We start from the raw sequence: 55,646 nt of genomic DNA, 5'->3' as shown, positions 1-55,646 counted from the left end.
GCTCGCCGCCGTCACCGCGCCGGCGCTCGTGCTGCTGGCGCCGGCCCAGCAGGCCGAGGCGCTGCCCAACGGGCTGGCGACCACGCCCCCGATGGGCTGGAACGACTGGAACTCCTTCGGCTGCAACGTCACTGAGCAGAAGGTCAAGTCCGTCGCGGACTACATCGTCTCCTCGGGCCTGGCCGCGGCCGGCTACGCGTATGTCGACATCGACGACTGCTGGATGGCCGGCAGCCGCGACTCCGGCGGCCACCTCGTCCCGGACCCGGCCAAATTCCCCGACGGCATCAGCGGCACCGCCGCGTACGTGCACGGCAAGGGCCTGAAGCTGGGCATCTACGAGAGCGCCGGCACCAAGACCTGTGCCGGCTACCCCGGCAGCCTCGGCCATGAGCAGACCGACGCCGACAGCTTCGCCTCCTGGGGCGTCGACCTGCTCAAGTACGACAACTGCAACGGCGACGGCTCCTCCCCGCAGTCCCGCGACACCACCATGCGCGACGCCCTGGCCAGGACCGGCCGCTCCATCCTGTTCAGCCTGTGCGAGTGGGGCCAGGACAGCGTGTGGACCTGGGGCGCCGGCGTCGGGAACATGTGGCGCACCACCGGCGACATCAACGACAGCTTCGGCTCGCTGCTGTCCAACTTCCACACCAACGTCCAGCTCGCGAAATACGCCGGCCCCGGCGGCTGGAACGACCCCGACATGCTCGAAGTCGGCAACGGCGGGATGTCCTTCACCGAGGACCGCAGCGAGTTCGGCCTGTGGGCCGAGATGGCCGCTCCGCTGATCGCCGGCAACGACCTGCCCAACTCCTCCCCGGCGACGCTGTCCCTGCTCGGCAACCGGGACGTGATCGCCGTCGACCAGGACCCGCTCGGCAAGCAGGGGACGCAGGTCTCCGCCTCCGGCGGACTGGACGTCCTCACCAAGCCGCTGACCGGCGGCGCCGCGGCCGTCGTGCTGTTCAACGAGAACTCCGGCCCCGCCACCATCTCCACCACCGCCGCCGCGGCCGGGCTCCCCGCGGCCTCCTCCTACACCCTCGACAACCTGTGGTCGCACGTGAAGACCACGACCGGCGGGGCCATCTCGGCGACCGTCCCCGGCCACGGCAGCGTGATGTACCGCGTGTCAGCCGGCTCCACCACCAGCACCGGCACCACCCACCCCCTCGTCGGAGCCTCCTCCAACCGCTGCCTGGACGCGTACGACAACCAGACCGCGCCCGGCACCGCGATCGAGATCTGGGACTGCAACGGCGGCGCCAACCAGCAGGTCACGCTCACCGCGGCGGGCGAACTGCGGCTGTACGGCGGCACACAGTGCCTGGACGCCACCGGCGGCGCCACCAGCGCCGGCACCCCGGTCGAGCTGTGGACCTGCAACGGCGGTGCCAACCAGCAGTGGCGCGCCAACCCCGACGGCACCATCACCGGTGCGCAGTCCGGCCTGTGCCTGGACGTCACCGGCGGCAACACCGCCGCGGGCAACGTCAACGGCACCAAGCTGGAGCTGTGGTCGTGCAACGGCGGCGCCAACCAGCAGTGGCGCCTGGGCTGACGCTCCGTCACCCGAACCGCCGGTCGCCCGCCCGTGAGGCCGCCCCCTCCGCGGTCCCACGGGCGGGCGCCCGGCGCCCACCGTCCCCCGCGCTCTACGCCGAGGTGAGGAACCGCCCGATCTCCCGGGCCACCGCCTGCGGCTCGTCCAGCATCGACAGCACATACGCGCCCGGCACCTCGGCGTACCGCCCGGCCGGCAGCAGCCGGGCCAGCCGGCGGCCGTGCTCGGGCGGCATCACCCGGTTGTCCGGCGACCACAGCACCAGCGCCTCCCCGGGGAACCAGCTCAACGCCTCGGTGTCGCGGACCAGTCCGGCCTTGTCCAGCGGTCCCGTGCAGTACGCCCGCAGGTCGCGGCGCACCAGCCGGTCGGCCAGCAGCGGCTCGGTCCAGCGGCGCACCAGCGCGTCCGGCACCGGGCGGCGGGCCATCCGCCCGAAGAGCACCGGCAGCCGGCGCAGCGGCCCGACCCGCAGCTGCCGGGCGGCGAGCGCCAGGCCGCCGGGCATCCGGGCGGCCAGCGTGAGCATCCGGCCGGGCAGCCCGGGCGGGAAGTTGTCGAACGCCTCGCACGGCAGGATCACCTGCCGGGCCACCCGCCGGTCCCGGCCGCGCGCGGTCAGGAACAGCCCGCCGCCCCAGTCGGAGTGCACCAGCGTCACGTCCTCCAGGCCGAGCGCGTCCAGGACGTCGGCGACGACGCCGGTCAGCCCGTGCAGCGTGAGGTCGGCGTCCGCCCGCATCGGCCGCCGGTGCGCGCCGAGCGGCAGCACCGGCCGTACGTACGTGAACCCGTCCGGCAGCAGCGGCAGGACCTCGTCCCACACCGTGTGGTCCATCAGCACCCCGTGCAGCAGGACCACCGGCGGCCCCGAACCGGTCATGTCGTACTCGACGACCCCGGCCGGTACCTCGATCTGGCCCATGGCTGCCCCCTCGTTGAGACGAGCACGACTAGAAAGGTCTCTCTAGAAAGACCTTTCTAGCATCAGAACTAGCATGGGCGCATGAGGACCGACGAGCGCATCGCGCTGGCGATGGCCGAACTGCTGCGCCGGCAGGGCTATGCCGCGACGGGCATCAACCAGCTCGCGCGCGCCGCCGGCGCCCCCACCGGCTCGATCTACCACCACTTCAAGGGCGGAAAGCGCGAGGTCGCCGCGGCGGCGCTGCGGCAGACCGGGGCCGCGTACATCCAGCTGCTGCCGCTGCTGCTCGACCCGCACCCCGACCTCGCGACCGGCGTCGAGGCGGCGTTCGCCGCGGCGGCCCGGGACATGGAGAGCACCGGCTGGGCGAACATGTGCCCCGTCGGCGTCGTGACCGCCGAGATCGCCGACGTCGAGCCGGAGCTGCGGGAGATCGCCGCGGAGGTGATGCAGGTGTGGGTCGAGGAGGGCAGCCGCTACCTCGCCGGCCGCGGGCTGTCCGAGCAGGAGGCGCACACCGTCATCCACGCCCTGCTCGCCGCGCTCGAAGGGGCCTTCGTCCTCGCCCGCGGGATGCGCTCGGCCGAGCCGTTCCTGGCCGCCGGGCGCACGCTCGCCGTGTACGTCGGCGCGCTGGAGGCGGCGGAGGCGGCGGCGGGGCCGGCGGCGACGGCAGGGGCTGCGGGGCCGGCCGGGCCCGGGCCGGCTACAGGTACAGGCCGTCCGCCGACTGCGGGGCGGGCGTGAGCGCGGTGTTGGTGCCGCGGCGCAGGGCGTAGAGCTCGGCGAGGGTCGCGCCGTCGCGGCCGACGCCCTCGGGAGTGCCGAGCCAGGCCACGGCCTCGTCGCGGTTGAGCGCGCCGACCTCGATCCTGGCCAGGCAGCGGCCGGGGCGGACCACCGCGGGGTGCAGGCGCTCCAGGTCCTCGTTGGTGGTGATGCCGACCAGCACGTTGCGGCCCTGGCCGAGCAGGCCGTCGGTGAGGTTGAGCAGCCGGGACAGCGCCTGGCCGGTCTGGTGCTTGGCCTGACCGCGGATCAGCTCGTCGCAGTCCTCCAGGAGCAGCAGCCGCCAACGGCCGCCCGCCGCCCCGTCGTCCTCGCCGATCGCGATGTCCATCAGGTAGCCGACATCGTTGAACAGCCGCTCGGGGTCCAGGACGCAGTCGACCTGGCACCAGTCGCGCCACGAGCGTGCCAGCGTGCGCAGCGCGGAGGTCTTGCCGGTGCCGGGCGGGCCGTGGAGCAGCAGCAGGCGGCCGGTGATGTCGTCGACGCCCAGCTTCATCAGGCCGTCCATCGCCTCGGCGACCTTGGCGGTGTAGTTGCCGCGCAGGTCCTCCCACGACGCGGCGGAGATCTGCCGGGTGGTGCGGTGCGGCCCGCGGCGCGGCGAGACGTACCAGAAGCCCATGGTGACGCTCTCCGGTTCTGGCTCCGGCGTGTCCTCGGCGTCGGCCACCGCGGAGGCGAGGACCTGTTCGGCCAGGTCGTCGCGCACGGCGGTGACGGTGACGTCGGCGCCGCGGCTCCAGCGCGAGACCAGGATCGTCCAGCCGTCGCCCTCGGCGAGCGTGGCGCTGCGGTCCTTGGCGCGGGCCTGCCGCAGCACGGTGGCATCCGGCGGCAGCAGCGTCAGCCCCTGCTTGACGGTGTCCAGCGCGGCGCCGCGCGCGTACGGCTGCTCACCGGAGGTGAAACGGCCGAGGAAGAGGGCGTCGACGACATCGGACGGCGAGTCGCTGTCGTCGAGGTGGACCTGGAGGGGCAGGGCGCGCTGCGGCGGCGTCGGTCCGGCGTCCCGCCGTGCTCGCGCCGCGCGGGTGCCTGCTCCGGTCACGGGCGGCGTAGGACTGCCGGGCTCACGGGGTGTCACGGACATGGGGCCCATGATCCGTCACTTCCACTCGTTTGGCCCAGCGCTTTTCGGTATGTACGTGTCGCGTCGGATGCGTTCCGTACCCCGCCGCGGCACCCCGCCCAGGTCACGGGTACCGTGATCAGCCACCGTGTGAGGCAATCGTTCGACGTGTCAACACCCTTGAAATGAAGGTGAATCGGGCATCCTGGCCGGACAGGGGATGCACGGGTGACGCGCCGGGGCGATAGGGTTTAGCCTGCCCGGGCCGGGTGCCCTCGTCAGGGTGGGGAGAGTCATGGAACAGATAGCGATGCACGGCAGGCCGAGAGTGCCTGCCATCAGTGCGGGAACGGGTGCGTCCAGTGCGCGGCTCGACCGGCATCTGGCGATACTGGCCGGCCCCGCCGTACCGCAGCGCGAGACCGAGGAGGCGACCGTGCTGATGCGCGAGCTCACCTCACGCCCGGTCGGCCACACCACGGCCAACCGCGGAGCGCGGGTCTCGCTGTTCGCCCCGCTGCGCCGGCTGCGCAGGTCGCTGTTCGGCAACCGCCACTGAGCGCTCGTCACCGGGCGCTTCCCGCCTGACGGCCGCTCTGCTCCGTTCCGGTACGCCGCCGGTCCGCGCCGCGGCGCTGCCGTACGTCCCCACCCGCCGCTTCCGCGCGCCCGCCTCTCCCGGCCGGCGGCCCGCGCGGACCCGGCTCCCTCGGCCCCGCCCGCGTCACCCCGCCCCGCCTTGCTGAGCAGAGGGAGCCGTCACACCAGCGCGAACTGCCCGTCAGGCCCCTCTTCCCGGTGGTCCAGTACGGACGCGGGGGCGCGTCGCGCCGCCGGCACCGGCAGCACTCCCGCCGCCCGCAGCGCCGCCACGGTGAGCGTACGGTCCGGCCGCCGCGCCAACCGCCCGGCCAGCTCCTGCCGTTCGGCGTCCAGGTCGGCCAGCAGCGTCAGCACGCTGATCAGCTCCAGCAGTTCGGAGGTGCTGGCCCGGCTCCACGGCGGCGGGCGCAGCGCCTCCAGCGAGCCGGCCGCGCCCGGTGCCGTGCGCCGCTCCCACCAGGCCGCCAGCACCCGCACCCCGCCGGTCGTACGGTCCCACGCCGCGGGGGCGACCGGTGCGACCCGGCCGGCGCCGATCCGCAGCTCGCGGGCCTCCCGGTCGTACTCCAGCTCGTCCGGCCCGGGCGAGGCGGGCAGCGGCGCCCGCACGTAGGGGCGGCTGCCGCCGGGCAGCCGCGGCCCGCCCGGGTCGCGGCCCGCGGCCGGGTCGGCGCACCGGGCGCCGCGGGTGTGCAGCCACAGCAGCCGCTCGCCCAGCGCCACCCCGGCCCGCCAGTCCGCCGCGTCGGTGGGCAGGGGCACCCGGCAGCCCTCGGGCCCGCCCCGCGCCGCCGCCGCGATCCACGCCGCCACCTCCAGGGCGGCCACCTCGGTGCCCAGCGCCGCCGACAGCGCCTCCCGCAGCCCCGGCGCGAGGTTCGGGTCCCGGCCGCCGGGCTGCCGGAACAGCGGCCGGATCCGTCCGGGCCGGCCCGCGGGGGAGCGGCCGTCGGGCAGCAGCGCGGAGAACGCCACCGGCGGCTCGCCGCCCTCGCCCGGATCCGCCTGCTCCAGCACGAAGACCTGCTCGCCGTCCAGCACCCGCCACAGCTCGGGGCGGGCCGCGTCGATCAGCCGGTGGTCCGGTATCAGCCACAGCCGGTCGTAGGCCCCATGGGCGATCAGCACCGGCTCCGGGCACGGGCCGTGCTCCCGCGCCAGCGCCGTCGTCGCCGTGCGGTGCCCCGGCAGCTGCCCGACCCGGCTGTGCAGGTCCCGCGCCCGGGTGGGGTGCAGCAGCGCGGCCCGCTCGCGCTCCTCACCCGCCGCCGTCACCAGCGCCCAGCGCTCGCGCAGCGTGCCGGCGTCCGGCGCCATGGGCCAGCCGCGGCCGATCCGCAGCGGGCGCACGGACCACGGCATCACATCGTCCAGCAAGGGCGCGTCGTCGCTCACTGCACGCATGGTAGCGAGGGCCGTCAGGGTGCCTCCATCGTCACGGTGAAGGAGAAGCGGTCGCCCCGGTAGTGGATCCGCACCACGTCCACCACCTCTCCCGAAGCGTCGTACGTGACCCCGGTGTAGTGCAGGATCGGGCTGAGCAGCGGCACCCGCAGCAGCCGGGCGGTCTCCGGGTCGGCCAGCCGCGCCTCCACGGTGTCGGTGATCCGGCTGATCCGCACGCCCAGCACATCGCGCAGCACCTTGGTCATCGGCCAGCGCTCCAGGTCGGCCAGGTCGATCGCGGCGGCCGTTTCCGGGCGCAGGAAGTTCTCCGCCCAGTTGGTCGGCTCGCCCTGCTCGTCGCACCGCAGCCGGCGGAAGACCGTCGCCTGCGCCAGGTCCGGGTAGTGCTCCCGTATCTCCGGCGGCAGCGGCGTCGGGCCGTGCTGGAAGACCGCGGTGCGCCCGCCGGACTGCTGGGCAACGATCGCGTCGACCGAGCCGAGCAGCCGCACCGGCGCGCCGCGCAGCGCCGCCGGCTCGATGAACGTGCCCCGCTTGCGGTGCCGCGATATCAGCCCCTCGTCCTCCAGTTCCTTGAGCGCCTGGCGCATGGTCAGCACGCTCACGCCGTAATGCCCGGCCAGCGCCTCCTCGGTCGGCAGCCGCAGCGGGTCGTCGGGGCGGCGGCCCAGTATCGACGCGCGCAGCGACTGCGAGACCTGATACCACAGCGGCAGCTTGCGGTTGAGGACCAGGGAGTCGGGGGCGAAGGAGCTCACAGCCCGAAGTTTCTCTCAAGCCCCTCCCACACGGCGTCGTAGTCCTGCTGGCGGTGCCCGGCCGACAGCGCCAACGGCGTCGGCACGACCGGCCAGCGCGTCTCGAACATGAACGCCAACCCGTCGTCGACCCGTTGCGGCACCAGCTCCGCGGTGCTGGCCCGGTCGAAGGTCGCCCGGTCGGGGCCGTGCGCCGACATCATGTTGTGCAGCGAGGCACCGCCGGGCACGAAACCCTCCGCCTTGGCGTCGTAGGCGCCCTCGACCAGGCCCATGAACTCCGACATCACATTGCGGTGGAAGTACGGCGGCCGGAAGGTGTCCTCGCCGACCAGCCAGCGCGGCGCGAACACCACGAAGTCGGCGCCGGCCAGGCCCGGGGTGTCGGACGGCGAGGTGAGCACCGTGAAGATCGACGGGTCCGGGTGGTCGTAGCTGATCGACCCCAGCACGTTGAAGCGGCGCAGGTCGTACAGATACGGCACATGGCTGCCGTGCCAGGCCACCACGTCCAGCGGCGAGTGGCCGTAGCGCGCCGCCCACAGATTCCCGCCGAACTTGTTGACGACCTCGGTCTCCTCGTCCGCCTCCTCGTACGCGGCGACCGGGGCGAGGAAGTCCCGTGCGTTCGCCAGCCCGTTGGCGCCGATCGGGCCCAGCTCCGGCAGCTGGAAGGGGCGGCCGTAGTTCTCGCACACATAGCCGCGGGCGGTGCCGTCCGGCAGGTCCACCGCGAAGCGCACCCCGCGCGGGATCAGCGCGACATGCCCGGGCTCCGCGCGCAGCCGCCCGAACTCCGTCCGCAGCAGCAGCGAGCCCTGCTGCGGCACGATCAGGAACTCGCCGTCCGCGCTGGAGAACACCCGGCCCGCCATCGGCCGGTTGGCCGCGTACCAGTGGATGCCGATGCCCTCGCGGCGCAGCACATCGCCATTACCCCCCACCGTCACCAGGCCCTGCACGAAGTCGGTCGGCTCCTGCGGCAGCGGCAGCGGGCCCCAGCGCAGCCGGTTGGGATCGGGCTCCACGTCCAGGAACGGGGCGCTGCGCAGCGAGCCGTTCGGCACCCGGCGGAAGGGCGGATGCGCCGCGGACGGGCGGATGCGGTACAGCCAGCTGCGCCGGTTGTGCGCCCGCGGCTCGGTGAACGCGGTGCCGCTCAACTGCTCGGCGTACAGCCCGAAGGGGGCGCGCTGCGGTGCGTTCCGCCCCAGGGGCAGCGCTCCGGGCACCGCCTCGCTGCTGTGCTCGTTGCCAAAGCCCGGTGAGTAGTCGAGATCCTTGCCGTCCTGGCTGACGTCCATGATGCGCTCCCCGCTCGCGTTCCCGTCGTGATTCCTATGCTGGACCATAGGAATCACGACGGCAACCCCCGCCCTGCGCCTGTGGATAACTCGTTGACCAGGCCGGATGACCAGGCAAAACGGCCAGGCGGGGCGACCCGGCCGGGCGGCGCCGGGCCGGATGACAGGGCCGGGTGACCGGGGGGCCGGCTGAGCTGGGCCGGACGGAATGCGGGCCCGGCTCAGCCGCGGTCCGCGGCCACCGCCGCCCCCAGCGTCCGCACCGTCTCGGCCGCGATCACCGCATGCCCGCGCGCGGAGGCGTGGACGAGGTCGGCGCTGTAGAGGTCGCGCTCACCGCCCGCCGGGTGGTCGTACATCTCGACCACCAGCGCCCCGTGCCGCCGCGCGGTCTCCCGCACGATCCCGTTCAGCAGCGCCACGCCCTTCTCCAGCGGCCCGCCGCGCAGTTCCGGCACCGCGGCGGCGACGTTCGACAGCGCGAAGGTGACCACGGTGGTGCCCGGGGCGGCGAGGGCGGCGAAGAGCAGGTCCATCTCCCTGCCGACCACCTCGGGGGAGAAGCCCGGCAGCAGCAGGTCGTTGCCGCCGCACACCACCGCGACCAGGTCGGGGGCGAAGGCGGCGGCCCGCTCGACCTGCCCGGCCCGCACCTGGGCGGTCGTCAGGCCGCGCAGGCCCAGGTTGAGGAAGGACAAGGAGGGAGCCGCCGAGCGCAGCGCCTCGGCGGTGCGGTCCGCCCAGGAGGCGGTGCGGTAGCCGGGCAGCGGATCCCCCAGGCCCTCGGCCAGGCTGTCGCCCAGCACCGCGAACCGCCGCCAGGGCGCCCCGCGCAGCAGCGCCTCGCTCTCGCCGGGCGCCAGGCAGTAGGGGTCGGTGGCCTCCGCGGGACCGGCGGCGAGCGGGTCGGCGAAACCGGGGGCGAGCGGGCCGGTGCCTGCTGCGTGCGTCATCGTCAGGACTCCTTCGACAGGGTGCGGGCCATGGCCAGGCCCACGACGGCGGCGACGGCGGCCAGCGCGCCGCAGGTCAGGTAGAGGTCGCGGTACGCCTGCGGGCCGCCGACCCCGCGCGCGGCGATCACCGACGCGGTCGCGGCGACGCCGAGCGCGCCGCCCAACTGCCGGGCGGTGGTGGTCATGCCCACCCCGGAGGCGAACTGCTGCGGGGGCAGCGACCGGGCCGCCGCGGTGGACAGCGCGGTGAGCGTGCCGCCGAAGGCGGCGCCGCCGACCAGGCCGACGGGCAGCCACAGGGCCAGGAAGCGGTGGTCGGTGCCCAGCGCGAGATACGCCCACACGCTCGCCGCGGCGAACGCGGCCATGCTCACCGCGACCACCGCGGGGAGTTGGTGCGGCTTGGCCCGATTGCCGACGGCAATCGCCGCGACCGCCGAGGTGAGCGCGCCGGGCGTGACGGCGAAACCGGCCTTCAGCACCGAGTAGTGCCACACGGTGGTCAGGAACAGCGGACTGCTCAGCAGCCACGCGAACAGCGCGGCGCCGGTGAAGGCCGCCGCCGTGGAGGAGACGGCGAAGGTGGCGTTGTGGAAGAGCGCGGTCTCCACGGCGGGCGCCCCGTGGCGCGCCGACCGGACGAGGGCCAGCGCGATCAGCGCCGCTCCGCCGACGACGCTCGCCGTCGTGGACGCCTCGCCCCAGCCCCAGTCGCTGCCCTTGGTGAGCCCGAGCACCAGCAGGGCGATGCCCGCGGTCACCGCGAGCGTGCCGAGCGGGTCGGGGAGTCGTCGGTGCGCGCCGGTGCGCTCCGGCAGGGCGCGCAGCCCCGCGAGGACCAGGACGACGCCCACGGGCACGTTGATCAGGAAGACCGCCCGCCAGCCGAAGGCGTCCACCAGCACGCCGCCGAGCGCGGGCCCCGCCGCGGTGGCCATGGAGCCGGCCGCCCCCCACGCGCCGATCGCCGCCGGCAGCCGCCGCGGCGGGGTGGTGGCCAGCAGCAGGCCGAGCGCGGCCGGGATCATGCCGGCCGCCGTCGCGCCCTGCAGGGCCCGCGCGGTGATCAGCAGCGGCAGGTTCTGCGCCGCCGCGCACAGGGCGGAGGCGAGGGTGAAGCCGGCGAGCGAGGACAGGAAGAGCTTCTTGCGGCCGAGCGCGTCGGCGATCCGCCCGGCGGGGGTGAGCAGCGCCGCGAAGAGCACCGCGTAACTGCTCACCACCCAGGACAGGTCCGGGACCCGGTCGGTGGGGAAGCTCGCGGCGAGGTCGGGAAAGGCGACGTTGACGACGGTGGTGTCGAGGAAGGCGATGAAGGTTGCCCCGGCGCTGAGCAGCAGGACCACTCCGGGCCTGGTGTCGCCGCCGGCGCCGTCGCGGGGCGGGGAGGACGTGGGTGAGGAGGACGTGGGTGAGGACAGTGAGGACATGGCCGTCCTTAGCCTTCGGCGAAGTAACATACTGAGGGTACGGAACATACATACCGTAGGTATGTAGCTGTCAAGCCATGCCCGGCCGTAAGGTGGGGGAGCGGATCCCGCGCCAAGCCATGGCAAATGGCCGAGCCATGGACCGACGCGGCACCACAGGCAGGACAGGAGGCGGCGGTGACCACAGCACGGACGGCGACACAGGGCGGCACGCGGCACGCCCGGGTCCGCCCCACCCAGCAGGAACGCTCCGACGCCACCGTCGAGGACCTGCTCAGCGCCGCGCGGGCGCTCTTCGCGACCACCGGATACGCCGCCACCTCCCTGGACGCCGTGTGCGAGCGCGCCGGCGTCACCAAAGGTGCCCTCTACCACCACTTCGCCGGCAAGAAGCAGCTCTTCGGCGCCGTCTACCAGCGCGAGCAGCAGCACCTCAACGAGCGCATCACCGCCGCCTACGCGACCGTCACCGACCCCTGGGAAGCGGTCTTCGAAGGCTGCCGCGCCTACCTGGAGGCCTCGCTCGACCCAGCCGTCCAGCGCATCACCCTGCTCGACGCGCCCGGCGCGCTCGGCTGGGAGGCGATGCGGGACGTCGGCGTCAACTGCCGCGAGCTGACCCGTAAAGGGGTCGCCCGGGCCATCCGCAAGGGCGCCATCCCCGCGCGCCCCGCCGACCCGCTCACCTCGATGCTCTACGGCGGCCTGAGCGAGAACGCGATGGCCATCGTCCGGGCCGACGACCCGCAGGCGGCGCTGGACGAGGCACTGACCGACCTGCGCCGGCTCTTCGACGCCCTCGCCGCCGGGAACTGACCGCCGATGGCGGGCGCCGGCAGCGAGTTCGCCCCCGACAGCGGACTGCTGCGCCGCGCGCCCGTCCAGCAGCGCAGCACCGAACGGCTGGAGCGCATCCTGGACGCCTGCGCCCAACTGCTCGACGAGGCCGGCTACGAACGGCTCAGCACCCGTGCCGTCGCCGCCCGCGCCGGCGTGCCCATCGGCTCGGTCTACCGCTTCTTCGCCGACAAGCGCGCCATGGCCGACGCCCTCGCCCACCGCAACCTCGACGACTTCCTCGGCCGGACCGCCGCCCGGCTCGCCGCACCGGAGGCCGGAACCGGCTGGCGGGCCGCCGTGGAGATCCTGGTCGACGAGTACACCGCCATGAAACGCACCGCGCCCGGCTTCGCGCTGCTCGACTTCGGCGTGCCGGGCGAGTCCAACCACGACCTCGCCGAACGGCTGCCCGCCCTGCTCGGCGACCGGCTCCCCGCCGACCCCCAGCAGCCGCGGGTCCGGCTGGCCCTGACCGTCGCCGTCGAGGCCGCGGACGCCGCCCTGCAACTGGCCTTCCGCACCGACCCGGCGGGCGACCCGCAACTCGTCGCCGAGACCAAGCAGCTGCTGCTCGCCTACCTCGCGACGGTGCTGGACTGAGCCCCGCCCCCCCCCGCATCGGCCGCGGGCCCACCCGCAGGGGCGGTGCCGTTGTCAGTACCGGTGGGTAGTGTCGAGGACGAACGCGCGCCAGTGCCGTCGCCGTCGAGGGAGCCCGACGATGAACCGAACCGCCCTGCGTATCTGCCCGCTGTGCGAGGCCACCTGCGGCCTCGTGCTGACGGTCGACGGGCAGCGGGTCACGCACGCCCGCGGCGACCGGGACGACGTCTTCAGCGCCGGTTTCCTCTGCCCCAAGGGCGCCTCCTTCGGCGCGCTCGATGCCGACCCCGACCGGCTCACCGGCCCGCTCCTCCGCAAGGACGGCGAACTGTCCCCCGCCACCTGGGCCGAGGCCTTCCAGGCCGCCGCCACCGGCCTCGGCGCGGTCACCGGCCCGTACGGCGGGCAGGCCGTCGGCGTCGTCCTGGGCAATCCCAACGTCCACACGATGGCCGGTGCCCTCTACCCGGCGCAGCTGGTGGGCGCGCTGGGCACCCGCAGCGTGTTCACCGCCAGCACCCTCGACCAGATGCCCAAGCACGTCAGCTCCGGCTACCTGTTCGGCGACCCCAACGCCATCCCCGTGCCCGACCTGGACCGCACCGACCACCTGCTGCTCATCGGCGCCAACCCACTGGTCTCCAACGGCAGCCTGGCCACCGCCGCCGACTTCCCCGGCAAGCTCAAGGCGCTGCGGGCGCGCGGCGGCCGGCTCACCGTGATCGACCCCAACCGCACCAGGACCGCCCGCGCCGCCGACCGCCACCTCGCACCCCGCCCCGGCACCGACGCCGCACTGCTCTTCGCCATGGTCCACGTGCTCTTCGCCGAAGACCTCGCCGACCCCGGCGACCTGACGCCCCATCTGTCCGGCCTGGACGAACTGCGCACGCTCGCCGCCGATTTCCCCCCGGAAGCCGTCGCCGCCCACTGCGACGTGCCCGCCGAGGACATCCGCGGCCTCGCACGCGAGCTGGCCGCCGCCGAACGGGCCGCCGTCTACGGGCGGCTCGGCAGCACGGCCGTGGAATTCGGCACCCTGGCCAGCTGGCTGGTGGACGTCCTCAATGTGCTGACGGGCAATCTGGACCGCCCCGGCGGCGCCATGTTCCCGCTCTCGGCCACCGCACGCGCACCCCGGCCGCCCCGCCCCGGAAAGGGCTTCACCACCGGCCGCTGGCGCAGCCGTGTCTCCGGCCACCCCGAGGTCAAGGGCGAACTGCCCGCCGCCGCGCTGGCGGAGGAGATCGACACGCCGGGGGAGGGGCGGCTGCGCGCCCTGATCGTCGTGGCCGCCAACCCGGTGCTCTCCGCACCCGACGGCCACCGCCTCGACCGCGCCCTGGCCGGGCTGGACTTCATGGTCAGCGTCGACCCGTATCTCAACGAGACCTCCCGGCACGCCGACGTCGTCCTGCCGCCGCCCCCGCCCGCCCGGAGCGCCCACTACGACTTCGCCTTCAGCACCCTCGCCGTCCGCAACACCGTCCGCTACAGCCCGCCCGCCGTGCCGCTCGCCCCAGGGGCCCTGGACGAACCGGAGATCCACGCCAGGCTCGTCCTCGCCGTCCTCGGGCAGGGCGGCCCCGCCGCCGACCCCGCCGCCGTCGACGCCCAGGCGATCCAGCGCCGCCTCGGCTCCGAGACCGCCGACCCGCACTCCCCGGTCCACGGCAAGGACCCGGCACAACTGGCCGCGCTGCTCGGCGGACGCACCGGCTACGAGCGGCGGCTCGACATGATGCTGCGGCTCGGCCCCTACGGCGACGGCTTCGGCGCCGACCCCGAAGGGCTCACCCTCGCCAAGGTCCTGGAGCACCCGCACGGCATCGACCTCGGCCCGCTGCGCCCGCGCCTGCCGCAGGCGCTGCGCACCGCCTCCGGCCGCGTCGACCTCGTGGCGCTGCCCATTGCCGCGGACGTCCCCCGGCTGCGGGCCGCGGTGGACCGCGGCGCCGGCGGGCCGGCACTGGTGCTGATCGGGCGCCGCCATCTGCGCTCCAACAACAGCTGGATGCACAATGTGCCGGCGCTCACCGGCGGCACCAACCGCTGCACCGCGCAACTGCACCCCGACGACGCCGCCCGCCTCGGCCTCGCCGACGGCGCCCTGGCCCGGATCAAGGGCGACGGCGGCGAGATCACCGCGCCCGTCGAGATCACCGACACCCTGCGCCCCGGTGTGGTGAGCCTGCCGCACGGCTGGGGCCACGACCGCCCCGGCACCCGGCTGACCGCCGCCGCCCGCGAACCCGGCGCGAACGTCAACCAGTTGCTGGACGGTACGCTGCTCGACCCGCTCTCCGGCACCGCCGTGCTCAACGGCTTCCCCATACAGGTGGAGGCGGCCGGCTGACCGGTGAGCACGCCCCCGGGGTGACCGAGCGCACCCGGCGGGCCCTGGCAACGAAAAACTATCGGCGCTAGTTTGGGCGCCGGACCCAGCGCGGCGGAAGAGCGGCGCGGAGAGCGGCGGGTGGACGGCATGGCTGACGCGGCGGACGACAGGGCCGGCGACGTGACGGCGGGCAGCGGGAACGCGGCCGGTGCGGCGGTGTCCACCGGGACGCGCCCGGGGGTGCACCGCGGGCGTGACGCGGTGTTCGTCGGCGGGCGGTGGCGGCCCGCCCTGGCACAGGGCGCGATCGAGGTCGTCGACCCCGCCACCGAGCAGGTCCTCGGACGGGTGCCGGCCGGCGGCCCCGAGGACGTGGACGCCGCGGTACGCGCCGCCCGCGCCGCGCTGCCGGGCTGGGCGGCGACCGCGCCCGCCGAGCGGGCCGCCGTGCTCGCCGCCGCCCGCGATTTGCTCGCCGCCCGCAGGGAGGAGGTCGCCGCGACCGTGTCGGCCGAGCTGGGCGCCCCGCCCGCCTTCGCCGCCGCCGTGCACGCCGACCTGCCCACCGCGGTGCTGGCCGGGTACGCGGAGCTGGCCGGCACGTACGCCTTCGAGGAGCGCGTGGGCAACTCCCGGGTGCTGCACGAACCGGTCGGCGTGGTCGGCGCGATCACGCCCTGGAACTACCCGCTGCACCAGATCGTCGCCAAGGTCGCCCCCGCGCTCACCGCGGGCTGCACCGTGGTGCTCAAGCCCGCCGAGGACACCCCGCTGGTGGCGCAGCTCTTCGCCGAGATCCTGGACGCCGCCGGGCTGCCGGCCGGGGTCTTCAACCTGGTCACCGGGCTCGGCCCGGTCGCCGGCCAGGCGCTCGCCGGCCACCCGGACGTGGACCTGGTCTCCTTCACCGGCTCCACCGCCGTGGGGCGGCAGATCGGCGCCGCGGCAGGAGGCGCCGTCAAGCGCGTCGCCCTCGAACTGGGCGGCAAGTCCGCCAACGTCATCCTGCCGGGCGCCGACCTCGCCAAGGCCGTCAACGTCGGCCTCGCCAACGTCTTCGCCAACTCCGGCCAGACGTGCAGCGCGTGGACCCGCATGCTCGTCGACGCCGAGCGCTACGACGAGGCCGTGCGGATCGCCGCCGCCGCGACCGCCAAGTACGTCCCCGGCGACCGTATCGGCCCGGTCGTCAACGCCAAGCAGCGCGAGCGCGTCCGCGGCTACATCCGGGCCGGCGTCGAGGCGGGCGCCAGGATCGTCGCCGGCGGCCCCGAGGCGCCCGACGGCATGGAGCGCGGCTACTACGTGCGGCCCACCGTGTTCGCCGACGTCGCACCGGACATGGCGATCGCCCAGGAGGAGATCTTCGGCCCCGTCGTCGTCCTCATCCGCTACCAGGACGAGGACGACGCGCTGCGTATCGCCAACGGCACGGTCTACGGCCTCGCCGGCGCCGTCTGGGGCCCCGACGAGGAGACCGCCGTGGCCTTCGCGCGCCGCATGGACACCGGCCAGGTCGACATCAACGGCGGGCGGTTCAACCCGCGGGCGCCCTTCGGCGGCTACAAGCAGTCCGGTGTCGGCCGCGAACTGGGCGCCCACGGCCTGGCGGAATACCTCCAGACCAAGTCCCTCCAGTTCTAAAGCGCCGCGCCCGCCGCACCCACCGCCCCGTCAAGCCGCCGCCCCCGCAAAGCCGCACGCCCCGCCCGCCGACACCGCCGAGAAGCCGACACAGGAGCCTGCCGTGGTCCGCGCCGCCGTCCTGCCCGCCGTCAACGCACCCCTGGTCGTCACCGACATCGACCTGCCCGACCCCGGCCCCGGCCAGGTGCGGGTACGGCTCGCCGCCGCGGGCGTGTGCCACTCCGACCTGTCGCTGTCCAACGGCACCCTGCGCCAGCCCGCCCCCGCGGTGCTCGGCCACGAGGGCGCCGGCACGGTCGTCGCGGTCGGCGAGGGCGTCGACCATGTGGCCGCCGGCGACCCGGTCGTCCTCAACTGGGCGCCTGCCTGCGGCACCTGCCACTTCTGCGGCCTCGGCGAACCCTGGCTGTGCTCCGACGCCAACACCGCCGCCTCCGCGCCCTACGCCACGCTCACCGCCGACGGCAGCCCGCTCTACCCGGGCCTGGGCACGGCCGTCTTCGCCGAGGAGACCGTGGTGGCCGCCCGCGCCGTCCTCCCGCTGCCCGCGGGCGTGCCGCTCACCGACGCCGCCCTGCTCGGCTGCGCCGTCCTCACCGGCTACGGCGCCGTCCACCACGCCGCGGCCGTCCGGGAGGGCGAGTCCGTGGCCGTGTACGGCGTCGGCGGCGTGGGCCTGGCGGTGCTGCAGGCGGCGCGTATCGCCGGGGCCGGGCCGATCGTCGCGGTGGACGTGGCGCCGGGCAAGGAGGAGCTGGCACGGGCCGCGGGCGCCACCGACTTCGTCGTCGCCGGCGACGACACCGCCAAGCGCGTCCGCGCCCTCACCGGCGGGCACGGCGCCGACGTCGCCATCGAGTGCGTGGGCCGCGCCGACACCATCCGCACCGCCTGGTCCGGCACCCGCCGCGGCGGCCGTACGACGGTCGTCGGCATCGGCGGCCAGGACCAGAAGGTCACCTTCAGCGCGCTGGAGCTGTTCTACTTCGGCCGCACCCTGTCGGGATGCGTGTACGGCAACTGCGACCCGGCCCAGGACCTGCCCGTGCTGGCCGCACACGTACGGGAGGGCCGTTTCGACCTGTCCGGCATGGTCACCGACCGGATCGGCCTGGACGGCATCCCCGCCGCGTTCGAGGCGATGACCGCGGGGCGCGGCGGCCGGGCGCTGGTCGTCTTCTGACCGGACCGGACCGGACCGGACGGGACCGGACTGGACTGGACCGGACCCGACCGGCCCGCGCCCGCCGTACGGCCCCCGGGAAGGCCCGGGCGGACTACGCCGGGTCCACCATCGCCAGCCACTTGCGGTGCGCCCCGCCGAAGGGCCCGGTGCCGCGCGCCACCGCGTCCATCAGCCACCGCGCCGAGGCTTCCGCCGCCTCCGCGACCTCGTCCGGGTAGCCGTAGCGCACCCGGTGCTCGGCGAACTCGTCCTCGTCGACCAGGATCGGCCCCGGGGCGCCGCGCTTGCGCAGCACGTCCAGGTCGAGGTCGACCATCGTCACCTCCTCCCGGGACGGCCACTGCGGGGGCGTGGTGATGTCGCAGTAGATCTCGGTGCTACGTGGCGCCGCGTTGAAGAGCGCGGTCCACCACGCGTCGGGCGGGAAGAGCAGCACATGCGCCTCGGCTATGGGCACCTCGCGGTCGTGCCCCTTGCGCATCACGCTGTTCGGCGGCAGGCCCAGCCATATGCCGTGCTCGTCCTCGCCGAGCCGGTGCATCCGCAGGTTCCAGTGCAAAGAGCCGTCGTATTTGTGGTAGTTGACCTGGACGAGCCCGTCGCTGCCCGCCGCCGCTGAATCCGATGTCGACATGGCGTCATCCTGTCAGCCGCCGCCCGCCGGCCGTCCACCGCTTTCCGAAGCTGCGGATATTGCCGCGCCGGTGCCCGCTGCGGCGGCTCCCGCCTCCGGCCCCGCGGCATATTGCAGAGCCAATCCGTCGATCAGCGCCCGCAGCCCGGTCTCGAAGGCGCTCTCGTCGACCCGCTCCCGGTTCCTGGCCAGCAGGTGCGCCTGGCCCAGGTGCGGATAGTCGGCTGGGTCGTACGCCTCCGCGTCGCCGACGAAACCGGCGGCGAAGGAGCCGAGGGCGGAGCCGGTGACGAAGTAGCGCATGGCCGCGCCGATCCGGGTGGCCTGTGCGGGCGGCCAGCCCGCCCGCACCATGCCGCCGAAGACGGCGTCCGCCATCCGCAGGCCGGCCGGCCGCAGCCCGGGCCCGGTGGCGAGGAAGGGCACGATGTGCGGGTGCTCGCTGAGCGCCGCGCGGTACGAGCGGCCCCACGCCAGCAGCGCCGCCCGCCAGTCGCAGCCGGGCGCCTCACGGCCCTCGCCGGCCCCGTCGCCGGCCCCGCCGTCACCCCCGGCACCGTCACCGGCCCCGTCCTCGTACCCGGCCTCGAACATCGACACGTCGACCTGCCCGACCACCGTGTCGGCGACCGCGTCGAGTATCGCCTCCTTCGTGGCGAAGTGGTTGTAGAGCGAGGGCCCGCTCACCCCCAGCTCCGCCGCCAGCCGCCGGGTGGACAGCGCGGCCAGCCCCTCGGCGTCGACGAGCGCGAGCGCGGTCGTGACGATGCGGTCGCGGCTCAGCAGGGGCTTGCGGGGGCGGGCCATGCGGCACATAGTAGGGGCTGCCCATCGAAAACTAGCGGCGGTAGTTTAATGTCGCCGCCGACCGCGATCACCGGCCGCGACCACCGGACGTACACGAGGAGGCGGATATGGCGCTGACCTTCGGGCTGTCCGCCGAGCAGGCCGACGCCCGCGCGCTGGCGCGGGACTTCGCCGAGCGCGAGATCGTCCCGTACGCGGCGGCCTGGGACCGCGCCGAGGCCGTGGACCGCGCGATCGTCAAGAAGCTCGGCGCGGTCGGCTTCCTCGGCCTGACCGTCGACGAGGAGTACGGCGGCTCCGGCGGCGACCACCTCGCCTATTGCCTCGTCACCGAGGAACTGGGCCGCGCGGACTCCTCCGTACGCGGCATCGTGTCGGTCTCGCTCGGCCTTGTCGCCAAGTCGATCGCCCACTGGGGCAGCGAGGAGCAGAAGCGGCACTGGCTGCCCCGGCTCACCTCGGGCGAGGCGCTCGGCTGCTTCGGCCTCACCGAGCCCGGCACCGGCTCCGACGCCGCGAACCTCACCACCCGCGCGGTCCGCGACGGCGACACGTACGTCATCAGCGGCGGCAAGACGTCCATCACCAACGGCACCTGGGCCGACGTCGTCCTGCTCTTCGCCCGCACCGGCACGCCGGCCGACGGCCACCGCGGCGTCAGCGCCTTCCTCGTCCCCGCCGACACGCCCGGCCTGACCCGGCGCCCCATCCACGGCAAGCTCGGCCTGCGCGGCCAGGCGACCGCCGAACTCGTCCTCGACGGCGTGCGCGTCCCGGCCGGCGCGCTGCTCGGGCCGGCCGGCAAGGGCTTCGCGGTCGCGATGTCGGCGCTGGCCAAGGGCCGGATGTCGGTCGCGGCCGGCTGCGTCGGCATCGCGCAGGCGTGCCTGGACGCGGCGGTCGGCTACGCCGGGCAGCGCGAGCAGTTCGGCGCCCCGATCGCCGGGCGGCAGCTCGTCCAGGAACTGCTCGCCGACATCGCCGTGGACGTCGCCGCGGCCCGCCTGCTCACCTGGCAGGTCGCCGACCTCGTCGACCGCGGGCAGCCCTTCGCGACCGAGTCGTCCGTGGCCAAGCTGCACGCCAGCGAGGCGGCGGTGCGCTGCGCCAACAACGCGCTCCAGGTCTTCGGCGGTTATGGATATATCGATGAATACCCCGTCGGCAAGCTGCTGCGCGACGCCCGGGTGATGACCCTCTACGAGGGCACGAGCCAGATCCAGAAGCTGCTCATCGGCCGCTCCCTCACCGGGGTGTCCGCCTTCTGAGCCGTCGCGTGGCCCCGTCCGGTACGTTCGGCGCGCCCGTACATCCGCTACGTCCGGCGCCGGCCGCGGCCCCGTACCCCGTCCGCCCGGGTCGCTAAGCGCTTGCTCACCCGCCCAGGTAGGGTGTGACCCTGTCAACCGGTCGATCCGGCCGGCTCACGGGCCCGAGGAGCGTGCGAGCGATGAGTGCGGAGGCGGCGACGACCGGCGAGGCGTGGGAGGACGTCACCCCCGACGCCGCCAGGCGGCTGGTGATCGCCGCGGTGCAGGCGTTCGCCGAGCGCGGCTACCACGCCACCACCACCCGGGACATCGCCGGGCGGGCCGGGATGAGCCCGGCGGCGCTGTACATCCACTACAAGACCAAGGAAGAGCTGCTCTACCAGATCAGCCGGGTGGGCCATCAGCGCTCGCTGGCGATGCTCGGCGAGGCGCGGGACACCGCGGGCAGCGCCGCCGACCGGCTCGCGGCGGCGGTACGGGCGTTCGTGCGCTGGCACGCCGAGCACCACACCACCGGCCGGGTCGTGCAGTACGAGCTGGGCGCGCTCGCCCCGGACCACTACACCGAGATCGTGGGACTGCGGCGGCAGACCGAGGACGCGATCCGTACGATCATCGCCGACGGTGTCGCCGCCGGGGAGTTCGACGTGCCCGAGGTGAACGGCACCACGCTGGCCGTGCTGTCGCTGTGCATCGACGTGGCCCGCTGGTTCAACCCGGCCGGCCGCCGTACGCCCGACGAGGTCGGCGCGCTCTACGCCGACCTCGTGCTGCGCATGGTGGGCGCCCCGCGCGAGCCGTGAGCGGGGCCGCTCAGAGGTAGAAGCGGGCGACCGTCTCGGCCACGCACACCGGCTTGTCGCCGCCCTCGCGCTCGATCGTCACCCGGGTGACGACCTGGAAGCCGCCGCCCGCCTCCGTCACCTCGGCGACCTCCGCGCCCGCGCGCAGCCGTGAGCCGACCGGCACGGGGGCGGGGAAGCGCACCTTGTTGACGCCGTAGTTGACGCCCATCCGCACGCCCTCGACCCGGAAGATCTGCGGGGTCAGCGAGGGGATGAGCGACAGGGTGAGGAAGCCGTGCGCGATCGTGCTGCCGAACGGCCCCTGCGCGGCCCGCTCGGGGTCGACATGGATCCACTGGTGGTCACCGGTGGCCTCGGCGAAGGCGTTGATCCGCTGCTGGTCGACCTCCAGCCAGTCCGTCCAGCCGAGCTGCTCACCGACGGCGGCCCGCAGCTCGTCGGGCGATGCGAAGACGCGGGGCTGCTGGGACATGGTCAGGGCCTCCGGGACGACAGGTTTCCAAGCGCTTGCTCAGCATGGTTCCGCCGCTCCCGTGTGTCAACGCCGCCACCCGCTTCCCGCCGCCGTACGCTTCCCCCGGCCGCCCCATGTCCCGCACCGCCCGGTCAGGCCGTGCGCGCCCCCAGGGCGTCCAGCGCGGGCCGCAGCGCCACCAGCCGGTCCAGCTGGGCGAGCTGCGCGGGGATGTCGGCCAGCGCGACGCGCAGGATCAGATGCCGCGCGCCCTGCGCCACGAACCGGCCCAGCTGCTCCACCACCGCCTCGGGCGTGCCGGCCGCCATCGCCTGGATCTTTCCGGCCTCCTCCAGTGGCAGCCCGTAGTTCGCCCTGGTGTACGCGTCCAGCGCCGCGCGCCCGCCGTCGGCCGCGTCGGTGAGCAGGGTGTTGACGAAGAGCGCGGGCGTGAACGGCGCGGCCTCGCGGCCCGACTCCGCCGCGGCGGCGCGGATCGCGGCGAGCCCCGTACCGTAGTCGGCCGGGTCCGGCGGATAGGGCATCCAGCCGTCGTAGAGCCGCCCGGTACGGGCCAGGGCGGCGGGGGTCGCGCCGCCGAGCCAGACCGGCGGGCCGCCGGGGCGGGAGGCGGGGACGCCGGGGGCGATGTCGTCGAAGTGCAGCACCTTGCCGTGGAAGCTGACCGGGCCCTCGCCGGTCCACAGCCGCCGCCACAGCTCCACCGTCTCGTCCAGCCGCCGGAAGCGGTCGGGCCACGGGGTGCCCGCCATCGCGTAGACCGGCCGCCCGAAGCGGCCGGGGAAGCCGGCCCCGACGCCGACAACCAGCCGGCCGCCGGAGAGCAGGTCGACCGAGGCGATGGTCTGCGCCGCCTGGACGGGGGTGCGCAGGGCCGGCAGCAGCGCGCCGGTGCCCAGCGTGATGCGCTCGGTCACGGCGGCGAGCGCGCCCAGCACGGTGAGCGCTTCGAGCCGCGGGGTCAGCAGCGAGTCGGTGACCCACAGCGAGTCGAAGCCGGTGCGCTCGGCGCGGGCCCCGAAGGCCAGGACCTCGCGCGGGTCGGTGCCGGCCCACTGGGCCATGGAGCTGGGCGCGAAGACGCCGAGCCGTACGGTGCCGGCGTCGCCGCTCCCGGCGGGGGAGGCGAGGGCCGCAGGGGCCGCGGGGGAGTCGAGTGCGGAGGAGCCGGGGGTGATCTCGTCGAGGAACGTGCGTGTCATAGGGGCGAGCGTGGGCCGCGGCGGGCATGGCCTCAATTCCCGGCAGGGAATGGCCCGGGTCGGTGCGCGGCGTTACAAATGAGCCGTGGACGCCCCTCGCCCTCTCGCCGCCGCCGCGAGCCGTACCGCCGCGGGCCGCACCCCCGCCGGTCGTACCGCCGCGGGCCGCACCGCCGCCCCCGCTGGGAGCGCAGCCCCCCGCCGCACCCCCGCCCGCACCCGGTCCGCGGCGTCCGGCCGGGCCGCCGCCGCGCCGCCCGCCCCGCAGAGCTTCCCCGAGGCGCTGCGCGCCAGCCGCAGCCGCCGGCATCTGAGCCAGCTGGAGCTGGCGGTGCGCGCCGGCACCACGCAGCGGCACATCAGCTTCATCGAGAACGGCCGCTCCACCCCCGGCCGCGCCCTGGTCGCCCGGCTCGCCGACTCCCTCGCCCTGCCGCTGCGGGAGCGCAACGGACTGCTGCTTGCCGCCGGTTACGCGCCGGTGCACCCGCAGCGCGACCTCGCCGACCCGGCGCTCGCCCCCGCCCTGGAGGCGCTGGACCACATCCTGACCGGCCACATGCCCTACCCGGCGATCGTCGTGGACCGGCACGGCGACCTGGTCGCGGCGAACGACGCCTTCGCCGTCATGACCGAGGGCTCGGACCCGGCGCTGCTCGGGCCGCGCGCGAACATCCTGCGGCTGGCGCTGCACCCGGCGGGCATGGCGCCGCGGATCCGCAATTTCCCGCAGTGGGCGCGGCATGTCATCGAGGCGCTGCGCGAGGAGCAGCGGCGCAACCCCGACGACCGGCTGGCCGCGCTGCACGACGAACTCGCCGCTTACGTGCCGGAGCCGGCCGGGGGCGGCGGCCCGGAGAGCCTGCTGGGCTTCACCGTGCCGATGGAGCTGGACTCCGTCTCGTACGGGCGGCTGCGGCTGATGACGACGGTCGCGGTCTTCGCCACCGCCGCGGACGTGACGATCGCCGAGCTGAAGCTGGAGGCGTTCCTGCCGGCCGACCGTGCGACGGCCGACGCGCTGCGGCAGGATGCCTGACGCGCCCGGGCATCCGGCCGGGCGGCGACCGGGGCTGCGCAGCGCGCCGCCCGCCGCACCACGTGAAGCAACCGCGAGGAACCGCATGAGCCTGCGCCACCACGAGATCTCCGAGTCCCGGCACCGCATCCTCAACCCGATCACCGAGGACAAGCTGATGCTGCTCGGTGCGATCTGCAATCCGCAGGCCGGGCAGCGGCACCTCGACCTGGCCTGCGGCAAGGGCGAGATGCTGACCCGCTGGGCGCAGGCGTACGGCACGGGCGGCGTCGGCGTCGACATCAGCGAGGTCTTCCTGACCGCGGCCCGCGAGCGCGCCGCCGAACTCGGCGTCTGCGAAAGGGTGAGCTTCGTCCGCGCCGACGCGGGTACGTACCAGGCGGACGCCGGCGGCTACGACCTGGTGTCCTGCCTCGGCGCCACCTGGATCGGCGGGGGCCTGGCCGGCACGATCGAGCTGCTGCGGCCCGCCCTGCGGCCCGGCGGCCTGATGCTGATCGGCGAGCCGTACTGGACCGAGCCCGCGCCCGAGGCCGCCCTGGAGGCCAACGGCATGGAGCCGGACGACTACACCTCGCTCGTCGGCACCCTCGACCGGTTCGAGGCGGCGGGCATGGAGCTGCTGGAGATGGTGCTCGCCGACGGCGACAGCTGGGACCGCTACGCCGCCGAGCAGTGGTTCGCCGTCGCCGACTGGCTGCGCGACCACCCCGCCGACCACCCGGACGCGGCCGACATGCGCGACTTCCTCGACCACGCCCGCCGCACCCACCTGGAGTGGAACCGCCGCTACCTCGGCTGGGGGGTCTTCGTCCTGCGCCCGCGGTCCTGAGCCGGGCCGGCCGGACGAAAGCCCGACCGCCCGCGGCCGGGTGGTGAAAATCCGAAAAACCTGACGCATGTTCATCTTCCGGGGTCGGTTAACCGGCGGTAACCTCCGCGCACCGGCTTCCGGAAGGAGCAGACATGCCGCTACGGACCCCACGACGGATCGGCAGAAAACGCGCGCTCGGCAAGGGCCAGCCAGGCAAAAGCGGGCCAGGCAAGGGCCTCGGCAGGGGCGGCCTCGGCAAGGGCGTGCTCGGCAAGGGCGTGCTCGGCACGGCCACCGCGGGCGCGCTGCTCGCCCTCGCGGCGACCCTGGTGGCCCCGGTGCCGCCGGCGGCGCACGCCGCGGACACCGGCGACTACTGCGCCGGGCAGTGCGCCGACATCCTGCCGCCCGGCGAGAACGGCAACGCCACCCTTGCCGACATCCTCGCCAACAAGGTGCTCGGCACCCGCCCGTCGCACACCGCCGACCAGCTCGGCCCCTACGCCGACCTCGCGAACGGCTACCCCACCCTCACCGACGCCACGATCACCGGTTTCTTCAACGACGCCTCCTTCGGCGTGCCCGCCAACCAGGTCGCCTCGGTGGTCAGCCCGCGCTCCGACGTGACCATCACCCGCGACAAGAAGACCGGCGTCCCGCACATCAAGGGCACCACCCGGCAGGGCACCGAGTTCGGCGCCGGATACGCGGCGGCGCAGGACCGGCTGTGGCTCATGGACCTCTTCCGGCACGTCGGGCGCGGCGAACTGTCGTCGTTCGCCGGCGGCGCCGCCGCCAACCGCGGTTTGGAGCAGGAGTTCTGGAAGCAGGCCCCCTACACCGAGGCCGACCTCCAGGCGCAGGTGGACTGGCTCGCCAACAACAGCGGGCCGCGCGGCCAGCAGGCCCTCGCCGACGCACAGGCGTACGTCGACGGCATCAACGCCTACATCACCGCCGCGAAGAACGGCCGCTACTTCCCCGGCGAATACGTCCTGACCGGCCACGTCGACGCCATCACCAACGCCGGCACGATCGACCCGTTCCAGCTCACCGACCTCATCGCGCTCGCCTCCGTCGTCGGCGCGCTCTTCGGCACCGGTGGCGGCGGCGAGGTGCAGTCGGCGCTGTCGCTGCTGGCCGCGCAGCAGCAGTACGGCGTCACCGAGGGCACCAAGGTGTGGGAGTCCTTCCGCGAGCGGGACGACCCGGAGGCCACGCCCACCGTCCACGACGGCACGAGCTTCCCGTACGCGGGCAAGCCCGCCACCGCCCAGGGCGAGGCACTGCCCGACCCTGGCTCGGTCGTCGCCGAACCCCTGGTCTACGACGCGACCGGCGGCGCCACGCAGTCCACCACCGCGAGCCCCGGTGTGCTGCCCGGCAACCTCTTCTCCACCAAGAAGGGCATGTCCAACGCCCTGGTCGTCAGCGGCGCCCACACCGCGAGCGGCCACCCGGTCGCCGTCTTCGGCCCGCAGACCGGCTACTTCGCGCCACAGTTGCTCATGCTCCAGGAACTCCAGGGCCCCGGCATCAGCGCCCGCGGCGCCTCCTTCGCCGGGCTGGGCATGTACGTGGAGCTCGGCCGCGGCCAGGACTACGCCTGGAGCGCGACCTCCGCCTCCCAGGACGTCACCGACACCTACGCCGTCGAGCTGTGCCAGGACGACACGCACTACCTCTTCCACGGCAGCTGCGTGCCGATGGAGAAGCTGGAGCGCACCAACTCCTGGAAGCCCACGGTCGCCGACTCCACCCCGGCCGGCTCCTACCGCATGCAGGTCTGGCGCACCGCCTACGGCCCGGTCGAATACCGCGCCACGGTCGGCGGCAAGGGCGTCGCCTACACCCAGCTGCGCAGCTCCTACCGGCACGAGGCCGACTCCATCATCGGCTTCCAGGAGCTCAACGACCCCGGGTTCGTCCACGACCCGGCGTCCTTCCAGGCCGCCACGCAGGACATCAACTACACCTTCAACTGGTTCTACGCCGACTCCCAGCACACCGCCTACTACAACAGCGGCACCAACCCGGTACGGGCCGCCGGCGTCGACGCGTCCTTCCCGGTGTGGGCGCAGGCCGCCTACGACTGGCGCGGCTGGGACCCCACGGCCAACACCGCGACCTACACGCCGCCTTCGCAGCACCCGCAGTCCGTCGACCAGGACTACTACGTCTCCTGGAACAACAAGCAGGCGCCCGGCTACACCTCCGCGGGCTTCGGCAACGGCTCCGTCCACCGCGCCGACCTGCTCGACGACCGCGTCAAGGCGCTCGTCCAGGCCGGCGGGGTCACCCGGTCGAAGCTGGTCAAGGCGATGGACGACGCCGCGCTGACCGACCTGCGCGGTGAGGACGTGCTGCCCGACCTGCTCCGCGTCATCTCCAGCGCACCCGTCGCCGACCCCCAGGAGGCCACCGCCGTCCAGCAGTTGACGGCCTGGCGGGCGGCCGGCACCAAGCGGCACGAGACCTCCGCCGGCTCGCATACCTACGCCGACGCCGACGCGATACGCGTCATGGACGCGTGGTGGCCGCTGCTGGTGCAGGGCGAGTTCCAGCCGGGGCTCGGCAGCAGCCTCTACACCGCGCTCACCGCCGACCTGACCGTCGACGAGTCGCCCTCGGCCGGGCACGGCCCGACCGGCTCGCACGCCGGCAGCTCCTTCCAGTACGGCTGGTGGAGCTATGTCGACAAAGACCTGCGCGCGGTGCTCGGCGACCCGGTCGCCGGGCCGCTCGCCCGCCCCTACTGCGGCGGCGGGCAGCTCGCCGCCTGCCGTGACGTGCTGCTGAGCACCCTCAAGCAGGCCGCAGCCGTACCGGCCACCACCGTCTACCCGGGCGACGACGGCTGCTCGGCCGGCGACCAGTGGTGCGCCGACTCCATCGTCCAGCGCCCGCTGGGCGGTGTCACCGACGACCGGATCAGCTGGCAGAACCGCCCGACCTACCAGCAGGTCGTCGAATTCCCCTCCCACCGCTGAACCACCCCTGGGGGCCGGTCGTTCCGGGCCGGCCCCCAGGCCCCCAGGCCCTCAGGAACCCCAGGCCCCCGGCCGCCCGCAGCCCCCGGGCCGCCCCGGACCTGCGGCAGCCGCGGTCACCGCAGCAGCGCCGCCGCCCGCAGTATGAGCCGGGCCAGCTCCGGGTGGCAGATGTCGCTGTGCGCCCCGGCCGGCGGGCCGCCCCTGCGGACGACCGCCGACGCGTCCACGCTCAGGCACTCGCCGGGGGAGAACCGCGCGCCCAGGGCCGCTGTGAGCGCCGTCGCGGGCGCGTGCGGCAGCCCGTGGAACCCGTCGTGGCCGAGGGCGCCCCACCGGTCGTCGCCCAGCAGCGAGCGGTCGTCGCCGGAGAGCCGGGAGGCCAGCGGATACAGGATCCCCAGCGCCGTGTCATGGCTGGAGTGGCAGGCCAGCACCGGCCCGCCGACCCGGCGCTGCATACCGTCGAGCGCGCCGCCGGGGGAGTAGGCGGAGTGCGAGAACGCGCCCTGGAGCAGCGTCACCGACCGGACGTTGTGCGCGCCCTGCGGCAGCCCGGCCAGAGCGAAGGAGACCAGCCGGGCCCCGAAGCTGTGGCCGACCAGATGCACTTTCGTGTCCGGCGCCCGCTCGGCCAGCTGCCCCACGAAAGGCCCGAGCCCCTTCCTGCCGACCGTCCCGGCCCGGCCCTTCATCGCGAAATACGTGCCCTGCCGCAGCAGTTCGCGCGCGCCGGCCCAGACCTTCTTGCCGAGCCCGCCGAGCAGCGCCTCGCCCTCCCCGGCCTCGGACACCGTCCGGCCCAGCGCGTCGGCCAGTTCGTCGCACACGTCGGCCGGCTTGGCCGTGAGCAGCCGGGGCAGCGCGTCCTCGCCTGCGACGTCCGACGCCAGTGCCGCCGCCCCGGGGCCGGCGCCGGTGAGGGTGCGCACCAGGCGGCCGAACTCCTCCAGCGCCGCCGGGTCGTCCGGCTGCCGGGCCAGCAGCTCCGCGATCCGGTCCACCGCCGCGTCGTGCCCGGGCAGCACCCGCTTGAGGGTGGCGGCGTCCGGGTCGAGGTCGGTGCCGCCGCCGCCGCGCGCGGTCAGGGCGGCGGTGTGCGGGAAGTCGGGGATGGGCTCGTCGCAGAAGCGCATGGACGGCCAGTGCACCCCGACGTACCCGATCAGCACCCCCGCCCCCGGCCCCGCGGCGGCCAGCAGGCCGGGGAAGGGCGCGTAGAAGCGGTCGTAGAGCGCGCTCGCCGTCGACAGGTCGTTGTTCCAGCCGTGGGAGAAGACGACCAGGTCGGAGTGCTCGCGGGCGCGGGCCAGCAGTGCGTCGCGCTGCCGCGGATCCGGATCCCCGTCCGCGTCGAACGTCAGGTCCCAGTACGGCTGCACACTCGTGACGGCCATGGCTCCCCCTCGCCTTCGCGAGCACCCCAAAGCTCGCGTTTGTCCGATCTGCCCCCATCATCCCGACCTCCCATCGAGCCGTCCATCCCCCCGGCGGGTGAAAACCCCGCGGACTGCCCCCGGCGGTCCTCCGGTCGCCCCCCCTGCCGTTCCCCAGCCGCCTCCCCGGCAGTCCGCCGGTTGTCCACAGCCCCCGTCCGGCCCTTCCGGATCGGGTGACCGACTGCTTAGTATGCGAAGGCGAGAAGGAAAACGTCAGTGGTCCAGCCGAGTCGAGGGAGACCCGATGGTCGAGGTGGAAGCCCTGCGCGGGGCCCGCGTGGTGGTCACGGGCGCGGGCGGCGGCATCGGGGCCGCGCTCGCCCGCGCCTTCGCGGAGCAGGGCGCCCGCGTCGTCGTCAACGACCTCGACGGCGACGCGGCACGCAAGGTCGCCGACGAGACCGGCGCGGCCGTCGTCGTCGGCGACGCCGCGCAGGCCGTGCCCGCCGCCCGCACCGCCCTCGGCGGCGGCATCGACGTCTTCTGCGCCAACGCCGGGGTCGGCACCGGCGGCGGCCCCGAGGCCGACGACGCGGTGTGGGAGGCCGCGTGGGAGGTCAACGTCATGAGCCACGTCCGGGCCGCCCGCGCCCTGCTCCCCGAATGGCTGGAGCGCGGCCGGGGCCGCTTCGTGTCCACCGTCTCCGCCGCCGGCCTGCTCACGATGATCGGCGCCGCCCCGTACACCGTCACCAAGCACGGCGCCCTCGCCTTCGCCGAATGGCTCGCGCTCACCTACCGCCACCGCGGCGTCAAGGTCCACGCCGTCTGCCCCCAGGGCGTGCGCACCGCGATGCTCGACGCCACCGGCCCGGCCGGCGACCTGGTGCTCGCGCCCACCGCCATCGAACCCGAGGCGGTCGCGCAGGCGGTGCTCGAAGGCATCGCCGCCGAGCGCTTCCTGATCCTGCCGCACCCCGAGGTCGCCGGCTATTACGCCGCCCGCGCCGCCGAACCCGAGCGGTGGTTGCGCGGCATGAACAAACTCCAGCGCCAGTACGAGGACCTCCGGGCGAAGGCGGGCGAGCACGCATGACCGGATACGCCGACCAGCCCTGGCTGCGCTTCTTCACCGAGGAGCAGCGCGCCGACACCGACTACCCGCCCTCCGTCCTGGAGGCCTTCCTCGCGCACGCCGCCCGCAACCCCGGCAGCCGCGCCCTGGCCTACTTCGACGGCGCCCTGACGTACGGCGAACTCGACTCCCTCTCCGACGGCCTGGCCCGCGACTTCGCCGGCCGCGGCTTCGCCCCCGGCGACCGCCTCGCCGTCATGCTGCAGAATGTGCCGCAGTTCGTCATCGCGCTGCTCGCGGCATGGAAGGCCGGCGGCGCCGTCATCCCCGTCAACCCGATGTACAAGCAGCACGAACTGGCCCACATCCTCGCCGACGCAGGCGCCGCCGCCCTGGTCTGCTCCGAGAGCGCCTGGCAGTCCTACGTCCGCGGCACCGCCGCCGCCTCGCCCGTACGCATCACGTACACCGCCTGCGAGCGGGACCTCCAGACCCGCGACGACCCGCGGGTCCTGACCGCCGGCCGCGCGCCCGCCGCTGACGCCGCCGACGTGCTGGCCGCCGCCCGCGCGTCCGCCGGCGAGCGCCCGGCGGTCCCGCTGCCCGCGGCCTGCGACACCGCGCTGATCAGCTACACCTCCGGCACCAGCGGCCGGCCCAAGGGCGCGCTCAACACCCACGGCAACCTGTCCTTCAACGCCCACCGCCAGGTCCGCGTCCAGGCGCTGCCCGAGGACGCCGTGGTCTTCGCCCTGGCCCCGCTCTTCCACATCACGGGCATGGTCTGCCAGCTGTCCGCGGCGCTCGCCGGCGGCCACACCCTGGCGCTGGCCTACCGCTTCGAGCCCGGCGTCGTCCTCGACGCCTTCCGCGAGCACCGCCCCACCTACACCGTCGGCCCCGCCACCGCCTTCATGGCGCTGCTGGCCCGCCCCGACGCCACCGCCGAGGACTTCGCGTCCTTCCGGCTCATCTCGTCCGGCGGCGCCCCGCTGCCACCCGCCGTCGTCGAGTCCTTCCGCGCCCGCGCCGGCGGCCTCTACCTCGCAAACGGCTACTGCCTCACCGAATGCAGCGCCCCTTGCGCCAGCGTCCCGCCCGGTCACGAGGCCCCCGTGGACCCCGCCTCCGGCACCCTGGCGGTCGGTGTCCCCGGGCCCGGCACCATGGTGCGCATCCTCGACGACACCGGCGCCGAGGTCCCCTTCGGCCACAGCGGCGAGATCGCCGTCCGCGGCCCCATGGTCGTACCCGGCTACTGGAACCAGCCAGACGCCTCCGAGGCCGCGCTGCCCGACGGCGAACTGCGCACCGGTGACATCGGCTTCATGGACCCCGACGGCTGGCTCTATGTCGTCGACCGCAAGAAGGACATGATCAACGCGTCCGGCTTCAAGGTGTGGCCGCGCGAGGTCGAGGACGTCCTCTACACCCACCCCGCCGTCCGCGAGGCCGCAGTCGTCGGCGTCCCGGACGCCTACCGCGGCGAGAGCGTCAAGGCGTATGTGAGCCTGCGCCCCGGCGCGGCGGCCGAGCCCGCCGAACTCGTCGCCTATTGCCGCGAGCGGCTGGCCGCGTACAAATACCCGCGCCAGGTGGACATACTCGGCGAACTGCCCAAGACCGCGACCGGCAAGATCCTGCGCCGCGAGCTCAAGGCGACGGCCGGCTGACGGCCGGCTGACGGCGCCGGCCGAGGAGACCGGCCGAGCACCGGCCGGCGGCGGCCCGGTGCCGCGGCGGTGGCCGGATAAGGTCCATAGCGGCCGGATCGGACGAGGAAGGGGCAGGCGGATGGCACGCGGGGCGACATCAGGCGGCGGGCGGGGCGACGGCACCGCCGAGCGCGGTACGGGGCAGGCCGCGGGCGGCGGCCCGGCCGCGGCCGTGCCCGAGCGGCTGCTCGCCGAGGCCACCCGGCTCTTCGCCGAACGCGGCTACGACCGCACCTCCGTCCAGGAGATCGTCGAGGCCGCCGGCGTCACCAAGGGCGCGCTCTACCACTACTTCGGCTCCAAGGACGACCTGCTGCACGAGATCTACGCCCGTGTGCTGCGGCTCCAGACCGAGCGCCTGGACGCCATCGCCGCCCGCGACACCCCCGTGCCCGAACGCCTCGCCGAGGCCGCGGCGGACGTCGTGGTGACCAGCATCCAGAACCTGGACGACACCAAGATCTTCTTCCGGTCGATGCACCAGCTCAGCCCGGAGAAGCAGAAGGCGGTACGGGCCGAACGCCGCCGCTACCACGAGCGGTTCCGCTCCCTGGTCGAAGAGGGCCAGCGCGACGGCCACTTCAGGACCGGGCTGCGGCCCGACCTGGTCGTCGACTTCTTCTTCGGCTCCGTGCACCACCTCGGCACCTGGTACCACGCCGACGGACCGCTGTCCGCCGAGGAGGTCGCCGGGGAGTTCTCCGACCTGCTGCTGCACTCGGTGCGGCAGCCCTGACCCATCGGGAGTCCCAGCGTGAAGGCATGGCGCGTCCACCGCAACGGCGAGCCGTCCGAGGTCATGCGCCTCGACGACATACCCGCCCCCGAACCGGGCCCCGGCGAGGTGCTGCTGCGGGTCCGCGCCGCGGGCGTCAACTTCCCCGACGCGCTGCTGTGCCGCGGGCAGTACCAGATCCGCCCACCGCTGCCCTTCACCCCCGGCGTGGAGATGTGCGGCGAGATCGCCGCCCTCGGCGCCGGCGTCGAGGGCCTGGCGGAAGGGCAGCGCGTCATCAGCACCGCCGCACTGCCGGCCGGCGCCTTCGCCGAACACGCCGTCGTGCCCGCCGCCGGCGTACTGCCCGCGCCCGAGGCGCTGGACGACACGTCCGCCGCCGTGCTGCACATCGGCTACCAGACCGGCTGGTTCGGCCTGCACCGCAGGGCCGCCCTGCGCCCCGGCGAGACGCTGCTCGTGCACGCCGCGGCCGGCGGCGTCGGCAGCGCCGCCGTGCAACTCGGCAAGGCGGCAGGCGCGTTCGTCATCGGCGTGGTGGGCGGCCCGCAGAAGGCCGCGGCGGCCCGCGAACTGGGCGCCGACCTCGTCGTCGACCGGCACGCCGAGGACTTCGTCGCCGCCGTCAAGGACGCCACCGCCGGCCGCGGCGCCGACGTCGTCTACGACCCGGTCGGCGGCGACACCTACACCCGCTCGGCCAAATGCGTCGCCTTCGAGGGCCGCATCGTCGTCGTCGGCTTCGCCGGCGGCACCGTCCAGGCCCCGGCCCTGAACCACGCCCTGGTCAAGAACTACTCGATCCTGGGCCTGCACTGGGGCCTGTACGCCGCCCGCGACCCCCAGGCCGTCCGTACCGCGCACGCCGAGCTGACCGCCCTCGCCGCGGCCGGCACCGTACGCCCCCTGGTGGCCGCCCGCCCGCTCGCCGAGGCGGCCTCCGCCGTCCAGTCCGTCGCCGACGGCACCACCGTGGGCCGCCTCGCCCTGATCCCCTGAAACCGGCCCGAGCACGCCGAGAACAGCGCGGCGCCGGGTGCCCCCGCACAGGGCGGGCACCCGGCGCCGGAGAAGCCGTCAGGCGGTGTAGCGGGCCAGCTCGCGCCGGGCCAGCGACCGGCGGTGCACCTCGTCGGGCCCGTCGGCCAGCCGCAGGCTGCGCGCGCCCGTCCACAGCCGCCCCAGCGGGAAGTCCTGCGAGACGCCCCCGGCGCCGTGCGCCTGGATCGCCCGGTCGATGATCCGCTGCACCGTACCCGGCGTGGCGATCTTGATGGCCTGGATCTCGGTGTGCGCGCCCTTGTTGCCGACGGTGTCCATCAGCCACGCCGTCTTGAGCACCAGCAGCCGCAACTGCTCGATCTCGACCCGCGACTGCGCGATCCACTCCTGCACCACGCCCTGCGCCGCCAGCGGCTTGCCGAAGGCGACCCGCGCGGCCACCCGCCGGCACATCAGCTCCAGGGCGCGCTCGGCCATGCCGATCAGCCGCATGCAGTGGTGGATCCGGCCCGGCCCGAGCCGCGCCTGCGCGATGGCGAAACCGCCGCCCTCCTCCCCGACGAGGTTGTCCACCGGCACCCGCACCTCGTGGAAGACGACCTCGGCGTGCCCGCCGTGGTCGGCGTCGTCGAACCCGAACACCCGCATCCCGCGCCGCACTTCGACCCCCGGGGTGTCGCGCGGCACCAGGATCTGGCTCTGCTGGCGGTGCCGTTCGGCGGCCGGGTCGGTCTTGCCCATGACGATGAAGACGGCGCAGTCGGGGTTCATCGCCCCGGAGATGAACCACTTGCGCCCGTTGACGACGTACGTATCCCCGTCGCGCTCGATGCGGGTCTCGATGTTGGTGGCGTCGGAGGAGGCGACGTCCGGCTCGGTCATGGCGAAGGCCGAGCGGATCTCGCCGGCCAGCAGCGGCTCCAGCCACTCCTTCTTCTGCGCCGGGGTGCCGAACTCCGCCAGCACTTCCATGTTCCCGGTGTCCGGCGCGGCGCAGTTGAGCGCGGTCGGCGCCAAGTAGGGGCTTCGGCCGGTGAGTTCGGCCAGCGGCGCGTACTGCAGATTGGTCAGCCCCGCCCCGAGCTCCCCGGGCAGGAACAGATTCCACAGCCCCTGCCGCCGCGCCTCTGCCTTGAGCTCGGCCACGACCGGCGGCACGGTCCAGTGCGCGTCCGGGCCGGCCTGCTCGTGCTGCTCGGCGAAGACGCTCTCGGCGGGATAGACGTGCTCGTCGAGGAACGCGGTCAGCTGCGACCGCAGCTCCTCGGTACGGGTGTCGAAGGCGAAGTCCATCGTGCTCAGTCCTCCTGGACGGTGCGTGCCGGCCGGGGTCGGCGGCGGATGGTGCGCAGGCCCCGGTCGATGAAGAGCGGGACGACGGTGCCGATGCGGTCAAAACCGGCGCCGAGGGTCTGGCCGAGACTCCAGCGGTAGTGGATCCCCTCCAGGATCACGGCGACCTTGAAGTACGCGAACGCGGTGTACCAGTCGACCGCCGACACGTCGCGCCCCGAGCGGAGCGCGTACCGCTCGACGACCTCGGCGGAGCCCGGGTGCCCGGGGGCGCCGGAGGCGGTGGGGACGGGGAAGCCGGGGATGTCGTGCTGCTCGCCGTACATCACCAGCAGGCCGACGTCGGTGAGCGGGTCGCCGAGCGTGGACATCTCCCAGTCCAGCACGGCGGTCAGCCGGTCGCCGGCGTCGACGAGCACGTTGTCGAGCCGGTAGTCGCCGTGCACGACGGCGGGCGCGGGGGAGGCCGGCAGCGCGCGGCCGAGCGCGGCGTGCAGCTCGTCAAGGCCCGGCAGCTCGCGGCTGCGCGAGGCGTCCAGCTGCTTGCTCCAGCGCCGCAGCTGCCGGTCCAGGAAGCCCTCGGGCCGCCCGAAGTCGCCCAGGCCCACCGCCGCGGGGTCCACGGCGTGCAGGTCGACCAGGGTGTCGACCAGGGTGAGGGCGACCGCCCGGGTGCGCTCCGGCCCGAGCGCCGCCAGCTGCTCCTGCGTGCGGTAGGGCGTGCCCTCGACGAAGTCCATGACGTAGAAGGGCGCGCCGACGACCGCCGGGTCCTCGCACATCAGCAGCGTGCCGGGCACCGGGACCGCCGTGCCGGCCAGCGCGCTGATCACCCGGTGCTCGCGGGCCATGTCGTGCGCGGTGGCCAGGACGTGCCCGAGCGGCGGGCGGCGCACGACCCAGGTGCCGGTGCCGTCGGTGACCCGGTAGGTGAGGTTGGAGCGGCCCCCCTGGATCAGCTCGGCCCGCAGCTCGCCGGTCACGAGGCCGGGGAGCCGCTCGTCGAGGTGGCGGCGCAGCCGGTCCAGGTCGAGGCCCCGGGGGCTGTCGGTATCACTCATGAGACGATCGTACCGACTGGTCGGTATGCGGTCCAGTTCCCCGCGGCGGCGGTATGCCCTTGCCGTACGGCGGCCCCAGGTGAGCGCCGGCCGGTTGCCGCGTTGACGACCGCGCGGCCACCCGCATAAGCTCCGGTCTTATGGGTGAACGTGATTCATATATACAGACAGCGGGCTCGGTCGGTCCCTCGGACGCGTTCACGATCGCCGAGGTACGCCTGACACCCATCCTCATCGCCGACCCGCCGCTGCTCAACACCCAGGGCGTCCACCAGCCCCACACGCCCCGCCTCATCGTCGAGATCGTCACCGCCGACGGCACGTCCGGGATCGGCGAGACCTACGGCGACACCCGCTACCTCGACCTCGCGGGCCCGCTTGCCGCCGCCCTGCCCGGCCACAAGGTCACCGATCTGAACGGGCTGTTCACCCTCGCCGAGCGGGTGTGCGGCGACCCCGCCGACGTCTCCGACTCCGTCGCCGCCGGCGGCCTGCGCGGCGTCCAGACCGCCGACAAGCTCCGGCTGTCGGTGATCTCCGGCTTCGAGGTCGCCTGCCTCGACGCCCTCGGCAAGATCCTGGGCCTGCCGGTGCACGCCCTGCTCGGCGGCAAGGTGCGCGACCGCGTCGACTACAGCGCCTACCTCTTCTACAAGCTCGCCGAGCACCCGCAGGGCCAGGGCGAGCCGGACGACTGGGGCGCCGCCCTCGACCCGGCCGGCGTCGTCGCGCAGGCCCGCCGCTTCGCCGACACCTACGGCTTCGGCTCCTTCAAGCTCAAGGGCGGCGTCTTCCCGCCCGAGCAGGAGATCGCCGCCGTCCGCGCGCTCGCCGAAGCCTTCCCCGGCAAGCCGCTGCGGCTGGACCCCAACGGCGCCTGGTCCGTCGAGACATCGCTGTACGTCGCCCGCGAGCTCGGCGACGTACTGGAGTACCTGGAGGACCCGGCCGGCAGCACCGAGCGGATGTCCCGGGTGTCGCAGGGCACCGACGTGCCGCTGGCCACCAACATGTGCGTGACGACCTTCCAGGAGATCAAGGAGGCGTTCGCGCGCGACGCGGTGCAGGTGGTGCTCTCCGACCACCACTACTGGGGCGGCCTGCGCAACACCCAGCAGCTCGCCGCGATATGCCGCACCTTCGGGGTGGGCCTGTCGATGCACTCCAACACCCACCTCGGCATAAGCCTCGCCGCCATGACGCATGTCGCGGCGACCGTGCCCAACCTCGACTACGCCTGCGACTCGCACTACCCGTGGCAGACCGAGGACGTCATCACCGAGCGCCATGTCTTCACCGACGGCGCCCTGACCGTCCCGGACCGCCCCGGCCTCGGCGTCGAGCTGGACCGCGACGCCCTCAAGACGCTGCACCAGCGCTGGCTGGACGACGACGGCACCATGCGCGACCGCGACGACGCCGCCGCGATGCGCAAGGCCGACCCCGACTGGCGCACCCCGTCCGTGCCGCGCTGGTGACCCCGCACGGGAAGCGGGCGCACACGGCACCGGCGCGCACAGCGCCGGCGGTCACGGCACCCGCGTCCACGGCGCCGGCGCTCACCGCACCGGCTTTCACAGCACCAGCGACAGCAGCATCACGAAGCCCAGCGCGACCACCGAGATCACCGTCTCCATCGCCGACCACGTCTTGAGGGTCTGCGGCACGTCCATCCCGAAATACTCCTTCACCAGCCAGAAGCCGGCGTCGTTGACGTGCGAGAAGAACAGCGACCCGGCGCCGACCGACAGCACCAGCAGCGCGGTGTGGGTGGAGGTCATGCCGTCGGCGAGCGGCGCCACCAGGCCCGCCGCCGAGATGATCGCGACCGTCGCCGAGCCGGTCGCGACCCGGATCAGCACCGCGATGAGCCACGCCAGCAGCAGCGCGCTGATGTGCCAGTCCTCGGACCAGTCGAGGATCATCTGGCCCACGCCGCAGTCGATGAGCGTCTGCTTGAAGCCGCCGCCCGCGCCCACGATGAGCAGGATGCCGGCGATCGGCCCGAGCGACGTGTCGACCGTCATGGAGATCCGCTCCTTGGTGAAGCCGGCCGCGCGGCCGAGCGTGACCATCGCCACCATCACCGCGACGAGCAGCGCCACCAGCGGCGTCCCGATGACGTCCAGGGTCCGGTAGGCCAGGCTCCCCTGGTCGTCGATCACGACGTCCGCGAGCGCCTTGGCCAGCATCAGGACCACCGGCAGCAGCATCGTGCACACCGTCGCGGCGAAGCTCGGCCGCCGGTCCAGGTCGTCCGAGGCGCGGGCCGGCGTCATCCGCTCCGGCGGCGCCACGTCCACCCAGCCCGACGCGATCCGTCCGAACAGCGGCCCCGCGATCGCCAGCGTCGGCAGCGCGACCAGCACGCCGAGCGCGAGCGTGATGCCCATGTCGGCGTGGATCGCGCCGATCGCCGCCAGCGGGCCCGGGTGCGGCGGCACCAGACCGTGCATCACCGACAGGCCCGCGAGCGCCGGTATGCCCAGCCGCACCAGCGACTGGCCGCTGCGCCGGGCGACCAGCAGCACCACCGGGATCAGGATGACGATGCCGATCTCGAAGAACAGCGGCAGCCCGACCAGGCCCGCGATCAGCGCCATCGCCCACGGCAGCCGCTTCTCGCCCGTCCTAGCCAGGATCGTGTCGACGATCTGGTCCGCGCCGCCGGAGTCGGCGAGCAGCTTGCCGAGTATCGCGCCGAGCGCGATCAGCGTGCCGACGCCCGCGACCGTCGAGCCGAGGCCCGAGGAGTAGCTGGCGATCGTCTTGGCCAGCGGGGCGCCCGCGACGGTGCCGAGCACGCCGGAGCCGATGGTCAGCGCGAGGAAGGCGTGCACCTTCCAGCGGGTGATGAGCAGGACGATGACGGCGATGCCCGCCAGCGCGGCGAGCGCGAGCCGGAGATGGCCGGCGTCGGCGATCGGCGGTGGCGTGGCGGCGGCCAGCAGCTCGACGTTGAGTGCGGACACGGGGGGCTCCAAACGGGGACGGTGGTACGGGGGCCCGCCGGCGGCTCCGGCGGGCGGGGGGTGGTGCGGTACGGCGGGGGGTGCGCGTCCGGGTGGGCGCGCGGCTGGGGCGCCTTGCCGGGGGCGGCGCGGGGGATCCGGTGCGGCTGCGGTCAGCCGGGTGCGTACGTCAACGGGCGGCGCCCCGGGGGAGTGCGGCGAGCGCCCGCTCGGCGATCTGCTGGGGACCGCCCTCGATGGAGACGACCGCCCCCGACTCGTCCGCGGCCAGCGGTTCGAGCGCCTCGAACTGCGAGCGCAGCAGCCCCGGCGGCATGAAGTGCTGCATCCTGGCGGCCAGCCGGGAGCCGATGAGCTCCGCGGAGCCGTCCAGGTGCAGGAAGAACAGGTCGGGCGCCGCGGCCCGCAGCCGGTCGCGGTAGCGGCGGCGCAGCGCCGAGCAGCTGACCACGCCGCCCCGCCCGCCGCGCTCGGCGATCCACGCGGCGATCGCGTCCAGCCAGGGCGCCCGGTCGGCGTCGTCGAGCGGGTGCCCGGCGGACATCTTGGCGATGTTGGCGGCCGGGTGGAAGTCGTCGGCCTCGGCGTAGACCACCCCGAGCCGCTCGGCCAGCAGCCCGCCGACCGTGGACTTCCCCGACCCCGACACCCCCATGACCACGACCACCGGCAGCGCCCCCTCGGACACCGAGCCGGACACCTTCGTGGGTTCGGGCGCGGACTCGGACGTGGATCCGGGCGCGGTCCCGGCCGGTCCCGCGGGCCCGGCCGCCTCAGCCGTCATCGCTCCTGCCTCCTGCTGTGTACGTCCGGTACGGCTACGCGCCGGCGTACGGCCCGGCGCGGGCCTACGGCGGCGTCCCGACATCTGACCACCATAGGTACTACTTATTCAAGCCGCTGTGATGCAAACGTCATACGACTGTGGTGGCCCGTAGGCTGTCGCCATGCCCGAGCACCTCCACTCCCGCGTGCTGGCCGAACTCGGCCAGGCCATCGCCTCCGGTGAGCACCCGCCGGGCACGGTGCTGCGCATCGACGAGCTGGAGGCCCGCTACGGCGTCTCGCGTACGGTCGTCCGCGAGGCGGTGCGGGTGCTGGAGGCGATGCACCTCGTCGAGACCCGCCGCCGGGTCGGGATCACCGTGCGCCGCACCGAGGAGTGGAACGTCTTCGACCCGGCCGTCATCCGCTGGCGGCTCGCGGGCACCGACCGCTCCCGCCAGTTGCGCTCCCTGACCACGCTCCGCACCGCCGTCGAGCCGGTCGCCGCCGGACTGGCCGCGCAGGCCGCGACCCCCGGGCAGTGCCGCGAACTGACCGTGCTGGCAGCGGAGATGGCCGCGGCCGGGCGCGCCGCGGACCTGGCGGCGTATCTCGTCCACGACATCGCCTTCCACCGCGTGATGCTCACCGCGTCCGGCAACGAGATGTTCGCCCGGCTCGGCGACGTCGTCGCCGAGGTCCTGACGGGCCGTACCGAACACCATGTGATGTTCACTGCCCCCGATCCGGCCGCCGTCACGCTCCACGTCCGGGTCGCCGAGGCGGTACGCGCCCGGGACGCGCGGGCCGCGGAGGACCTGATGCGGCAGATCTGCGTCGGCGCCCTGCGCGAGCTGGACATCCTCGCGCCTTGAGGTGCACGGGAGTTCGGGGCCCGCGCCGGATCCTGCCCCGTAAAAGGGCTGCCACGAAGGGTTACACTCCGGAACCGTGAGTGACCCCGTTCCGGAGCGGTCCGCGGAGTCCGCCGCACCCGGCACCGCGCTGCGTCTCGCCGTGGTGCTGCTCGTGGCGGCCTCGGGGGCGGTGGAGACCATCTCCTTCACCGCGCTGGACCGGGTGTTCGCCGGGGTCATGACGAGCAATCTGGCGCTGCTCGGGATGGCGGTCGGCCGCGCGCAGGGGTCGGCCGTGACCGGGGCAGTGCTGGCGCTCGGCGGCTTCGGGCTGGGCGCGGGTGTCACCGCCGGGCTCACCCGGCGCGCGTCGAGCCCGCCCGCGCACTGGTCGGGGCGGGTGACGGCGTGCCTGGCGGGGGAGGCGGCGCTGCTGGGCGCGGGCGCCGGGGTCTGGGCGGCGCTCGGCGGCACGCCGGGTGAATCGGCCCGCAACGCCCTGCAGTTCGGGGCCGCCGCCGCGATGGGCATCCAGGCCGCCGCCATGGTCGCGGCCGGCCGCTCGGCCGCGCCCACGACCTACCTGACGGGCACGCTGGCCACGTACATCGTCAAGGGCGTGGGCGCCGGCCGGCCGAGCCGCTGGGTGCCGGCCCGGCTCGGTGCGATGAGCGTGGGCGCGGGGATCTGCATGGCGGTGCTGCGGACGGCCCCGGCGTGGGCCGGGGTGCTCCCGGTGGCGCTGGTGGCATGCGCCCTGCTGGCCGCCCGCGCCGCGTCCGGACCCGGGTCCGGACCCGGACGCGGACCCGCGTCCTGGTCGCGGCTCACACGGCGGTCGCGGTGACGGTCACCGCGATGTTGCCGCGGGTCGCCTTGGAGTAGGGGCAGATCTGGTGCGCGGCTTCGGCGAGTTCCTGCGCCGTCTGCTGGTCGACGCCGCCGATACGCGGGTGCAGTGCGGCGGACAGCCCGAACTCGCCGTCCTCGTCCTGGCTGAGGGTCACCTCGGCGGTGATCTCGGTGCTGGTGAGCCGCACCTTGCGCAGCGCCGCGGCCCGGCGGAGGGCGCCGAGGAAGCAGGCGGCCCAGCCGGCCGCGAAGAGCTGCTCGGGGTTGGTCGCCGTACCGGCGCCGCCGAGCTCCTTGGGGATGGCCAGGTCGTGCTCCAGCAGGCCGTCGTCGGAGCGGGCGGTGCCGCCGTTGCGGCCCTCGCCGGTGACGTCCACGGTGGCGGTGTAGCTGACGGTCATGGCAGGAGCCCCATTCATGTGTGTGCGGCGCGCGGTCGCCGTCCGCCGCGTGGTCGTCCCGGCCGGGGTGTCCGCCCGGGACCGGCTCCTCGGTGACTGCGTCACCGGTTGAACCGGTGACGCCATCCTGGCAGGGAGGGGCGCGACCGGTCAAGTAGGTGACGCATCGTGAGACGCGTGGGCCCGGTCCGCCCGCCCGGTCCGCCCGCGCCCCGGCTCGCAGGACCGGGCCCGAGGACCCGCACGAGCCCGTACCGGCCCCGTACCGGCCCCGTACCGGCCGCGTACCGGCTCCGTACCCCCGTACCGGCCGCCCGCCGAAATCCCGTTGGCCCGCACCCTCCCGCGGTGCTGCACTGGGACGCGTGACCGCTCACCCGCCGGCCCCCGAGCGCGCCGCCCCGCCGCAGCCCTACCGCTGGTCGCTGTCCCGCTCCGGGGGCACGCGCGAGGCGCGGCTCGGCACGCTCGCCGCGGGGGCCGGCACCGCCGAGCCCTGGCACCTGCCGGAGCTGACCGTCTGCACCGGCAAGGTCCTGGCCCGCGCGCACGCCGCCGATCTGTGCTTCGTCGGCCGCTCCCTCGACAGCATGTACGACCTGCTCACCGGCGCCCTGGAGGACGCCGACGGCACCGTCCGGCTGCTCCGGCTGCCGCTGTCCGGCCTGCACGGCCGCTACGGGCAGCGCGAGCGCCGCCGGCTGCGCGAGCACTTGGCCGCCGCGGGCCTGGAACCATACGCCCTCGCCCGCCGCAGGCGGCCCGTGGCGCTGGCAGACGTCGTCGCCGGCGGCGGCACCTTCGACACCCTGCACCGCGAACTGGCCGCCTGGATCGCCGAGAGCCGCGAGCCGTGGCCGGTCGTCCGCCGCAAACTGCGCTACGTCGGCGTCACCGTCCGCGGCCGGACCTCACCGCACCACTGGCGCTGGCAGCAGTCACCGCAGTCCGCGCCCTGGGTGCGTACGCTGCCGGCCGGACACGTCGTCAACGTCTCGCTGCCGTACCGGGTCTGGACCTATTACGGCGACCACCAGCCCAAGCTCCACCGCGCCTTCCCCGCCACGCGCTGGTTCGACGACGCCGCCACCGCCCCCTGGCACCACGACGAGCTGCCCTCGGCACTGCGCGAGTCGCTGGCCCTGGTCGCGGCCGGCCGCACCCGGGCCGTACGCGGCGGCCTGGTCCGTACCCTCGCCGCGGAGCCGGCCTTCGCCGACCGGGACGTACGCGCGCTCGCCGGCGCCCTGCGCGGCCGGGGGCGCTGAGCGCGGTCTCGCGGACGCCGGGCCCGGCGTCCGGTCACCACCACACCACCGCGGCGCCGAAGAGCGCGAGCCCCAGCATGCAGGCGGCCACCGCCAGCGCCGACCCGGCCGGCAGCAGGATTGGCTGCGCGGCGTTCAGCTGCTGTATCCGGCGGTGCGCCAGCCGCAGGAAGACCAGGAAGGCCAGCGCCGCCAGGCCCACCGCGAGGGTGACGTACGTGCTCCCGCCGGGCAGCGCCTGCCGGCCCGCGAGCACCGCCACCACCGCGCAGCTCAGCGTGGTGCGGCGCCATGCCAGCCGGGTCCGCTCCGGTTGCAGGCCCGGGTCGCGGTCGGTCTCGACCGGCTGCCGGCGGGTCATCCCGCCCAGCCCGCGACCACCACGCCCACCATCGCCAGCGCGATCACCGCCACGATCAGCGCCAGCACCGCGGGGAAGCGGGACACCGGCAGGTTCGCGCCCTGCCGCATCGCCCGCTCGCACCGCACCCAGTGGTTGACCGCCCGCAGCGTGCACGCCACCCCGCCCGCGAGCAGCGCGAGGGCGAGCGCGACCCGCGCCCAGTGCGTCAGATGGTCGGTGAGGAACTGGTCGACGGCGAAACCGCCGCCGATCAGCGCGAGCGCGGTGCGGATCCAGGCCAGGAAGGTCCGCTCGTTGGCGAGCGAGAAACGGTAGTCCGGGGTCTCGCCCTCCTCCTGGACCCTGGCCGGCGCGAACCACAGCCGGACGGCGTCACGAGCGGCGTCCAGCTGGTCGAAAACGCTCACCCGACCACACTAAGCGGTCAGGTCCTGGCCCACCCGCGGAGCCCCCCGCCTTCGCCTCCGCCTGCCCGTGACCCGCCGCGGACCCCCGGCCCCGCGCCCCACCCGCGGTGCCGGGGGCCCGGCTCATCGGCGGCGGCGCTGCAACGCGGCGTACACGAGCACCACCACCGCCACGACGAGGATCACGGACACCACGACCAGCGCGGTGTGCCCGCCGCCCGACCCCCGGTCCGGGTCGGGCGCGATGTCGGCGAGCAGCACGGCGGAACGGTTCGCGATCACTTGGCGCCTCCGGTGGCGGCGGTCCGCGGGCCCGTCCCGAGGACGAGCATCAGCAGGACGGGGAATTCCAGATAGGCGTGGTAACTGGCCAGCGCCGCGTAGAGCGACGTGCCCTGGTCGTAGTCGCTGACGAACAGCGCGGCGAGCGCCGCGCCCGCGCCCAGGCCCAGCGCCCATGCCCGGCGGGCGTTCAGCACCGGTACCCGCCGCTCGAACGCGGCGGTGGTGTCCGGCGCGTAGCGCGGCATGAACCACACCCACACCAGGTAGTGCATGAGCGCCATGAACGCGAAGACGGTCACGAAGCGCAGGTCGGCGCCGCTGTGCAGCCAGGCCGGCGGGGTGTAGGCCACCGAGAGCCGCCTGGTCCAGTCCGAGCCGCCGCCCATCAGCGGGTCCAGCGCGCCGGCCAGGATCAGCGCCGGGATCACCACGACCCACCCGACCTGGACGGCCCGGAACAGCCGCCGCCCGCGCCGCATGCCGCGCGACCACTCCCACAGGAAGAACAGCGGCACGACGTTGTGCAGATGCGTGAGCACCACGAAGTGGTACGCCGGGAAGCTCAGCGACGCCGTCGCCGCCGCGGCGATCCCCGCGCCCGCCGCGGCCAGCGCCCACGGGCGGTGCCGCAGCGCGTACGCGCAGGCCGCCGCGAGCAGCCCGTACGCCAGCAGGATCTCGGCGTCGCGCGTCCCGGCCGACGCGGGCAGCACCCGGCACACCACGACGCCGGTGATCAGCACGGCCAGCAGCCGCAGGAACGGGCCCTTCAGCACCTGCTCGAAACGGCCCGCCATATAGCGCAGCTCCAGCACATTGTGCAGGATGCCGAGGCTCGCCAGGCCCACCACCGCGGTGCCGGCCGGCATCCGCAGCGACAGCGCCAGCACGGCGACGGTCAGCAGCGCGAAGCCGGCGACGGGCGCGGCGCCCACCGCCCGGGCCTCGTCCCCGCCTGGTCCGTTCCCGCCTGCCCTGCCCGCGCCCGCGCCGTTGGCGCCTCTCCATGGCCGCCGGCCGAGCACCCCGCCGGCGGCCACCCCCGCACTGGCCATCGCTTCCCTCCCCGTGACACGATCCGGCCGTGTCGTACCCCGTGGCCCTCGCCCTCACCGTCGCGACCGAGGTGCCCGTCTACACGGCCGCGCTGGCCGCCGCGGCCGGCTCCCCGCCGCTGCGTACGGCAGGCGTCGCCGTGATGGTCAACCTTGTGACGCACCCGCCGCTGTGGTGGTTCCTCCGCCATGTGCCGGGCGGCGCCTACTGGCCCGCCTTCGCCGCCGCGGAGGCCGCGGTGCTGCTGGTCGAGGGCGCGCTGCTCGCCCGCGCACTGCGGCTGCGCGGCCCGGCGCCCTATGCCGCGTCGGCGGCGGCGAACGCGGTGTCCGTCCTGGCGGGGTTCCTGCTGCTGTGAGGGCGCGCGGCGCGGCTGCGTACATTGCCACGCCGCTGCGTATTGCCGAGCCTGCGCATTGGGCCGAGCCTGCGCCTTATGCCGGGCCGTGCGCGTATTGCCGAGCCTGTCCCTTGGGCCGGGCACTGCACCTATTGCCGAGCCTGCGCCCTATGCCGAGCCCCGCGCCCATGGCCAAGCCGCGGCCCCGGTCAAGAAGCCGCCCTCACGCCCGCTCCGGGTGCTCCGCCCACCAGTCGCGCAGCCTGCGGTAGGCGGCCAGGCCGTCCGGCACCCACTCCCACTCGGTGAGCCGGCCGGCCAGCTCCTCCTCGGTGAGGAAGCCGTGCCAGGCGACCTCCGTCACCTGCGGGGACACCGGCAGGTCGCACCGCACCTGGTAGACCGCCGACCACCAGCTGTGCCCGTCCTCCTCGTACAGGAAGCGGAACAGCGGCTCGGGCTGCGGCAGCCCGCTGACGCCCAGCTCCTCCTCGGCCTCCCGGAGCGCGGCCTCGTCGTACGACTCGCCCGTGCCCAGCACGCCGCCGACGAACATGTCGTACAGCGAGGGGAAGACCAGCTTCCCGGCGGTGCGCCGGTGCACGAACACCCGTCCGGCACCGTCGCGTACGAGCACGAAGGCCGTACGGTGGCGCAGCCCGCGCGCGTACGCCTCCGCGCGCCGGGCCTGCCCGACCACGACGTCGTGCTCGTCGACGATGTCCAGGACCTCGTCCGCGCTGAGCCCGGCGGACCCGTCCGCCGCCTGCCCCGTCCGCCCGCCGTCCGCCGCGATCCCCGCCGTTTCCGCACCGTCGCTCATACCGCGATTCAACCACCCCGCCCGTGTGCCCCCCTTGCGCGGTCTTGCGCGCCGCGAAGGGCGGCAAGGATGATGCGGGCGCAGTCCAAAGCCCGGGATCGACGTGACGGGAGAGACGGGTGAGCGTACGGCGGCAGGCCCTGCGGATCGCGAACTGCTCGGGCTACTACGGCGACCGGCTGTCGGCCGCGCGCGAAATGGTCGAGGGCGGCCCGATCGACGTCCTCACCGGCGACTACCTGGCCGAACTGACCATGATGCTGCTCTGGAAGGCCAGGGCCCGCGACCCGGGGGCCGGCTACGCGCTGTCCTTCCTGGCCCAGATGCGCGATGTGCTCGGCAGCTGCCTGGAGCGCGGCGTCAAGGTCGTGGTCAACGCCGGCGGCCTCAACCCGGCCGGGCTCGCCGCGAAGCTGCGCGAACTGGCCGCCGTGGCGGGGCTGCACCCGGCGGTCGCCCACGTCGAGGGCGACGACCTGCTGGCCCGGCTGCCCGGACTCCAGGCGGCGGGCCACGACTTCGCCCACCTCGCGACCGGCGTCCCGCTCGCCGGCTCCGGCGTGCAGCCGCTCACCGCCAACGCCTACCTCGGCGGCTGGGGCATCGCGCGGGCGCTGCGCGCGGGCGCGGACGTCGTGATCTGCGGCCGGGTCACCGACGCCTCCCTCGTCGTCGGCCCCGCCGCCTGGGCGTACGACTGGGCCCTCGACGACTGGGACGCGCTGGCCGGCGCGGTCGCCGCCGGCCACATCATCGAGTGCGGCACGCAGGCCACCGGCGGCAACTACTCCTTCTTCACCGAGATCCCCGACCCCGTCCACCCCGGCTTCCCGATCGCCGAGGTCGCCGCGGACGGCTCCAGCGTCATCACCAAGCACCCCGGCACCGGCGGCGCGGTCACCGTCGACACCGTCACCGCGCAACTGCTCTACGAGATCGACCGCCCCCGCTACCTCAACGCCGACGTCGTCGCCCGCTTCGACACGATACGGCTCAGCCAGCAGGGCCCCGACCGGGTCGCGGTCGGCCCCGTCGCGGGGGAGCCCGCGCCGGAACACCTCAAGGTGTGCCTCAACCACCGCGGCGGCTACCGCAACGCGGCGACCTTCGTGCTCACCGGGCTGGACCTCGACGCCAAGGCCGACTTCTGCGAGGCCACGCTGCGCGACGCCACCGGCGGCCCGGCCGGCTTCGCCGCGTACGAGCTGCGGCGCGAGCACGGGGGGAGCTGCGACCGGCTCACCCTCACCGTCAAGGACGCCGACCCCGAGGTCGCCGGGCGCGGCTTCTTCACCGCCGTCGCCGGGTCGGCGCTCGCCGGCTACCCGGGGCTGTACCTGGAGCACGCGAGCGCGCGGGCCACCGAATTCGGCGTGCACTGGCCGGCGTTGATCGCGGCGCAGGAGGTCGAGGCGGTGGCCGTACTGGCCGACGGGACCCGGCTGGCGGTACCGCGACCGCCGACCGCACCGCCCCAGGTGCCGCCGGGACCGCCCGCCGCCGACGCCGTACCGCCGCAGCCCCAGCCGCCGCTGGCCGCGCTGCCCCACGCCGGGCGGGCCGGGCGCCCCGAGCCGTACGAGCCGGGCTCGGGCCGGACGGTACGGCTGCCGCTGGGCACGCTGCTCGGGGCGCGCTCCGGCGACAAGGGCGGCGACGCCAACGTCGGGGTCTGGGCCCGCGACGAGCGCGGCTACCAGTGGCTGAGCGGCTACCTCGACGTCCCCCGGCTGCGGGCCCTGCTCCCGGAGACCGCCCGGCTGCCCGTCAGCCGCCACGAGCTGCCCAACCTGCGGGCCGTCAACTTCGTCGTCCACGGCCTCCTCGGCGACGGCGTCGCCGCCTCCACCGGCGCGGACCCCCAGGCCAAGGCCCTCGGCGAACGCCTGCGCGGCTGCCTCGCCGACATCCCCGAGCACCTGGTGGACCTCCCGCAGAGCCCGTACGCAACGCTCCCGGAGGACTGAGCCGCCCCTCGTGTACGCCTCCTGGCCCGAGCCGGCCGACAGGCCCGAGCGAAGCGTGCCACGAGCAGTGGGGCCCGGGTAGCCGGCCGCCGGGCGCAGCCTCCACTCCGCCTGCCTCCCGCGTACGTACGTAGGCCCAGGGGATGATCGGGGCATGAGCAACCTCGACGTGAAGCCCGCGGCCACCGTCTGCGGCGGCCGTCAGAACGTGTCCGCCGCCCCCGTCCGCGACCTGCTCACCAGCCGCACCGTGCCGCTCGGCGAGAGCACGCAAGTGCGCCGGCTGCTGCCGAACCTGGGCCGGCGCATGGTCGGCGCCTGGTGCTTCGTCGACCACTACGGCCCCGACGACATCGCCCGCGAACCCGGCATGCAGGTCCCGCCCCACCCGCACACCGGCCTGCAAACGGTGAGCTGGCTCCACGACGGCGAGGTGCTGCACCGCGACAGCCTCGGCAGCAAGCAGACCGTACGCCCCCGCGAACTCGGCCTCATGACGTCCGGCCACGGCATCTCGCACTCCGAGGAGTCCCCCCGCGACCACGCCCGCTACCTGCACGGAGCCCAGCTGTGGGTCGCCCTCCCCGGCACCCACCTGACCGTCCCGCCGGCCTTCGAGCACCACGCGGAACTCCCCACCGTCACCGGCGGCAACGGCCTGCACGCCACCGTCATCCTCGGCGAACTCGACGGCACCCGCTCACCCGGCACCACCTACACCCCCCTCGTCGGCGCCGACCTCACCCTCGCCGAGGGCACCGACACCCGCCTCCCCCTCCACCCCGACTTCGAGTACGCCGCCCTCGCGATGTCCGGCGAAGCCGAAGTCGACGGCGTCCCCCTCACCCCCGGCTCCCTCCTCTACCTCGGCACCGGCCGCCCCCACCTCCCCCTCCGCGCCCCCACCCCAGCCTCCCTCATGCTCCTGGGCGGCGAACCCTTCGCCGAACGCATCGTCATGTGGTGGAACTTCGTCGCCCGCTCCCACGACGACATCGCCCAGGCCCGCGCCGACTGGACCACCGGCCCCCGCTTCGGCGAGGTCCACGGCTACGCAGCCCCCCGCCTCGAAGCCCCACCCCTCCCCCCGACCCCCCTCAAGCCCCGCGGACGCGAGCGCTGAACCGGCCCTTCCCTCCGAGGGTGCGGGAGCCGACGCTAGGGCTCTGGCTGGACGGCGTGCCGTTGGCGTTGAGCGGTGGGATGCCGGGTTGGCGGGGGTGCTAGATGTGCGCCCTGACCTGCTTGACGGGGTGTCCGAGCGCGTTGGCGAGGGTGGTGAGTTCTTCGTCGCTGAACCAGTTGCGCTCGGGGTTCCAGATGGCGATCTCGAAGCGTGCGAAGCCGCAGGGCCAGTTCGGCGACGATGGCCACCGTGCGGTCGGCTGCCGCCTGGTCGGGCTGCCACTGCGGGTCGGTCGGAATCACCGACAGGACGTCGTCGCTCATGCGCTCTCTCGCTTCGTCGGACGGGGAAGCTTGCTTCCTGGCGGAGCGATGTTATCGAGCGCATGTTCGGGCCGTGGTCGCGCGAAACGGCTTGGCCGGGTGCAGGCGGACGTTGTCCCGGACCAGGACGGCCGGGCTGCCGGCTGGTAAGCCCCCCGCGGGCCGACGCAGTTGGTTGACTGTGGGCATGACCTCCGCGATGTTCGAGACCGACACGCCCGACCCGATCGCCTACCTCGACTGGCTTGCCGCGAGCGATCTGGGCCGGGCGTACAAGAAGCGCATGCTTGAGGAGCTCGATGTCCGGGCCGGGCAGACGGTGGTGGATCTCGGGTGCGGGCCCGGGACGGATCTCGGTGCGCTGGCCGAGGCGGTCGGCGGAGCCGGGGCCGTGATCGGGCTTGACCACGACCAGGTCGCGGTGGACGCCGCGGCCGAGCGGACGGTGGGGGAGGACGTCGTCGACGTCAGGAGCTGCGACGTGCACGAGCTTCCGCTGGCGGACCGCAGCGCCGATCGCGCCCGCACCGACCGGGTGTTGCAGCACGTGGCCGACCCCGCCCGGGTGCTGGGCGAGGTACGACGGGTGCTGCGGGCCGGGGGGCGGCTCGTCATGGGGGAGCCGGACTGGGGCACGTTGACCGTCGACCACCCGGACGGCGACCTGTCGCACGCCTATACGCGCTACGTCACGGAGAAGGCCGTGGCCAACGCGCGTATCGGGAGCCGGCTGCCGCGGCTGGCGGCGGACGCCGGGTTCGCGGTACCCGCCGTCCTCCCCGTGACCCCGGTTTTCCGCGACGCCGGGGCCGCCGACAAGGTCCTCGGGCTGGAGCGCAACACCCGTCGCGCCGTCGCCGCCGGCTACCTCACCGAGGACGGCGCGTGGCGCTGGCTGGACCACCTCGCGAGCGGGTTCTTCCTCGCCACGGTGACGTTCTACATCGTCGTCGCCGACGCGTGAGCGCCCCCCGGCCGGCGGGCGGAGCCGTGGAGCACCGGCGTGGTAGCGTCCCGGCGGAGGCTGAAAACGCCGGCCCCGGACGAGATGTGCGCCGTACCCGGCCCGCCAAGACGACGCACTCGGGAGACGTCATGGCCGCAGGCACGCACCTCGTCGATTTCGGCAGCCCGGTTCCCCGGCCCCGCGACCTGGACGTCCGGTGGATCCACGGCTCCCCGTCGGCCAAGCACAACACCGACCCGGACATCCAGGTCCACGCCTACGACGAGCACACCGTCATCCTGCGGCAGAACATGGCGGTCCACTTCGAGGCGCCGTTCCTCTTCCTGCTCTTCGGCAACACGCAAGCAGTGCTGATCGACACCGGAGCCACCGCGTCGGCCGAGTTCTTCCCCCTGCGCCAGGTCGTGGACGAACTCGTCGATAAATGGCTCGCCCGCCACCCGCGCCCCGACTACCGCCTGCTGGTGCTGCACACGCACGCCCACGGCGACCACATCGCGGGCGACGGCCAGTTCGCCGACCGCCCCGGGACGACAGTGGTCGGCGCCGACCTCGGCACGGCCTGGAAGCACTTCGGCTTCGACCGGGACCCCGCGGCCGTGGCCCGGGTCGATCTGGGCGGCCGGGTGCTGGAGTGCCTCGCCACCCCCGGGCACCACGAGGCAGCGGTCACGTACTACGACCCGTGGACCGGCTTCCTGCTCACCGGCGACACCGTCTATCCCGGCCGGCTCTACGTCAACGACTGGCCCGAATTCACCCGCACCATCGACCGGCTGATCGACTTCTGCGGGCGCAGACCGGTCACCCACGTCCTGGGCTGCCACATCGAGATGACCACGGAACCGGGCGTGGACTACCCGGTGCGCACCACCTACCAGCCGCACGAACCCCCGCTGCAGCTGACCACCGACCACCTGCGCGAGATCCGCGCCGCCCTCGCCGAGCTCGCCGACCGGCCCCGGCGACTCGCCCGCCCGCGCTTCGTCGTCTACCCGAACTACTGAGCCGGCTCCGTCCGCCGAGGCATGAGCCCGCAGGCCCGACGTGCTGCCGGCCGGGCTCCGCCGCGGTGTGCGCGGCCGAGGGACGACGACGCGCCACGCCGTCAGCGCACGACCGATGAGTTTGCGGCTCCCGGCCGGTCCACGCTCGTGACATGACACCGAAGAAAGGACACCGGCATGTCGGAGCTTCTCGTCGACTTCATCACCACCCTCGACGGCTACGCGTCGGGAGAGGGCTGGCCCGGCTTCTGGGGACTTGAGGGCCCGGAGTACCTCGCATGGCTCGGCGAGCAGCCCGAGGCCACCTACCTGATGGGCGCGAACACCTACCGCCTGATGTCGGGCTTCGCCGCCGGCGAGGTCCCGGCCGGCCAGGACGAGTTCAGGCCCGAGGAGGAGGCGTCCGTCGACGAGCTGACGCAGGCGCCCAAGGTGGTGTTCTCCTCCTCCCTGGAGGACCCGCTGACGTGGGCCAACTGCACGCTCGTCCGCGACGACGCCGTCGAGGCGGTCCGCGCCCTGAAGGCGGCCGGCACGGGGCTGCTCAGCACGATCGGCAGCATCAGCCTGTGCCGCTCCCTGCTGCGCGCCGGGCTCGTCGACCGCTTCCGGGTGGTGATGTTCCCGGTGATCACCGGGGCCACGGGCGAAGAGCGCATCTACGACGGCTACCCGGACGTCGCCCTGGAGATGACCGAGCACCGCACCTTCGACGGCCGCACCCAACTGGTCGAGTACAAGCCCCGCGTCCTCGACCACCCGCCGCTCGGCGCCCCCGCCTGAGACCCCCACCCGTGCGCCCCGCGGCGGGGCGGGGGAGCGGCCCCGCCGCGGGGCGGTCTGTGGGGGGATCAGCTGAGGGTGATGCTGTCCAGCTCCGCGTAGCCGGTGCCGCCGGAGAAGCCGGGGGAGCCCTTCGCCAGGCGGATCATGTTGTAGCCGGCCTTCAGGTTCACGGAGACGCTCGCCTGGCCGGTGGGGTGGCCCCAGCCCGAGGAGGTCGCGGGGTAGGTGACCGTCGACCACGCGCCGCCGTTGTAGGCGAGCCCCTGCGTGGCGGTGGCGCCGGTGGCATTGGCGTACTTGATGGCCATCGTGTACGTCTTCGCGGTCGGGACGTTCACGAGGAAGTCCACGAAGCTGTCCGTGCGCATGTCGGTGTTGTTGTCGATCTGCCCGACGTAGCCGCCGCCCGACGCCGACGTGGAGGTGAAGCGGTTGGCGTTGACGACGGTGGCGTTCTCCGCCTCGTACGTCTGCTGCCAGCTCGGCACGCCCGACGTCGGGGTGATGAGCAGCTGGTACGCCTTGACCGCGTCCATGCCGCTGACCGGCACCGAGATGCTGCCGTCCGAGGCCACGGTGTAGGTCGCCGTCGACACGGTCACCGGAGCGGCTTCGTTGGTGTGCCGGCCGGTGTTCTCGGTACGGGACAAGGTCACCTTGACCTGCGAGCCGAGCACGCCAAGACCGGTCACCCGCACCGTGTTGCTGCCGCTGTCACCGCCGAAGACCACGTTGACCTGCTTGCGGCTCGCGTCGTAGGAGGCGACGCCGTCGAGCCAGGACTGCGGCACCGTCTGGACGATGTTGCCGGACTGGTCGCCGTACCACTTGTAGGCCCAGTAGGACGCGGTGGGCTGGTTGTTGTAGAGCAGCCCGTTCAGCGTCCCGGCCTCGTACCAGTACGCGCGCTCCGCGTCGTGCACGCCGGCCCGCTCGAAGGCGGCCATGTAGTGGACGGCGACGCTGGGCTGGTCGACCTGCCCCGTCGAGGCGTACTCGTTGATGGAGACGGGGATGTGCGCCAGGCCCAGCGACGTCTCGATCGCGCGGAAGTCGTTCACGTGCGCCTGGACGTTCTGGTAGCTCTGGTCCTGCAACTCGTGCCACACCGCGACCGCCGGCAGCGTGCCGGTGTTCTTGGCGTTGGTCATGAAGTCGAGCATCCAGGCGTGGTTGTACGCCGACTCGCCCGGCCCGACGATGGGCGTCGTGGTGTCGATGGCGCGGATGTCCTTGTACGTACGCGTCCACGCCGCGTCGTACGTCCCCGCGTTGCCGCCCGTGCTGGTCGTCCAGTTGGCGTCGGGCTCGTTCCAGATCTCGTAGCCCGCGATGTTGGTCGTGGTGTTAGCGCTCACACGCGCCTTCACCATAGTGGCGACCTTCGACTCCCAGTCCGCCCAGCTGACCCAGTTGTACGGGAAGGTCTTGAAGATGTCCGGCAGTCGCACGTACTGCTGGGCCCCGGCGTTGGTGACCTTGCCGGCCACCCCGAGCGCGTCGCAGCAGGGGTGGGTCGCGCCGTTCCCGAGCTGCTGCGTGCCCGGCGGGGGCTGGGTGAACGTGTTGGCGTGCAGCGGGTAGAGCTGGTCGAGGGGCGGGGTCGTGCCGGTGTCGACGCCGTAGAGGCCGCCCGCCGCCACGTGCGTGACCGGGCGGACCGTCGTACCCACGTTGACGGTCAGGGTGTTGCCGGCGGCGTGGGCGGGGGAGGCGGCGCCGAATGTGAGCGCTATCAAGAGGGCGGTCAGCGCGGTGTGCGGCAGCACCCGCCGCGCGAACCGCCGGTGGGCGGGCGCGGCCTGACGGGCGGGCCGGTCCGGCGGACCGGCGCAGGAGGACGAGGCAGGAATGTATGCGGACAAGTCTGGCTCCCTGACTGTGGAGTTGGCCGAATCTGAGGAAGCGCTTCCCCAGGCAGGCACGGCATCTGCCGTGCGACCGGGCGGAGGAAGCGCCGAGGGTGGGACGCCTCAGGCGGTATGCAGAGCGCAGGAAACACCTGGCCTGGGCCAGGCCGTTCGTGTTGCCGCGATGTTCCCGAAGGGTGAACGGCTTGTCAATACACCGCACACGAGGACCGCTTGCCGGGCATGCGCTCGCCGGCAGGGCGCAGACGGGGCGCCGGGAGGGCATCAGCAGGGGAAGCGCTTCCCCACCTGCTCAGTCCGTCGCCGTGGACTCCCGCACCACCAGCGAGCAGCCGTGCAGCCGTACCCCGCTGCCGACCGGCCGGCCGTCGATCATCCCGAAGAGATCGCGCACCGCCGCCGCGCCGAGGACTTCGAGGTTCATGTCGACGGTGGTCAGCGGGGGATCGGTCTCCAGCGCGAACACCGCCCAGTTGTCGTAGCCGGTGACCGCCACGTCGTCCGGCACCCGGCGGCCGTGCTCGCGTACCGCCTCGACCGCGCCCGCCGCGAGCTGGTCCGAGCCGCACACGATCGCCTGGAGCCCGGGGTGCTCCGCCAGCAGCCGCCGTGCGGCCAGCCGGCCGGCCCGCTGCGACCACGCCGTGTGGACCACCGGCGCGGCGAGGGCGAGGCCGTGCCGCTCCAGGACCGCCCGCGTCCCGCCGTCGCGCTCCCGTACCGCCCGCCCGGTACGCGGACCGGTCACCACCGCGAGCCGATCGCGCCCGGTCCCGACGACATGCCCGGCCACCGCCTCGGCGCCGGCCCGGTCGTCCGGCACATGCGCCACGCCTCCCGCGCCCGTCTCGCCGTAGACGTATGTGACCGGCAGCCCCGGCAGGTCCACCCGCGGGGTGACCGCGTTGTTGTCCCCCACGACGAGGACGCCGTCGACCTTGCGCTCGCGGAAGCGGTCGACGATCGCCCGCAGCCTGGCCTCGTCCCCGCGGGCGTCGCCGACGATCATGCTCAGGTCGATCTCGCCGAGCGCCTCCTCCGCCCCCAGCAGGATGGGCAGCACGAACCGGTGGGCGAGGCTGTCCACCACCACGAGCCCGACGCTCCCGCTGCGCCCGCTGCTCAGGCCGCGGGCGATGCGGTTCGGGGTGTACGACAGCTCCCGCGCGGCCCTGAGCACCCGGGCCCGGGTCTGCGCGGAGATCCGCCCCTGCCCGTTGACGGCCTTGGAAGCCGTCGTGAGCGACACCCCCGCGCGGTGTGCCACCTCGCTCAGCGTCACCGCGCGCTCCGACCCCATGCGGTGATTGTCGCAGGCGGCTTCGGCGACAGGTCCGGCAATGGCCGCGGCCGTGACTCCGGCCATGACGGCGACCGCGGCACCCGCCGAGACCCCCGTACGGCAGCCGCCCGCCGCAGGCGCTCCGCGCTCAGGCCGAGTCGCGGACGACCAGCCGGCACGCGACCGTCTCCACCCCGCTC

The 55,646-nt window shown here is 74.2% G+C and carries 51 protein-coding genes and 1 riboswitch (1 of these 52 running past the window's edge); of the genes, 27 read left to right on the top strand and 24 right to left on the bottom strand.

The window, feature by feature from the left end:
* On the top strand, positions 1-1,564 hold the 3' portion of the coding sequence (locus tag HCN08_RS29270; protein ID WP_167986307.1) for a glycoside hydrolase family 27 protein. The gene continues 92 nt to the left of window position 1, outside the view; 1,564 of the gene's 1,656 nt are visible here — the last part of the coding sequence; the start codon falls outside the window, past its left edge; the stop codon is at positions 1,562-1,564.
* Positions 1,565-1,658: 94 nt separating this feature from the next.
* Here HCN08_RS29270 and HCN08_RS29265 read toward each other — a convergent pair whose 3' ends face one another.
* Positions 1,659-2,492: an alpha/beta fold hydrolase gene (locus HCN08_RS29265; protein ID WP_167986306.1), complete on the bottom strand. Its 834-nt coding sequence runs from the start codon at positions 2,490-2,492 to the stop codon at positions 1,659-1,661.
* An 81-nt stretch (positions 2,493-2,573) separates the two neighbouring features.
* On the opposite strand from HCN08_RS29265, the gene HCN08_RS29260 reads away from it, so the two are divergent.
* Positions 2,574-3,242, top strand: coding sequence for a TetR/AcrR family transcriptional regulator (locus HCN08_RS29260; protein WP_167986305.1), 669 nt, complete (start codon positions 2,574-2,576; stop codon positions 3,240-3,242).
* Here HCN08_RS29260 and HCN08_RS29255 read toward each other — a convergent pair.
* Complete coding sequence (locus HCN08_RS29255; protein ID WP_407648911.1) at positions 3,202-4,386, bottom strand: DUF5925 domain-containing protein; 1,185 nt, start codon at positions 4,384-4,386, stop codon at positions 3,202-3,204. The genes HCN08_RS29260 and HCN08_RS29255 overlap by 41 nt on opposite strands.
* 265 nt (positions 4,387-4,651) lie before the next feature.
* On the opposite strand from HCN08_RS29255, the gene HCN08_RS29250 reads away from it, so the two are divergent.
* Positions 4,652-4,915, top strand: coding sequence for a hypothetical protein (locus tag HCN08_RS29250; RefSeq protein WP_167986303.1), 264 nt, complete (start codon positions 4,652-4,654; stop codon positions 4,913-4,915).
* Positions 4,916-5,115: 200 nt separating this feature from the next.
* On the opposite strand, the gene HCN08_RS29245 is transcribed toward HCN08_RS29250, so the two are convergent.
* The 5 genes from HCN08_RS29245 to HCN08_RS29225 all read right to left on the bottom strand — a co-directional run bounded on the left by HCN08_RS29245 (position 5,116) and on the right by HCN08_RS29225 (position 10,814).
* On the bottom strand, positions 5,116-6,363 hold the full coding sequence (locus HCN08_RS29245; protein WP_167986302.1) for a type ISP restriction/modification enzyme: 1,248 nt from the start codon (positions 6,361-6,363) through the stop codon (positions 5,116-5,118).
* 14 nt (positions 6,364-6,377) lie between these two features.
* The gene (locus tag HCN08_RS29240; RefSeq protein ID WP_167986301.1) at positions 6,378-7,124 is read right to left on the bottom strand and encodes a GntR family transcriptional regulator; all 747 of its coding nucleotides are present in this window, start codon (positions 7,122-7,124) and stop codon (positions 6,378-6,380) included.
* Positions 7,121-8,428 (bottom strand): homogentisate 1,2-dioxygenase, encoded by a 1,308-nt coding sequence (gene hmgA, locus HCN08_RS29235; RefSeq protein ID WP_167986300.1) that lies wholly within the window; start codon positions 8,426-8,428, stop codon positions 7,121-7,123. The genes HCN08_RS29240 and hmgA overlap by 4 nt, the downstream gene beginning before the upstream one ends.
* A 221-nt stretch (positions 8,429-8,649) precedes the next feature.
* A complete protein-coding gene (locus HCN08_RS29230; RefSeq protein WP_167986299.1) occupies positions 8,650-9,381 on the bottom strand; it encodes an SGNH/GDSL hydrolase family protein in 732 nt (243 codons plus the stop codon).
* Between the two features lie 2 nt (positions 9,382-9,383).
* Positions 9,384-10,814 (bottom strand): DHA2 family efflux MFS transporter permease subunit, encoded by a 1,431-nt coding sequence (locus HCN08_RS29225; RefSeq protein WP_167986298.1) that lies wholly within the window; start codon positions 10,812-10,814, stop codon positions 9,384-9,386.
* A gap of 177 nt (positions 10,815-10,991) precedes the next feature.
* On the opposite strand from HCN08_RS29225, the gene HCN08_RS29220 reads away from it, so the two are divergent.
* The 5 genes from HCN08_RS29220 (at position 10,992) to HCN08_RS29200 (ending at position 17,425) form a co-directional block, all read left to right on the top strand.
* Entirely contained in the window at positions 10,992-11,630 is a 639-nt protein-coding gene (locus HCN08_RS29220) for a TetR/AcrR family transcriptional regulator (RefSeq protein WP_322974750.1), read from the top strand.
* Between the two features lie 6 nt (positions 11,631-11,636).
* On the top strand, positions 11,637-12,254 hold the full coding sequence (locus tag HCN08_RS29215) for a TetR/AcrR family transcriptional regulator (RefSeq protein WP_167986296.1): 618 nt from the start codon (positions 11,637-11,639) through the stop codon (positions 12,252-12,254).
* Between the two features lie 121 nt (positions 12,255-12,375).
* Positions 12,376-14,613, top strand: a complete 2,238-nt coding sequence (locus tag HCN08_RS29210) for a molybdopterin oxidoreductase family protein (RefSeq protein ID WP_167986295.1) — start codon at positions 12,376-12,378, stop codon at positions 14,611-14,613.
* 243 nt (positions 14,614-14,856) lie between these two features.
* Positions 14,857-16,239: an aldehyde dehydrogenase family protein gene (locus tag HCN08_RS29205; RefSeq protein WP_322974761.1), complete on the top strand. Its 1,383-nt coding sequence runs from the start codon at positions 14,857-14,859 to the stop codon at positions 16,237-16,239.
* Positions 16,240-16,342: 103 nt separating this feature from the next.
* Positions 16,343-17,425 (top strand): zinc-binding dehydrogenase, encoded by a 1,083-nt coding sequence (locus HCN08_RS29200; protein ID WP_167986293.1) that lies wholly within the window; start codon positions 16,343-16,345, stop codon positions 17,423-17,425.
* A gap of 94 nt (positions 17,426-17,519) precedes the next feature.
* On the opposite strand, the gene HCN08_RS29195 is transcribed toward HCN08_RS29200, so the two are convergent.
* Positions 17,520-18,062, bottom strand: coding sequence for a DUF402 domain-containing protein (locus tag HCN08_RS29195; protein ID WP_167986292.1), 543 nt, complete (start codon positions 18,060-18,062; stop codon positions 17,520-17,522).
* Positions 18,063-18,074: 12 nt separating this feature from the next.
* Positions 18,075-18,878, bottom strand: a complete 804-nt coding sequence (locus HCN08_RS29190; protein ID WP_206319381.1) for a TetR/AcrR family transcriptional regulator — start codon at positions 18,876-18,878, stop codon at positions 18,075-18,077.
* Positions 18,879-18,976: 98 nt separating this feature from the next.
* On the opposite strand from HCN08_RS29190, the gene HCN08_RS29185 reads away from it, so the two are divergent.
* Positions 18,977-20,137 carry an acyl-CoA dehydrogenase family protein gene (locus tag HCN08_RS29185; protein ID WP_407648909.1) on the top strand — a complete coding sequence of 387 codons (1,161 nt, stop codon included), beginning with the start codon at positions 18,977-18,979 and terminating at the stop codon, positions 20,135-20,137.
* Between the two features lie 182 nt (positions 20,138-20,319).
* Positions 20,320-20,943: a TetR/AcrR family transcriptional regulator gene (locus HCN08_RS29180; RefSeq protein ID WP_167986290.1), complete on the top strand. Its 624-nt coding sequence runs from the start codon at positions 20,320-20,322 to the stop codon at positions 20,941-20,943.
* Positions 20,944-20,953: 10 nt separating this feature from the next.
* Here HCN08_RS29180 and HCN08_RS29175 read toward each other — a convergent pair whose 3' ends face one another.
* Positions 20,954-21,418 (bottom strand): MaoC family dehydratase, encoded by a 465-nt coding sequence (locus HCN08_RS29175; RefSeq protein WP_167986289.1) that lies wholly within the window; start codon positions 21,416-21,418, stop codon positions 20,954-20,956.
* Between the two features lie 134 nt (positions 21,419-21,552).
* Positions 21,553-22,623 carry an LLM class flavin-dependent oxidoreductase gene (locus tag HCN08_RS29170; protein WP_167986288.1) on the bottom strand — a complete coding sequence of 357 codons (1,071 nt, stop codon included), beginning with the start codon at positions 22,621-22,623 and terminating at the stop codon, positions 21,553-21,555.
* 283 nt (positions 22,624-22,906) lie between these two features.
* On the opposite strand from HCN08_RS29170, the gene HCN08_RS29165 reads away from it, so the two are divergent.
* The 3 genes from HCN08_RS29165 to HCN08_RS29155 all read left to right on the top strand — a co-directional run bounded on the left by HCN08_RS29165 (position 22,907) and on the right by HCN08_RS29155 (position 27,466).
* On the top strand, positions 22,907-23,662 hold the full coding sequence (locus tag HCN08_RS29165) for a helix-turn-helix transcriptional regulator (RefSeq protein WP_167986350.1): 756 nt from the start codon (positions 22,907-22,909) through the stop codon (positions 23,660-23,662).
* Positions 23,663-23,747: 85 nt separating this feature from the next.
* The gene (locus HCN08_RS29160; RefSeq protein ID WP_167986287.1) at positions 23,748-24,494 is read left to right on the top strand and encodes an SAM-dependent methyltransferase; all 747 of its coding nucleotides are present in this window, start codon (positions 23,748-23,750) and stop codon (positions 24,492-24,494) included.
* A 134-nt stretch (positions 24,495-24,628) separates the two neighbouring features.
* Positions 24,629-27,466, top strand: coding sequence for a penicillin acylase family protein (locus HCN08_RS29155; RefSeq protein WP_167986286.1), 2,838 nt, complete (start codon positions 24,629-24,631; stop codon positions 27,464-27,466).
* A gap of 116 nt (positions 27,467-27,582) precedes the next feature.
* Here the strand turns inward: HCN08_RS29155 and HCN08_RS29150 are convergent, their stop codons facing one another.
* A complete protein-coding gene (locus HCN08_RS29150; protein WP_206319380.1) occupies positions 27,583-28,863 on the bottom strand; it encodes a lipase family protein in 1,281 nt (426 codons plus the stop codon).
* A gap of 286 nt (positions 28,864-29,149) precedes the next feature.
* Here HCN08_RS29150 and HCN08_RS29145 point away from each other — a divergent pair, with 286 nt between their 5' ends.
* The 4 genes from HCN08_RS29145 to HCN08_RS29130 all read left to right on the top strand — a co-directional run bounded on the left by HCN08_RS29145 (position 29,150) and on the right by HCN08_RS29130 (position 33,370).
* Entirely contained in the window at positions 29,150-29,941 is a 792-nt protein-coding gene (locus tag HCN08_RS29145) for an SDR family oxidoreductase (RefSeq protein WP_167986285.1), read from the top strand.
* On the top strand, positions 29,938-31,593 hold the full coding sequence (locus tag HCN08_RS29140) for an AMP-binding protein (RefSeq protein WP_167986284.1): 1,656 nt from the start codon (positions 29,938-29,940) through the stop codon (positions 31,591-31,593). The genes HCN08_RS29145 and HCN08_RS29140 overlap by 4 nt, the downstream gene beginning before the upstream one ends.
* Before the next feature lie 121 nt (positions 31,594-31,714).
* Positions 31,715-32,371, top strand: a complete 657-nt coding sequence (locus HCN08_RS29135) for a TetR/AcrR family transcriptional regulator (protein WP_167986283.1) — start codon at positions 31,715-31,717, stop codon at positions 32,369-32,371.
* Positions 32,372-32,389: 18 nt separating this feature from the next.
* Positions 32,390-33,370, top strand: a complete 981-nt coding sequence (locus HCN08_RS29130; protein ID WP_167986282.1) for an NADPH:quinone oxidoreductase family protein — start codon at positions 32,390-32,392, stop codon at positions 33,368-33,370.
* 78 nt (positions 33,371-33,448) lie between these two features.
* On the opposite strand, the gene HCN08_RS29125 is transcribed toward HCN08_RS29130, so the two are convergent.
* Entirely contained in the window at positions 33,449-34,666 is a 1,218-nt protein-coding gene (locus tag HCN08_RS29125; RefSeq protein WP_167986281.1) for an acyl-CoA dehydrogenase family protein, read from the bottom strand.
* Positions 34,667-34,671: 5 nt separating this feature from the next.
* The gene (locus tag HCN08_RS29120; RefSeq protein WP_167986280.1) at positions 34,672-35,727 is read right to left on the bottom strand and encodes a phosphotransferase family protein; all 1,056 of its coding nucleotides are present in this window, start codon (positions 35,725-35,727) and stop codon (positions 34,672-34,674) included.
* A gap of 140 nt (positions 35,728-35,867) precedes the next feature.
* Between HCN08_RS29120 and HCN08_RS29115 the strand changes: the two genes are divergently transcribed.
* The gene (locus HCN08_RS29115) at positions 35,868-37,205 is read left to right on the top strand and encodes a glucarate dehydratase family protein (protein ID WP_167986279.1); all 1,338 of its coding nucleotides are present in this window, start codon (positions 35,868-35,870) and stop codon (positions 37,203-37,205) included.
* Positions 37,206-37,301: 96 nt separating this feature from the next.
* Here the strand turns inward: HCN08_RS29115 and HCN08_RS29110 are convergent, their stop codons facing one another.
* Together HCN08_RS29110 and HCN08_RS29105 are read right to left on the bottom strand one after the other, a co-directional pair.
* On the bottom strand, positions 37,302-38,699 hold the full coding sequence (locus HCN08_RS29110) for a GntT/GntP/DsdX family permease (protein WP_167986278.1): 1,398 nt from the start codon (positions 38,697-38,699) through the stop codon (positions 37,302-37,304).
* Between the two features lie 169 nt (positions 38,700-38,868).
* The gene (locus HCN08_RS29105; RefSeq protein WP_167986277.1) at positions 38,869-39,483 is read right to left on the bottom strand and encodes a gluconokinase; all 615 of its coding nucleotides are present in this window, start codon (positions 39,481-39,483) and stop codon (positions 38,869-38,871) included.
* 163 nt (positions 39,484-39,646) lie between these two features.
* On the opposite strand from HCN08_RS29105, the gene HCN08_RS29100 reads away from it, so the two are divergent.
* Together HCN08_RS29100 and HCN08_RS29095 are read left to right on the top strand one after the other, a co-directional pair.
* Entirely contained in the window at positions 39,647-40,339 is a 693-nt protein-coding gene (locus HCN08_RS29100; RefSeq protein ID WP_167986276.1) for a FadR/GntR family transcriptional regulator, read from the top strand.
* Between the two features lie 76 nt (positions 40,340-40,415).
* The gene (locus HCN08_RS29095) at positions 40,416-41,168 is read left to right on the top strand and encodes a DUF1275 family protein (RefSeq protein WP_322974748.1); all 753 of its coding nucleotides are present in this window, start codon (positions 40,416-40,418) and stop codon (positions 41,166-41,168) included.
* Here HCN08_RS29095 and HCN08_RS29090 read toward each other — a convergent pair.
* Positions 41,149-41,574 carry an organic hydroperoxide resistance protein gene (locus tag HCN08_RS29090; RefSeq protein ID WP_167986275.1) on the bottom strand — a complete coding sequence of 142 codons (426 nt, stop codon included), beginning with the start codon at positions 41,572-41,574 and terminating at the stop codon, positions 41,149-41,151. The genes HCN08_RS29095 and HCN08_RS29090 overlap by 20 nt on opposite strands.
* 365 nt (positions 41,575-41,939) lie before the next feature.
* On the opposite strand from HCN08_RS29090, the gene HCN08_RS29085 reads away from it, so the two are divergent.
* Positions 41,940-42,842, top strand: a complete 903-nt coding sequence (locus tag HCN08_RS29085; protein ID WP_167986274.1) for a hypothetical protein — start codon at positions 41,940-41,942, stop codon at positions 42,840-42,842.
* 34 nt (positions 42,843-42,876) lie between these two features.
* Here HCN08_RS29085 and HCN08_RS29080 read toward each other — a convergent pair whose 3' ends face one another.
* The 4 genes from HCN08_RS29080 to HCN08_RS29065 form a co-directional block, all read right to left on the bottom strand.
* Entirely contained in the window at positions 42,877-43,203 is a 327-nt protein-coding gene (locus HCN08_RS29080; protein ID WP_167986273.1) for a DUF202 domain-containing protein, read from the bottom strand.
* A complete protein-coding gene (locus HCN08_RS29075; protein ID WP_322974747.1) occupies positions 43,200-43,613 on the bottom strand; it encodes a YidH family protein in 414 nt (137 codons plus the stop codon). The genes HCN08_RS29080 and HCN08_RS29075 overlap by 4 nt, the downstream gene beginning before the upstream one ends.
* A 123-nt stretch (positions 43,614-43,736) precedes the next feature.
* Positions 43,737-43,895, bottom strand: coding sequence for a hypothetical protein (locus tag HCN08_RS29070; RefSeq protein WP_167986272.1), 159 nt, complete (start codon positions 43,893-43,895; stop codon positions 43,737-43,739).
* Complete coding sequence (locus HCN08_RS29065; protein ID WP_167986271.1) at positions 43,892-44,953, bottom strand: hypothetical protein; 1,062 nt, start codon at positions 44,951-44,953, stop codon at positions 43,892-43,894. Before HCN08_RS29065 ends, HCN08_RS29070 begins: the two co-directional genes overlap by 4 nt.
* A gap of 29 nt (positions 44,954-44,982) precedes the next feature.
* On the opposite strand from HCN08_RS29065, the gene HCN08_RS29060 reads away from it, so the two are divergent.
* Positions 44,983-45,312, top strand: coding sequence for a hypothetical protein (locus HCN08_RS29060; RefSeq protein ID WP_167986270.1), 330 nt, complete (start codon positions 44,983-44,985; stop codon positions 45,310-45,312).
* A 205-nt stretch (positions 45,313-45,517) separates the two neighbouring features.
* Here the strand turns inward: HCN08_RS29060 and HCN08_RS29055 are convergent, their stop codons facing one another.
* Positions 45,518-46,117 (bottom strand): NUDIX hydrolase, encoded by a 600-nt coding sequence (locus tag HCN08_RS29055; RefSeq protein ID WP_167986269.1) that lies wholly within the window; start codon positions 46,115-46,117, stop codon positions 45,518-45,520.
* A gap of 119 nt (positions 46,118-46,236) precedes the next feature.
* On the opposite strand from HCN08_RS29055, the gene HCN08_RS29050 reads away from it, so the two are divergent.
* The 5 genes from HCN08_RS29050 (at position 46,237) to HCN08_RS29030 (ending at position 52,290) form a co-directional block, all read left to right on the top strand.
* On the top strand, positions 46,237-48,084 hold the full coding sequence (locus HCN08_RS29050) for an acyclic terpene utilization AtuA family protein (protein WP_167986268.1): 1,848 nt from the start codon (positions 46,237-46,239) through the stop codon (positions 48,082-48,084).
* A 154-nt stretch (positions 48,085-48,238) separates the two neighbouring features.
* Entirely contained in the window at positions 48,239-49,207 is a 969-nt protein-coding gene (locus tag HCN08_RS29045; protein ID WP_167986267.1) for a pirin family protein, read from the top strand.
* Positions 49,208-49,720: 513 nt separating this feature from the next.
* Positions 49,721-50,497: a methyltransferase domain-containing protein gene (locus HCN08_RS29040; protein WP_167986266.1), complete on the top strand. Its 777-nt coding sequence runs from the start codon at positions 49,721-49,723 to the stop codon at positions 50,495-50,497.
* Between the two features lie 53 nt (positions 50,498-50,550).
* Positions 50,551-50,617, top strand: a riboswitch (guanidine-III (ykkC-III) riboswitch).
* Between the two features lie 11 nt (positions 50,618-50,628).
* A complete protein-coding gene (locus HCN08_RS29035; protein ID WP_167986265.1) occupies positions 50,629-51,507 on the top strand; it encodes an MBL fold metallo-hydrolase in 879 nt (292 codons plus the stop codon).
* Between the two features lie 177 nt (positions 51,508-51,684).
* Positions 51,685-52,290 (top strand): dihydrofolate reductase family protein, encoded by a 606-nt coding sequence (locus HCN08_RS29030; protein ID WP_167986264.1) that lies wholly within the window; start codon positions 51,685-51,687, stop codon positions 52,288-52,290.
* A 68-nt stretch (positions 52,291-52,358) separates the two neighbouring features.
* Here the strand turns inward: HCN08_RS29030 and HCN08_RS29025 are convergent, their stop codons facing one another.
* Together HCN08_RS29025 and HCN08_RS29020 are read right to left on the bottom strand one after the other, a co-directional pair.
* Positions 52,359-54,158 carry a carbohydrate-binding protein gene (locus HCN08_RS29025; RefSeq protein WP_206319378.1) on the bottom strand — a complete coding sequence of 600 codons (1,800 nt, stop codon included), beginning with the start codon at positions 54,156-54,158 and terminating at the stop codon, positions 52,359-52,361.
* A gap of 298 nt (positions 54,159-54,456) precedes the next feature.
* Positions 54,457-55,464 carry a LacI family DNA-binding transcriptional regulator gene (locus HCN08_RS29020; protein ID WP_167986263.1) on the bottom strand — a complete coding sequence of 336 codons (1,008 nt, stop codon included), beginning with the start codon at positions 55,462-55,464 and terminating at the stop codon, positions 54,457-54,459.
* Between the last annotated feature and the right edge of the window lie 182 nt (positions 55,465-55,646).

The sequence above is a fragment of the Actinacidiphila epipremni genome, assembly GCF_012034175.1.
GTDB lineage: Bacteria > Actinomycetota > Actinomycetes > Streptomycetales > Streptomycetaceae > Actinacidiphila > Actinacidiphila epipremni.
The sequence above is the reverse complement of the archived record's forward strand: the minus strand, read 5'-3'. Positions and strand labels throughout refer to the sequence as shown.

What these genes read in the sequence shown, in the direction of transcription:
- HCN08_RS29120 (WP_167986280.1), bottom strand. Translation starts at nt 35,727, where the DNA reads ATGAGTGATACCGACAGCCCCCGGGGCCTCGACCTGGACCGGCTGCGC.
- HCN08_RS29080 (WP_167986273.1), bottom strand. Translation starts at nt 43,203, where the DNA reads ATGACCCGCCGGCAGCCGGTCGAGACCGACCGCGACCCGGGCCTGCAA.
- HCN08_RS29065 (WP_167986271.1), bottom strand. Translation starts at nt 44,953, where the DNA reads ATGGCCAGTGCGGGGGTGGCCGCCGGCGGGGTGCTCGGCCGGCGGCCA.
- HCN08_RS29190 (WP_206319381.1), bottom strand. Translation starts at nt 18,878, where the DNA reads ATGTGCCGCATGGCCCGCCCCCGCAAGCCCCTGCTGAGCCGCGACCGC.
- HCN08_RS29055 (WP_167986269.1), bottom strand. Translation starts at nt 46,117, where the DNA reads ATGAGCGACGGTGCGGAAACGGCGGGGATCGCGGCGGACGGCGGGCGG.
- HCN08_RS29035 (WP_167986265.1), top strand. Translation starts at nt 50,629, where the DNA reads ATGGCCGCAGGCACGCACCTCGTCGATTTCGGCAGCCCGGTTCCCCGG.
- HCN08_RS29045 (WP_167986267.1), top strand. Translation starts at nt 48,239, where the DNA reads ATGAGCAACCTCGACGTGAAGCCCGCGGCCACCGTCTGCGGCGGCCGT.
- HCN08_RS29105 (WP_167986277.1), bottom strand. Translation starts at nt 39,483, where the DNA reads ATGACGGCTGAGGCGGCCGGGCCCGCGGGACCGGCCGGGACCGCGCCC.
- HCN08_RS29245 (WP_167986302.1), bottom strand. Translation starts at nt 6,363, where the DNA reads ATGCGTGCAGTGAGCGACGACGCGCCCTTGCTGGACGATGTGATGCCG.
- HCN08_RS29145 (WP_167986285.1), top strand. Translation starts at nt 29,150, where the DNA reads ATGGTCGAGGTGGAAGCCCTGCGCGGGGCCCGCGTGGTGGTCACGGGC.
- HCN08_RS29175 (WP_167986289.1), bottom strand. Translation starts at nt 21,418, where the DNA reads ATGTCCCAGCAGCCCCGCGTCTTCGCATCGCCCGACGAGCTGCGGGCC.
- HCN08_RS29185 (WP_407648909.1), top strand. Translation starts at nt 18,977, where the DNA reads ATGGCGCTGACCTTCGGGCTGTCCGCCGAGCAGGCCGACGCCCGCGCG.
- HCN08_RS29195 (WP_167986292.1), bottom strand. Translation starts at nt 18,062, where the DNA reads ATGTCGACATCGGATTCAGCGGCGGCGGGCAGCGACGGGCTCGTCCAG.
- HCN08_RS29215 (WP_167986296.1), top strand. Translation starts at nt 11,637, where the DNA reads ATGGCGGGCGCCGGCAGCGAGTTCGCCCCCGACAGCGGACTGCTGCGC.
- HCN08_RS29140 (WP_167986284.1), top strand. Translation starts at nt 29,938, where the DNA reads ATGACCGGATACGCCGACCAGCCCTGGCTGCGCTTCTTCACCGAGGAG.
- HCN08_RS29135 (WP_167986283.1), top strand. Translation starts at nt 31,715, where the DNA reads ATGGCACGCGGGGCGACATCAGGCGGCGGGCGGGGCGACGGCACCGCC.
- HCN08_RS29040 (WP_167986266.1), top strand. Translation starts at nt 49,721, where the DNA reads ATGACCTCCGCGATGTTCGAGACCGACACGCCCGACCCGATCGCCTAC.
- HCN08_RS29160 (WP_167986287.1), top strand. Translation starts at nt 23,748, where the DNA reads ATGAGCCTGCGCCACCACGAGATCTCCGAGTCCCGGCACCGCATCCTC.
- HCN08_RS29020 (WP_167986263.1), bottom strand. Translation starts at nt 55,464, where the DNA reads ATGGGGTCGGAGCGCGCGGTGACGCTGAGCGAGGTGGCACACCGCGCG.
- HCN08_RS29230 (WP_167986299.1), bottom strand. Translation starts at nt 9,381, where the DNA reads ATGACGCACGCAGCAGGCACCGGCCCGCTCGCCCCCGGTTTCGCCGAC.
- HCN08_RS29255 (WP_407648911.1), bottom strand. Translation starts at nt 4,386, where the DNA reads ATGGGCCCCATGTCCGTGACACCCCGTGAGCCCGGCAGTCCTACGCCG.
- HCN08_RS29210 (WP_167986295.1), top strand. Translation starts at nt 12,376, where the DNA reads ATGAACCGAACCGCCCTGCGTATCTGCCCGCTGTGCGAGGCCACCTGC.
- HCN08_RS29150 (WP_206319380.1), bottom strand. Translation starts at nt 28,863, where the DNA reads ATGGCCGTCACGAGTGTGCAGCCGTACTGGGACCTGACGTTCGACGCG.
- HCN08_RS29260 (WP_167986305.1), top strand. Translation starts at nt 2,574, where the DNA reads ATGAGGACCGACGAGCGCATCGCGCTGGCGATGGCCGAACTGCTGCGC.
- HCN08_RS29030 (WP_167986264.1), top strand. Translation starts at nt 51,685, where the DNA reads ATGTCGGAGCTTCTCGTCGACTTCATCACCACCCTCGACGGCTACGCG.
- HCN08_RS29115 (WP_167986279.1), top strand. Translation starts at nt 35,868, where the DNA reads ATGGGTGAACGTGATTCATATATACAGACAGCGGGCTCGGTCGGTCCC.
- HCN08_RS29090 (WP_167986275.1), bottom strand. Translation starts at nt 41,574, where the DNA reads ATGACCGTCAGCTACACCGCCACCGTGGACGTCACCGGCGAGGGCCGC.
- hmgA (WP_167986300.1), bottom strand. Translation starts at nt 8,428, where the DNA reads ATGGACGTCAGCCAGGACGGCAAGGATCTCGACTACTCACCGGGCTTT.
- HCN08_RS29250 (WP_167986303.1), top strand. Translation starts at nt 4,652, where the DNA reads ATGGAACAGATAGCGATGCACGGCAGGCCGAGAGTGCCTGCCATCAGT.
- HCN08_RS29155 (WP_167986286.1), top strand. Translation starts at nt 24,629, where the DNA reads ATGCCGCTACGGACCCCACGACGGATCGGCAGAAAACGCGCGCTCGGC.
- HCN08_RS29180 (WP_167986290.1), top strand. Translation starts at nt 20,320, where the DNA reads ATGAGTGCGGAGGCGGCGACGACCGGCGAGGCGTGGGAGGACGTCACC.
- HCN08_RS29125 (WP_167986281.1), bottom strand. Translation starts at nt 34,666, where the DNA reads ATGGACTTCGCCTTCGACACCCGTACCGAGGAGCTGCGGTCGCAGCTG.
- HCN08_RS29170 (WP_167986288.1), bottom strand. Translation starts at nt 22,623, where the DNA reads ATGACACGCACGTTCCTCGACGAGATCACCCCCGGCTCCTCCGCACTC.
- HCN08_RS29100 (WP_167986276.1), top strand. Translation starts at nt 39,647, where the DNA reads ATGCCCGAGCACCTCCACTCCCGCGTGCTGGCCGAACTCGGCCAGGCC.
- HCN08_RS29225 (WP_167986298.1), bottom strand. Translation starts at nt 10,814, where the DNA reads ATGTCCTCACTGTCCTCACCCACGTCCTCCTCACCCACGTCCTCCCCG.
- HCN08_RS29265 (WP_167986306.1), bottom strand. Translation starts at nt 2,492, where the DNA reads ATGGGCCAGATCGAGGTACCGGCCGGGGTCGTCGAGTACGACATGACC.